The sequence below is a fragment of the Kineococcus rhizosphaerae genome (genome assembly GCF_003002055.1).
GTDB lineage: Bacteria > Actinomycetota > Actinomycetes > Actinomycetales > Kineococcaceae > Kineococcus > Kineococcus rhizosphaerae.
Window position 1 is genome coordinate 1 of the sequence record NZ_PVZF01000003.1, and the last position, 56185, is coordinate 56185.

At 73.6% G+C, this 56185-nt stretch carries 57 protein-coding genes and 2 riboswitches (1 of these 59 cut by a window edge); of the genes, 22 read left to right on the top strand and 35 right to left on the bottom strand.

Going from position 1 to position 56185, the window contains the following annotated elements:
- The 4 genes from CLV37_RS07080 to CLV37_RS07090 all read left to right on the top strand — a co-directional run.
- A partial coding sequence (locus CLV37_RS07080; RefSeq protein ID WP_211298464.1) for a site-specific integrase occupies nt 1-1290 on the top strand: 1290 nt, incomplete at its 5' end.
- A 199-nt stretch (nt 1291-1489) separates the two neighbouring features.
- Complete coding sequence (locus tag CLV37_RS27450; protein WP_170127105.1) at nt 1490-1639, top strand: hypothetical protein; 150 nt, start codon at nt 1490-1492, stop codon at nt 1637-1639.
- Nucleotides 1636-1827 (top strand): hypothetical protein, encoded by a 192-nt coding sequence (locus tag CLV37_RS07085; RefSeq protein ID WP_146149329.1) that lies wholly within the window; start codon nt 1636-1638, stop codon nt 1825-1827. The genes CLV37_RS27450 and CLV37_RS07085 overlap by 4 nt, the downstream gene beginning before the upstream one ends.
- Nucleotides 1818-2150: a hypothetical protein gene (locus tag CLV37_RS07090; RefSeq protein WP_146149330.1), complete on the top strand. Its 333-nt coding sequence runs from the start codon at nt 1818-1820 to the stop codon at nt 2148-2150. The genes CLV37_RS07085 and CLV37_RS07090 overlap by 10 nt, the downstream gene beginning before the upstream one ends.
- A 204-nt stretch (nt 2151-2354) precedes the next feature.
- On the opposite strand, the gene CLV37_RS07095 is transcribed toward CLV37_RS07090, so the two are convergent.
- The 4 genes from CLV37_RS07095 to CLV37_RS07110 form a co-directional block, all read right to left on the bottom strand.
- Nucleotides 2355-2660, bottom strand: coding sequence for a metal-sensitive transcriptional regulator (locus CLV37_RS07095; RefSeq protein WP_106208675.1), 306 nt, complete (start codon nt 2658-2660; stop codon nt 2355-2357).
- A gap of 114 nt (nt 2661-2774) precedes the next feature.
- The gene (locus CLV37_RS07100) at nt 2775-5162 is read right to left on the bottom strand and encodes a heavy metal translocating P-type ATPase (protein ID WP_106208677.1); all 2388 of its coding nucleotides are present in this window, start codon (nt 5160-5162) and stop codon (nt 2775-2777) included.
- A 192-nt stretch (nt 5163-5354) separates the two neighbouring features.
- On the bottom strand, nt 5355-6089 hold the full coding sequence (locus tag CLV37_RS07105; RefSeq protein ID WP_106208679.1) for a DUF305 domain-containing protein: 735 nt from the start codon (nt 6087-6089) through the stop codon (nt 5355-5357).
- Between the two features lie 89 nt (nt 6090-6178).
- Complete coding sequence (locus tag CLV37_RS07110) at nt 6179-6601, bottom strand: DUF6153 family protein (RefSeq protein ID WP_106208681.1); 423 nt, start codon at nt 6599-6601, stop codon at nt 6179-6181.
- 140 nt (nt 6602-6741) lie between these two features.
- Here CLV37_RS07110 and CLV37_RS07115 point away from each other — a divergent pair, with 140 nt between their 5' ends.
- Nucleotides 6742-7185: an ArsR/SmtB family transcription factor gene (locus CLV37_RS07115; RefSeq protein WP_106208683.1), complete on the top strand. Its 444-nt coding sequence runs from the start codon at nt 6742-6744 to the stop codon at nt 7183-7185.
- On the top strand, nt 7182-9134 hold the full coding sequence (locus CLV37_RS07120; protein WP_106209340.1) for a heavy metal translocating P-type ATPase: 1953 nt from the start codon (nt 7182-7184) through the stop codon (nt 9132-9134). Before CLV37_RS07115 ends, CLV37_RS07120 begins: the two co-directional genes overlap by 4 nt.
- 254 nt (nt 9135-9388) lie before the next feature.
- Here the strand turns inward: CLV37_RS07120 and CLV37_RS07125 are convergent, their stop codons facing one another.
- Complete coding sequence (locus CLV37_RS07125; RefSeq protein ID WP_146149331.1) at nt 9389-10306, bottom strand: polymorphic toxin type 4 domain-containing protein; 918 nt, start codon at nt 10304-10306, stop codon at nt 9389-9391.
- Nucleotides 10307-10425: 119 nt separating this feature from the next.
- Here CLV37_RS07125 and CLV37_RS07130 point away from each other — a divergent pair, with 119 nt between their 5' ends.
- Together CLV37_RS07130 and CLV37_RS07135 are read left to right on the top strand one after the other, a co-directional pair.
- Entirely contained in the window at nt 10426-10746 is a 321-nt protein-coding gene (locus tag CLV37_RS07130) for a hypothetical protein (protein WP_106208687.1), read from the top strand.
- A complete protein-coding gene (locus CLV37_RS07135) occupies nt 10743-11582 on the top strand; it encodes a GGDEF domain-containing protein (protein WP_106208689.1) in 840 nt (279 codons plus the stop codon). The genes CLV37_RS07130 and CLV37_RS07135 overlap by 4 nt, the downstream gene beginning before the upstream one ends.
- Here CLV37_RS07135 and xylB read toward each other — a convergent pair.
- Nucleotides 11563-13014 (bottom strand): xylulokinase, encoded by a 1452-nt coding sequence (gene xylB, locus CLV37_RS07140; RefSeq protein WP_106209342.1) that lies wholly within the window; start codon nt 13012-13014, stop codon nt 11563-11565. The two genes, CLV37_RS07135 and xylB, sit on opposite strands and share 20 nt — an antisense overlap.
- Before the next feature lie 183 nt (nt 13015-13197).
- Here xylB and CLV37_RS07145 point away from each other — a divergent pair, with 183 nt between their 5' ends.
- Nucleotides 13198-13452, top strand: coding sequence for a DUF3073 domain-containing protein (locus tag CLV37_RS07145; RefSeq protein WP_106208691.1), 255 nt, complete (start codon nt 13198-13200; stop codon nt 13450-13452).
- A gap of 69 nt (nt 13453-13521) precedes the next feature.
- Here the strand turns inward: CLV37_RS07145 and purM are convergent, their stop codons facing one another.
- From purM to CLV37_RS07170, 5 genes are read right to left on the bottom strand one after another with little or no spacing between them, the layout of a single operon-like run.
- Nucleotides 13522-14610: a phosphoribosylformylglycinamidine cyclo-ligase gene (gene purM / locus CLV37_RS07150; RefSeq protein ID WP_106208693.1), complete on the bottom strand. Its 1089-nt coding sequence runs from the start codon at nt 14608-14610 to the stop codon at nt 13522-13524.
- Complete coding sequence (gene purF, locus CLV37_RS07155; protein ID WP_106208695.1) at nt 14607-16157, bottom strand: amidophosphoribosyltransferase; 1551 nt, start codon at nt 16155-16157, stop codon at nt 14607-14609. The genes purM and purF overlap by 4 nt, the downstream gene beginning before the upstream one ends.
- A 12-nt stretch (nt 16158-16169) precedes the next feature.
- A complete protein-coding gene (locus tag CLV37_RS07160; protein WP_106208697.1) occupies nt 16170-16520 on the bottom strand; it encodes a hypothetical protein in 351 nt (116 codons plus the stop codon).
- Nucleotides 16521-16537: 17 nt separating this feature from the next.
- Entirely contained in the window at nt 16538-16924 is a 387-nt protein-coding gene (locus tag CLV37_RS07165) for a sterol carrier family protein (RefSeq protein WP_106208699.1), read from the bottom strand.
- 48 nt (nt 16925-16972) lie between these two features.
- Nucleotides 16973-18166: an MFS transporter gene (locus CLV37_RS07170; RefSeq protein WP_170127106.1), complete on the bottom strand. Its 1194-nt coding sequence runs from the start codon at nt 18164-18166 to the stop codon at nt 16973-16975.
- 86 nt (nt 18167-18252) lie between these two features.
- On the opposite strand from CLV37_RS07170, the gene CLV37_RS07175 reads away from it, so the two are divergent.
- The gene (locus tag CLV37_RS07175) at nt 18253-19161 is read left to right on the top strand and encodes a LysR family transcriptional regulator (protein WP_170127107.1); all 909 of its coding nucleotides are present in this window, start codon (nt 18253-18255) and stop codon (nt 19159-19161) included.
- Here the strand turns inward: CLV37_RS07175 and CLV37_RS07180 are convergent.
- The 4 genes from CLV37_RS07180 to CLV37_RS07195 all read right to left on the bottom strand — a co-directional run bounded on the left by CLV37_RS07180 (nt 19142) and on the right by CLV37_RS07195 (nt 23383).
- Nucleotides 19142-20548, bottom strand: coding sequence for an L-serine ammonia-lyase (locus tag CLV37_RS07180; RefSeq protein ID WP_106208706.1), 1407 nt, complete (start codon nt 20546-20548; stop codon nt 19142-19144). The genes CLV37_RS07175 and CLV37_RS07180 overlap by 20 nt on opposite strands.
- A 3-nt stretch (nt 20549-20551) precedes the next feature.
- Nucleotides 20552-21661, bottom strand: a complete 1110-nt coding sequence (gene gcvT / locus CLV37_RS07185) for a glycine cleavage system aminomethyltransferase GcvT (RefSeq protein ID WP_106208708.1) — start codon at nt 21659-21661, stop codon at nt 20552-20554.
- A gap of 40 nt (nt 21662-21701) precedes the next feature.
- Nucleotides 21702-21792, bottom strand: a riboswitch (glycine riboswitch).
- Between the two features lie 8 nt (nt 21793-21800).
- Nucleotides 21801-21878: riboswitch (glycine riboswitch) on the bottom strand.
- A gap of 67 nt (nt 21879-21945) precedes the next feature.
- The gene (locus CLV37_RS07190; RefSeq protein ID WP_106208710.1) at nt 21946-22335 is read right to left on the bottom strand and encodes a tautomerase family protein; all 390 of its coding nucleotides are present in this window, start codon (nt 22333-22335) and stop codon (nt 21946-21948) included.
- A gap of 28 nt (nt 22336-22363) precedes the next feature.
- A complete protein-coding gene (locus CLV37_RS07195; protein ID WP_245885302.1) occupies nt 22364-23383 on the bottom strand; it encodes a LacI family DNA-binding transcriptional regulator in 1020 nt (339 codons plus the stop codon).
- A gap of 154 nt (nt 23384-23537) precedes the next feature.
- On the opposite strand from CLV37_RS07195, the gene CLV37_RS07200 reads away from it, so the two are divergent.
- From CLV37_RS07200 to CLV37_RS07210, 3 genes are read left to right on the top strand one after another with little or no spacing between them, the layout of a single operon-like run.
- A complete protein-coding gene (locus tag CLV37_RS07200; protein WP_106208712.1) occupies nt 23538-24755 on the top strand; it encodes a Gfo/Idh/MocA family protein in 1218 nt (405 codons plus the stop codon).
- A gap of 26 nt (nt 24756-24781) precedes the next feature.
- Nucleotides 24782-25780, top strand: coding sequence for a sugar phosphate isomerase/epimerase family protein (locus tag CLV37_RS07205; protein ID WP_106208714.1), 999 nt, complete (start codon nt 24782-24784; stop codon nt 25778-25780).
- Between the two features lie 17 nt (nt 25781-25797).
- Nucleotides 25798-26616, top strand: a complete 819-nt coding sequence (locus CLV37_RS07210; RefSeq protein WP_211298465.1) for a sugar phosphate isomerase/epimerase family protein — start codon at nt 25798-25800, stop codon at nt 26614-26616.
- Here the strand turns inward: CLV37_RS07210 and CLV37_RS07215 are convergent.
- Nucleotides 26535-27251 carry an SDR family oxidoreductase gene (locus CLV37_RS07215; RefSeq protein WP_106208716.1) on the bottom strand — a complete coding sequence of 239 codons (717 nt, stop codon included), beginning with the start codon at nt 27249-27251 and terminating at the stop codon, nt 26535-26537. The genes CLV37_RS07210 and CLV37_RS07215 overlap by 82 nt on opposite strands.
- Nucleotides 27248-28180: an RNA polymerase sigma factor SigJ gene (sigJ, locus tag CLV37_RS07220; protein WP_245885303.1), complete on the bottom strand. Its 933-nt coding sequence runs from the start codon at nt 28178-28180 to the stop codon at nt 27248-27250. Before sigJ ends, CLV37_RS07215 begins: the two co-directional genes overlap by 4 nt.
- 111 nt (nt 28181-28291) lie before the next feature.
- Here sigJ and CLV37_RS07225 point away from each other — a divergent pair, with 111 nt between their 5' ends.
- Nucleotides 28292-29020 (top strand): SDR family oxidoreductase, encoded by a 729-nt coding sequence (locus CLV37_RS07225; protein ID WP_106208718.1) that lies wholly within the window; start codon nt 28292-28294, stop codon nt 29018-29020.
- A gap of 57 nt (nt 29021-29077) precedes the next feature.
- Here CLV37_RS07225 and CLV37_RS07230 read toward each other — a convergent pair whose 3' ends face one another.
- The 9 genes from CLV37_RS07230 to iolC form a co-directional block, all read right to left on the bottom strand.
- Nucleotides 29078-30079 (bottom strand): substrate-binding domain-containing protein, encoded by a 1002-nt coding sequence (locus tag CLV37_RS07230; protein ID WP_106209348.1) that lies wholly within the window; start codon nt 30077-30079, stop codon nt 29078-29080.
- A 159-nt stretch (nt 30080-30238) separates the two neighbouring features.
- Complete coding sequence (locus tag CLV37_RS07235) at nt 30239-31300, bottom strand: Gfo/Idh/MocA family protein (RefSeq protein ID WP_106208720.1); 1062 nt, start codon at nt 31298-31300, stop codon at nt 30239-30241.
- Between the two features lie 20 nt (nt 31301-31320).
- On the bottom strand, nt 31321-32133 hold the full coding sequence (locus CLV37_RS07240; RefSeq protein ID WP_106208722.1) for an ATP-binding cassette domain-containing protein: 813 nt from the start codon (nt 32131-32133) through the stop codon (nt 31321-31323).
- The gene (locus CLV37_RS07245; protein ID WP_106208724.1) at nt 32130-33209 is read right to left on the bottom strand and encodes an ABC transporter permease; all 1080 of its coding nucleotides are present in this window, start codon (nt 33207-33209) and stop codon (nt 32130-32132) included. The genes CLV37_RS07240 and CLV37_RS07245 overlap by 4 nt, the downstream gene beginning before the upstream one ends.
- A gap of 39 nt (nt 33210-33248) precedes the next feature.
- Nucleotides 33249-34139, bottom strand: a complete 891-nt coding sequence (locus tag CLV37_RS07250) for a TIM barrel protein (protein ID WP_106208726.1) — start codon at nt 34137-34139, stop codon at nt 33249-33251.
- A gap of 217 nt (nt 34140-34356) precedes the next feature.
- On the bottom strand, nt 34357-36288 hold the full coding sequence (iolD, locus tag CLV37_RS07255) for a 3D-(3,5/4)-trihydroxycyclohexane-1,2-dione acylhydrolase (decyclizing) (protein ID WP_106208728.1): 1932 nt from the start codon (nt 36286-36288) through the stop codon (nt 34357-34359).
- A 9-nt stretch (nt 36289-36297) separates the two neighbouring features.
- Nucleotides 36298-37203, bottom strand: coding sequence for a 5-deoxy-glucuronate isomerase (gene iolB / locus CLV37_RS07260; RefSeq protein WP_106208730.1), 906 nt, complete (start codon nt 37201-37203; stop codon nt 36298-36300).
- A gap of 10 nt (nt 37204-37213) precedes the next feature.
- Nucleotides 37214-38116 carry a Cgl0159 family (beta/alpha)8-fold protein gene (locus CLV37_RS07265; protein ID WP_106208732.1) on the bottom strand — a complete coding sequence of 301 codons (903 nt, stop codon included), beginning with the start codon at nt 38114-38116 and terminating at the stop codon, nt 37214-37216.
- Nucleotides 38109-39053 carry a 5-dehydro-2-deoxygluconokinase gene (gene iolC, locus CLV37_RS07270; protein ID WP_106209350.1) on the bottom strand — a complete coding sequence of 315 codons (945 nt, stop codon included), beginning with the start codon at nt 39051-39053 and terminating at the stop codon, nt 38109-38111. Before iolC ends, CLV37_RS07265 begins: the two co-directional genes overlap by 8 nt.
- A 249-nt stretch (nt 39054-39302) precedes the next feature.
- Here iolC and CLV37_RS07275 point away from each other — a divergent pair, with 249 nt between their 5' ends.
- Nucleotides 39303-40043: a GntR family transcriptional regulator gene (locus CLV37_RS07275; protein WP_106208734.1), complete on the top strand. Its 741-nt coding sequence runs from the start codon at nt 39303-39305 to the stop codon at nt 40041-40043.
- A gap of 54 nt (nt 40044-40097) precedes the next feature.
- Here the strand turns inward: CLV37_RS07275 and CLV37_RS07280 are convergent, their stop codons facing one another.
- The gene (locus CLV37_RS07280; RefSeq protein ID WP_106208736.1) at nt 40098-41567 is read right to left on the bottom strand and encodes a sugar porter family MFS transporter; all 1470 of its coding nucleotides are present in this window, start codon (nt 41565-41567) and stop codon (nt 40098-40100) included.
- A 196-nt stretch (nt 41568-41763) separates the two neighbouring features.
- Here CLV37_RS07280 and CLV37_RS07285 point away from each other — a divergent pair, with 196 nt between their 5' ends.
- The 3 genes from CLV37_RS07285 to CLV37_RS07295 all read left to right on the top strand — a co-directional run bounded on the left by CLV37_RS07285 (nt 41764) and on the right by CLV37_RS07295 (nt 43712).
- Nucleotides 41764-42237, top strand: coding sequence for a heme-degrading domain-containing protein (locus CLV37_RS07285; protein ID WP_106208738.1), 474 nt, complete (start codon nt 41764-41766; stop codon nt 42235-42237).
- Nucleotides 42238-42303: 66 nt separating this feature from the next.
- Nucleotides 42304-43071, top strand: a complete 768-nt coding sequence (locus CLV37_RS07290) for a hypothetical protein (RefSeq protein WP_106208740.1) — start codon at nt 42304-42306, stop codon at nt 43069-43071.
- Nucleotides 43072-43073: 2 nt separating this feature from the next.
- Nucleotides 43074-43712 (top strand): hypothetical protein, encoded by a 639-nt coding sequence (locus CLV37_RS07295; RefSeq protein WP_106208742.1) that lies wholly within the window; start codon nt 43074-43076, stop codon nt 43710-43712.
- Here CLV37_RS07295 and CLV37_RS07300 read toward each other — a convergent pair.
- Together CLV37_RS07300 and CLV37_RS07305 are read right to left on the bottom strand one after the other, a co-directional pair.
- Nucleotides 43662-44555 (bottom strand): aminoglycoside phosphotransferase family protein, encoded by an 894-nt coding sequence (locus CLV37_RS07300; protein ID WP_211298467.1) that lies wholly within the window; start codon nt 44553-44555, stop codon nt 43662-43664. The genes CLV37_RS07295 and CLV37_RS07300 overlap by 51 nt on opposite strands.
- Nucleotides 44552-45241: a copper homeostasis protein CutC gene (locus tag CLV37_RS07305; RefSeq protein WP_106208744.1), complete on the bottom strand. Its 690-nt coding sequence runs from the start codon at nt 45239-45241 to the stop codon at nt 44552-44554. The genes CLV37_RS07300 and CLV37_RS07305 overlap by 4 nt, the downstream gene beginning before the upstream one ends.
- Nucleotides 45242-45314: 73 nt before the next feature.
- On the opposite strand from CLV37_RS07305, the gene CLV37_RS07310 reads away from it, so the two are divergent.
- Complete coding sequence (locus CLV37_RS07310) at nt 45315-45953, top strand: class I SAM-dependent methyltransferase (RefSeq protein WP_106208746.1); 639 nt, start codon at nt 45315-45317, stop codon at nt 45951-45953.
- On the opposite strand, the gene CLV37_RS07315 is transcribed toward CLV37_RS07310, so the two are convergent.
- Nucleotides 45929-46828, bottom strand: a complete 900-nt coding sequence (locus CLV37_RS07315) for an SDR family oxidoreductase (protein WP_106208748.1) — start codon at nt 46826-46828, stop codon at nt 45929-45931. The two genes, CLV37_RS07310 and CLV37_RS07315, sit on opposite strands and share 25 nt — an antisense overlap.
- An 85-nt stretch (nt 46829-46913) precedes the next feature.
- Here CLV37_RS07315 and CLV37_RS07320 point away from each other — a divergent pair, with 85 nt between their 5' ends.
- A complete protein-coding gene (locus CLV37_RS07320; protein ID WP_106208749.1) occupies nt 46914-47492 on the top strand; it encodes a TetR/AcrR family transcriptional regulator in 579 nt (192 codons plus the stop codon).
- On the opposite strand, the gene CLV37_RS07325 is transcribed toward CLV37_RS07320, so the two are convergent.
- From CLV37_RS07325 to purS, 4 genes are all read right to left on the bottom strand, one after another.
- Nucleotides 47476-49680: a hypothetical protein gene (locus CLV37_RS07325; RefSeq protein WP_106208751.1), complete on the bottom strand. Its 2205-nt coding sequence runs from the start codon at nt 49678-49680 to the stop codon at nt 47476-47478. The genes CLV37_RS07320 and CLV37_RS07325 overlap by 17 nt on opposite strands.
- A gap of 117 nt (nt 49681-49797) precedes the next feature.
- Nucleotides 49798-52095 (bottom strand): phosphoribosylformylglycinamidine synthase subunit PurL, encoded by a 2298-nt coding sequence (purL, locus tag CLV37_RS07330; RefSeq protein WP_211298468.1) that lies wholly within the window; start codon nt 52093-52095, stop codon nt 49798-49800.
- Complete coding sequence (gene purQ, locus CLV37_RS07335) at nt 52092-52769, bottom strand: phosphoribosylformylglycinamidine synthase subunit PurQ (RefSeq protein ID WP_106208753.1); 678 nt, start codon at nt 52767-52769, stop codon at nt 52092-52094. Before purQ ends, purL begins: the two co-directional genes overlap by 4 nt.
- On the bottom strand, nt 52766-53035 hold the full coding sequence (gene purS / locus CLV37_RS07340) for a phosphoribosylformylglycinamidine synthase subunit PurS (RefSeq protein WP_106208755.1): 270 nt from the start codon (nt 53033-53035) through the stop codon (nt 52766-52768). Before purS ends, purQ begins: the two co-directional genes overlap by 4 nt.
- 85 nt (nt 53036-53120) lie before the next feature.
- Here purS and CLV37_RS07345 point away from each other — a divergent pair, with 85 nt between their 5' ends.
- Complete coding sequence (locus CLV37_RS07345) at nt 53121-54638, top strand: GGDEF domain-containing protein (RefSeq protein WP_170127109.1); 1518 nt, start codon at nt 53121-53123, stop codon at nt 54636-54638.
- 28 nt (nt 54639-54666) lie between these two features.
- Here the strand turns inward: CLV37_RS07345 and CLV37_RS07350 are convergent, their stop codons facing one another.
- Complete coding sequence (locus tag CLV37_RS07350; protein ID WP_106208759.1) at nt 54667-55680, bottom strand: LacI family DNA-binding transcriptional regulator; 1014 nt, start codon at nt 55678-55680, stop codon at nt 54667-54669.
- Between the two features lie 112 nt (nt 55681-55792).
- On the opposite strand from CLV37_RS07350, the gene CLV37_RS28810 reads away from it, so the two are divergent.
- Nucleotides 55793-56185 carry the 5' portion of a Gfo/Idh/MocA family oxidoreductase gene (locus tag CLV37_RS28810; protein ID WP_106208761.1) on the top strand. It continues 663 nt past the right edge of the window, so only the first 393 of its 1056 coding nucleotides appear in the window; it begins with the start codon at nt 55793-55795; the stop codon falls past the right edge of the window.

Below are 56185 nucleotides of genomic sequence, written 5' to 3' on the forward strand. Positions count from 1 at the left end.
GTCGCCTTCAGCAGCTCCACACTGCCCTCGGAGGTCCTCTCTTGCCTCAACGACCTGCGGTTACCGGCGTGTCACCAACGTCCATGGTCAGTACAGCTAGTCATGGCACACGCACGACGCCCCGGAGGCGGCCGCAAGGGCTGGCTCGGGGCCTACAGGAAGGCCGACGGGCGGGAGGCCACCAAGCTCTGGCCCACCAAGAAGGAGGCCACCACCTGGGCCAATGAGCAGGAACGACTGCTCCTGCGCGGCGAGTGGCTGGACCCGAAGAGCGGAAAGGTCACCGTTGGCGAGTACGCCGATGAATGGCTCGACTCCAAGCTGCACATCAAGCAGACGACCCGGGAGAACTACCGCAACGCCCTCGACAAGCGGATCATCCCGACCTGGGGCGCTGTCCCCTTGTCCGGCGTGACCCACGAGGGGGTCTCGTCCTGGGTCAGTCGGATGCACAAGGGGGGCTCGGCGGCATCGACGATCCGTGAGTCCTTCGTCGTGCTGAGTGGCGTCCTGGACCTCGCGGTCCGGCGTCAGCGGATCCCGAACAACCCGGCCAAGGGAGTGTCCCTGCCGTCCCTCCCACCGTTGGTGAACAGCGACCGCCGCTTTCTGACGGCCGAACAGGTGTGGAGGATCGCCGACCACATCTCCGCCGAACGTGACCGCCTTCCGTTTCTGGTCCTGACCTTCACGGGGCTGCGGGTGGGCGAGCTCGCAGGCCTTCGCGTCCGTGACTTCGATCAGCTCAAGCGTGAGGTGCGCGTCAGCCGCCAGATCATCAACCGAGGTGGTCAGCAGCGAGTGGAGACTCCCAAGACCGCCAGCTCGAACCGCACAGTTCCGGTGCCGCCGTTCCTCGTGGCCCTACTCACGGCCGACCTGGCCGGCAAGGGGCCGGACGACCCGTTGGTTCCTGCACCGCGTGGCGGGATCCTCCGGACGGAGAACTGGCGCAAGCGGGTCTTCGACCCCGCGGTCCGAGCGGCCGAGGTCGCGGTGCAAGTCCCAGGCGACACCGTTCGTCTCCACGACTTGCGGCACACCTTTGCCTCGCTGCACATCCAGGCGGGCACACCGCCGAAGCAGCTATCCGAGATGATGGGTCACAGCAGCATCGGCGTGACCCTCAACCGGTACAGCCACCTGTACCCGGGCGACCTCCACCGATTCGCCGACGCTCTTGAGACAGCGGCAGCAGCGGCTCGGAGGCCGCGCGCAGAACAGTCGCAGAACGAGCCCGCGACGGCGGGTGATCGCCTGACGGTCGTAAAGGACCCGAAGGCCGTCTGACCTGCACAGATGCAGGTCAAGGCAGGTAAACGATCTAAGCAGTGACTGTCTCACTGAAAATCGGAAGGTCAGCGGTTCGACCCCGCTCCTGGCCACCTGGGATCGAGCTCACGAAGGCCCCGGCGCACTGCGCCGGGGCCTTCGTCGTGACCATCCGCTCACCGCCGGTCATTGGCAGCTCTCCGGCGGCACGTCGAAGATGCAGGGGCGACGACGCACTGTCCTCGGCGAGCGCACCGACCCGGCCGCCCTCGACGTCGCCCCGGGGACGGCCCTGGCACCCGGCCCGCACCGCGTCGAGGTCGTCGTGGACGGGGTGCGCTCGGGCCTGTGGACGGTCGCGGGATGACGGGGTTCGCGGACCACTGGGAGCACCTGCGCGCGGAGTTCGCGCTCCTGGAGCACACGTTCGAACCCGCCGCGCCGGAGCACGCCGACGACCTGGCCGAGCTGCGGGCCGCGATCGAGGACCGCGTCGCCGCCACCGACCCGGGGGGCGGCTGCCGCTGGCGCGGATCGTGCGCGCCGTGCCGCTGACCCCCTGGGAGACGACCCTCGTCGTGCTGTGCCTCGGCGTCGAGCTCGACGCGCGCTGGGCCGCGCGGCAGGGGGACGCGGTGCTGCGCCGGCCCGGGACGGGACTGGCCCTGGAGCTGCTCACCGACCTCGCCCCGGCGGCGCTCGTGCGCCTCGGCGTCCGCGGGGAGTCGTCCCTCGCGCAGCTGCATGTGGACCACGTGGCGGTCGACTTCGCGCTCGAGGGCGACGAGGAGATCGCGCGCCGGCTCGCGCGGGCGTGGCTGGACGCGCTCGTCGGCGCGTCGGTGCGGCCCTCACCGGGTCCCTCACCGGATCCGTGACGCGTCAGGACACCGGTGACGGTCGCCGGGCTGAGCCTCCGCCGGCCCGCGGGTCGGCCGTCGCCGGGGGTGGCCGTGGTCGGGTCGTCCGCGGCGGCCGGGCCGTCGGTCAGGTGGGTGGTGTCCTGGCCGGCCACCCGTGAGCGGGCACCCTGCAGCTCGGGTCCGACCGTGCGCCTCCTGCGGGCCGCCGCTCGGGCGTCGTCAGGAGCGCACGAGCCGGGCGATGGCGGCCGAGGCTTCCTTGATCTTCGCCTCAGCCTCCTCGCCGCCGTGGGCGATGGCGTCGCGGACGCAGTGGGCCAGGTGTTCTTCCAGCAGGCTCAGCGCGACGGCCTCCAGCGCCTTGGTGGCCGCCGAGACCTGGGTGAGGACGTCGATGCAGTAGGAGTCCTCCTCGACCATGCGCTGCAGGCCGCGGACCTGGCCTTCGATGCGGCGCAGCCGCTTCAACTGCGCGGTCTTGGTGTCGGCGTAACCGGGCGGCGTCGTGGGCGTGAGGGCCGTCATCGCTGTCTCCTCCTGCAGCTGGGGGTCTCCATCATCCGACCGATCACCCGTCCGACCGATCACCACTGACCCGATCGTGGGGCTCGGGCCGCGCAGCGAGCGTGGGAGCGGGCGTCACAGGCGCTGGGTGCGCAGCCGCAGCGCGTTGGTGATCACGCTGACCGAGGACAGCGCCATCGCGGCGGCGGCGATGACCGGGGAGAGCAGCAACCCGGACACCGGGTACAGGACACCGGCGGCGAGGGGGATGCCGGCGGCGTTGTAGACGAAGGCGAACAGCAGGTTCTGGCGGATGTTGCGCATCGTCAGCTGCGAGGTCCGCCGGGCCCGCACGATCGCGGTCAGGTCCCCCTGCAGCAGGGTCACCCCGGCGCTCTCCATCGCCACGTCGGTGCCCGAGCCCATCGCGATCCCGACGTCGGCTGCGGCCAGGGCGGGGGCGTCGTTGACGCCGTCGCCGGCCATGGCCACGACCCGGCCCTCGGCGCGCAGCCGCTGCACGACGTCGCTCTTGCGGTCGGGCAGCACCTCGGCCTCGACACGGTCGATGCCGAGGCCGGCCGCGACCGCCTGGGCGGTGACGCGGTTGTCGCCGGTGAGCATGACGATGTCCAGCCCGGCCTCGCGCAACTGCTGCAGTGCGGTGGCGGTGGAGTCCTTGACCTGGTCGGCGATGGCGATGACCGCACGGACCTCGTCCTCGACGGCGACGAGCACGGCGATGGCCCCGGTCGAACGAACCTCGTCGGCCACGGCCTGGGCGGGCCCGGCGTCCAGACCCATCGAGGACAGCAGCCCGGCGCTGCCGATGGCCACGCGCTGGCCGTCGACCACGCCGCTGACCCCGCGACCGGCGGGGGCTTCGAAGTCCTGCACGACCGGCACCGCCAGCCCCCGCTGCTGGGCGGCGCGGACGACGGCCTCGCCCAGCGGGTGCTCCGAACCCTTCTCGACGGCGGCGGCCAGGCGCAGCACCTCGGCCTCGACGGCTTCGTCATCGGTCGTGACGGCGGGGACCAGGATGACGCGGTCCACTGAGGGGCGGCCTTCGGTGAGGGTGCCGGTCTTGTCCACGACCAGGGTGTCGACCTTCTCCAGCCGTTCCAGTGCCTCGGCGTTCTTGATCAGCACTCCGGAGCGGGCACCGCGGCCGACCCCGACCATGATCGACATGGGTGTGGCCAGGCCCAGTGCGCACGGGCAGGCGATGATCAGGACCGCGACGGCCACGATCAGGGCGTGCGCCAGGCGCGGGTCGGGGCCGGCGACGGCCCAGACGACGAAGGCGATGACGGCCACGGCGATCACGACGGGCACGAAGACGGCTGAGACCTTGTCGGCCAGGCGCTGGATCGGGGCCCGGGAGCGTTGGGCCTCGGCGACCATGGCCACGATCCGGGACAGCATCGTGTCGCGCCCGACGGCGTCGGCGCGCACGATCAGCGACCCGGCGGAGTTGATGGTGCCGCCCAGCACCCGGTCCCCGTCGGTCTTGGTGACCGGCATCGACTCACCGGTCACCAGGGACTCGTCGACCGAGGAGCGGCCTTCGAGGACGGTGCCGTCGACGGGGACCTTCTCCCCGGGGCGGACCCGCAGCCGGTCTCCGAGACCGACGTCGTCGAGGTTGACTTCCGTCTCCTCGCCTGTGTCGTCGAGGCGGCGGGCGGTCTTGGGGGTCAGGTCCAGCAGGGCGCGGATGGCGCCGGAGGTCTGCTCCCGGGCCCGCAGTTCCAGCACCTGGCCCAGCAGGACCAGGACGGTGATGACGGCGGCGGCCTCGAAGTAGACGTCGACGGCGCCCATCTCGTCGTGGAAGGCAGCCGGGAAGATCCCGGGGGCGACGGTGGCCACGGTGCTGAACACCCAGGCCACGCCGGTGCCCATCGCGATGAGGGTGAACATGTTCAGGTGACGGGTGCGCACCGACGCCGCACCGCGGACGAAGAAGGGCCATCCGGCCCACAGCACCACCGGGGTGGCCAGGGCGAACTGGATCCAGGTGGAGACGTCGCTGGGAATCGCGTCGTGCACGGCGGGGATGAAGTGCCGGCCCATCTCCAGGGCGAAGACCGGCAGGGCCAGCGCGAGCCCGATCCAGAACCGGCGTCGCATGTCGATGAGTTCGTGGCTGGGGCCGGTCTGGGCGGTGATGACGACCGGTTCCAGGCCCATACCGCAGATGGGGCAGCTGCCGGGTCCGTCCTGGCGAACCTCCGGGTGCATCGGGCAGGTGTGCTCCACCGCCTCACCCGGACCGGCCTGCACGGCGACCTTGGTGCTGGTCCCGGCGTGGTCGTGACCGGCGTGGTCGTGATGCGTTGCGACGTAGCGGTCGGGGTCCTCACTGAACGCCGCTCGGCATCCCGGTGAGCAGAAGGAGTAGGTGGTCCCATCGTGCTCGGCTGACGTCGTCGTCGCCGGGTCGACGCTCATGCCGCACACGGGATCCACCGCTGACGGTCGGGTCTCCAGCCGCGGGTCGTCGTTGCGAGTAGCCATGTCCTGAGCATACCCCCCAGGGGTAACCGCGCAAGGGGTGCGCGCCTCCGGCGGAGGACAGCTCAGGGACGGCGCGGGGTACGACGGGAAGGGAACTGGAAGCCTCCCGATGCCTCACCCGGCCTCGACCGAGCAACGGCTGGTGGGTGGGCCAGGCCCACCCACCAGCCACCTGATCTCTGCTCAGCTTCGTCAGCCGAGGGCGGTGAGCATCTGCTTCATCTGCTCGATCTCGCCGCTCTGGCTCGTCACGATCGAGTCGGCCAGCTCCTGGGCCTGCGGGTTGGAACCTCGCTGCTGCTCGGTCTGGGCCATCTGCACCGCGCCGGTGTGGTGCTCGATCATCAGCTGCAGGAACACCCGGTCGAAGTCGGTGCCGGTGGCGTTCTGCAGCTGAGTCATCTGCTCCTCACTCGTCATCCCGGGCATCCCCGACGTCGAAGAGCGGTCCATGCCCTCCACACCACCGGCCGTGCCGCCGGTCATGGGGGTCATCGAGGGAGCGGCCGTGGCCGGTGCGCCCCAGGCGTTCAGCCAGGAGGTCATCTCCTCGATCTCCGGCCGCTGAGCGGCCTCGATCTCGGCCGCGAGGTCCTCGACCTGCTGGCTGGAGGCCTGGGTGGTGGCCATCTGCGCCATCTCGACAGCGCCCTGGTGGTGGACGATCATCATCTGGGCGAACATCACGTCCTGGTCGTCGTGCTCGGCGTCGACGCTGCTGGTGGCGCCGGCCGAGGGGCTCGCCGAGGTCGTCGAGGACTCCGAGGCCATCGAGGAGTGGTCCATCGAGCCGGCGTCGTCGCCGCCGCAGGCGGCCAGGACCAGCGACAGCGTCGCGGCGGCGCCGAGGGCGACCACCCGCGCGAGCGGACGGGCGGCGGGTCGGGTCGTGCGGGCGGCGCGGGTCGTGGGAGTAGTGGTGCGCATCAGAGGTACAGCTCCTCGGGTGAGTCACGGGTGGAAGGCACGACGGAGCAGCGCGTGGACGAGGTCGTCCACGACGCGCAGGGGTCGGCCTAGACCCGGATCACGCAGAGGCTGACGCGTGGCCAGTGCCACGGCGGCGGCCCGCGCCAGGGCGTGGCGGCGATGACCTGGTCCAGCCAGGGGTCGGTGAGCCGGTACGAGGGGCGCAGGGCCTGGGCCGTGGCCCAGGCGAGCAGGACCACCAGCAGCGCGACGCCGGCGGACAGGAACAGCACGCAGTCACCCGTCGAGCGGTGGTGCTCGTGGTCGGTGCCCTGCAGCGAGGTGACCGACTCGGCGTGGTCCACGGCCGGCGCAGGGCTGGTCGACACGGAGGCGCCGGGGACGGCGGTGTGGTGGCGGCTGACGGCGGCGGCCAGGACGTGCATCGCACACAGCCCCAGGACCACGGCGAGCACGAGCAGGACGCGCGGGACCGTGGAGGTCCAGACGGGTCTGCGGGTGCCGCTCACGACCCCAACGCTAACCCCTGGGGGGTATGCGTGCAGGAGGGCACCTCGGCCATGCACCCCGGGTGCTGCGTCGACGGTGGTGGCGGTGGCGTCGATGCCCGGGACTTGACGCCCACCGGCCTCTGACTCAGCATCTGCGCATGAGTGAAGATGCGAAGCGCTGCACGTTGGGCGTGGACAGTCAGTACGTCGAGGTGGCCGCGGAGGTCTTCTCCCTGTTGTCCGACCCCACCCGCATCCGCATCGTCCTGGCGCTGCGCGGACAGGAGCTGTCGGTGAACCACCTGGCCGACGTCGTCGGCAAGAGCCCCACGGCGGTGTCCCAGCACCTGTCCAAGCTGCGGTGGGGGCGGATGGTGGCCACCCGCCAGGACGGCAACCGCGTCTTCTACCGGCTGGTCGACGAGCACGCCCGCAACCTGGTCGCCGAGGCCGTCTACCAGGCCGAACACGCGCTGGAGCCGCAGACGGCTCACCAGCGCGCCGGAGTCGACGGTGCCCCCGTGCACACGCACCGGTCGGTGGGTGTCGACGCCCCGGCCACCTCCAGCCCGACGTCGACCGGGGAGTGCCCCGTCCGATGACCAGCGTCCTCGCCCCGCGTCCTGACCTGGAGCGGGCCGGCCGCGTGCTGCCGCGCCCGCCGTCGATCCTCCGCACCGGCCTCCAGCTCCCCGAGGTCCGCTGGGCCGGGCTGGCGCTGGTCCTGTTCCTCGTCGGCGGTGCGCTGCAGCTGACCGGAGCCCCGACCTGGGCGTACTGGGCCGCCTACCTCACCTGCTACGCCGCCGGTGGCTGGGAACCGGGCTGGGCCGGGCTGCAGGCCCTGCGCGAGAAGACCTTCGACGTCGACCTGCTCATGGTGCTGGCCGCCGTCGCCGCCGCCGGCATCGGCCAGGTGCTCGACGGGGCGCTGCTCATCGTCATCTTCGCCACCTCCGGGGCCGTCGAGGCGATCATCACCCAGCGCACCGCCGACTCCGTCAGCTCCCTGCTGACCCTGACCCCCGAGCAGGCCACCCGCCTGGACCCGGCCACCGGCACCGAGCAGGACGTCGACGTCGCCGACCTGGCCGTCGACGACCTCGTCCTGATCCGCCCCGGCGAACGCATCGGCGCCGACGGCACCGTCGTCGAGGGCCTGTCCGAGGTCGACCAGCAGGCCATCACCGGCGAGTCCGTCCCCGTCCCGCGCGGGCCCGGTGACGAGGTCCTGTCCGGGACCGTCAACGGCACCGGCGCCCTGCGGGTCCGGGTGCAGCGCGAGGCCGGCGAATCGGTCATCGCCCGCGTCGTGGCGATGGTCGAGCAGGCCTCGGCGACCAAGGCCACGACCCAGCTGTTCATCGAGAAGGTCGAGCAGCGGTACTCCCTGGGCGTGGTCGTCGCGACCCTCGTCGTGCTGGCCCTCCCGGTGGTCTTCCTCGACAGCTCGTTCGAGGACGCGCTGCTGCGGGCCATCACCTTCATGATCGTCGCCTCACCCTGTGCGGTGGTGCTCGCGACCATGCCGCCGCTGCTGTCGGCCATGGCCAACGCCGGCCGTCACGGGGTGCTGGTGAAGTCGGCGACGGTCATGGAGGCCGTCGGGCGCACCACGGTGTTCGCCTTCGACAAGACCGGCACCCTCACCGAGGGCACCCCCGAGGTCACCCGGGTCATCACCGCCGGACGCCTGAGCCGGGACCAGGTGCTGCGCACCGCCGCGGCCGCCGAGCAGTTCAGCGAACACCCCCTGGGCCGGGCCGTCCTCCGCGCAGCCCACGAACGCCGGCTGCAGATCCCGGCCGCGAGCGAGTTCCAGTCCCTGCCCGGACGCGGCGTCGTGGCCTCGGTCGACGGTCACGCGATCCGGGTCGAGCGGGCCGAGCACCCTCGAGGTGACGTCGGGATCGGCACCGTCGTGGGGGTGCACCTCGACGAGGCGCTGGTCGGGACGATCACCCTGGTCGACCGGCTGCGCCCGGACTCGGCGGCCGCGGTCGCCGCTGCGGCGGCACTGACCGGCAAGCCGGTGCACCTGCTCACCGGGGACGACGAACCGGCGGCCGCGGACGTCGCGGCCCGCACCGGGATCGGCGCCGTGCACGCCCGGCTGCTGCCGCAGGACAAGTCCCGCGTCGTCACGCAGTTGCAGGACGCCGGGGAGCGGGTCCTGCTCGTCGGGGACGGGGTGAACGACGCGCCGGCGTTGGCGACCGCGGCGGCGGGGGTGGCGATGGGCCGGCGCGGCTCGGACCTGGCGCTGGACACCTCTGACGCGGTCGTCGTGCGCGACGAGGTCGACGCCGTTCCCCGGCTGGTCGCCCTCTCGCGCCGGGCTCACCGGATCGTCGTGGCCAACCTCGTCGTCGCGGCCACCTTCATCGTGGTGCTGGTCACCTGGGACCTCGTCGGGCACCTGCCGCTGCCGTTGGCGGTGGCGGGGCACGAAGGGTCCACGGTGGTCGTGGCCCTGAACGGGCTGCGGCTGCTGCGGGCAGGTGCGTGGGAGCAGCGGTGTCTCGACGCAGGACCGTCACCGACGTCCTGACGCACGACGATCCCCCGCCGGGTCCCGCACCGGGTCCCCGACGTCGCGACGTCCGACCCGGGGGTCCCGGGAGCAGGGTGTGCGCCACGGTCCAGCTGCCGTCGGGGGCGACGCGCACGTCGAACGTGATGGCCTCGCCCTTGGCGACGTGGACGTCGTGGTGCAGCGAGGTCAGCACGTCGACGTGGTCGTACCCACCACCCTCCAGCGGGATCGCCAGCCGCCGTCCCCGAGCCGGACCTGCACGTCCGGCGTCAGGCCCTGGTCGCGCAGGGACCGCAGGAACAGCTCGATCCCCCGCCGCTGCGCCTGCTGCTCACGCCCTCGGGCGCGAGCAGGAGGCCGAGGAACTCCTCGGGACCGAACCCGGGGCCCACCAGGTGCGCGCGCTGCCAGCCGGCGACGAGGTCGGCGAGCCGGGCCGCCAGCCCGTGCGGGTCGGTGCCCAGCCCGCGGATGCCGCTCCCGCCCAGCGTGCAGCCCTCCAGGCCGACGCCCGGGACCTCCCCGCGGCTGAGGGACTCGCGCAGGGCCCCCTCGGCGAGGAACTCCGGCTGGGACACCTCCAGGGCGGTGAACACATCGACTGCGGACGCGGCGGGCAGGGGTCCGAGCGCCTGCGCGCGGGCGCGGGCGGCGTCGGACAGGGCCCGCGCCGACCCGGGTTCGGCGACGCTGCCCGCGGGGGCGGGCCGGCCGGGCGGCAGCACCTCGGGCTGGTCCCCGACAGGGGTGACCTCGAACCCGGACGCGCGCAGCACCTCGTCGGCCTTCACGGCCTCGACGCGCAACCGTTCCAGCGCCTCGCGCACCGCCGCGTCCCCGCGGCCCCGGCTGCGCTCGTACGCCTCCCGGGCCCGCTGGAGCCGCTGCATCTGCAGGCGCCTCCCGCCACGCGACGGGCAGGGGGTCGGCGCCCCCGGCCTCCAGGGTGTGGCCCGACGCCCACGCGCGCAGGATCTCCACCGACCACTGCTCGAGCTGCGGGCCGACGCCCCCGCCTCCCGCCGCCGGTCGCGGTAGAAGTCGTCGAGGTCGCGCAGCACCCACTCGAACACCGGGCTGGAGGGGGCGAGGTGGGTGGTCTGGTCGCCGTGCTCGCGCGCGTACGCCTCCGGGTCGGCGACCTCGATCCGCCGGCCGGGTTCACCGGCCATGGGGGGCAGTTCCACGACGATGCAGCTCCGCTGCCGCACCGATCACTCTGCGTGCACCGCTCGTCCTGCGCCGAGAAGCTGCTCGCCCGTGAGCGGGGGGTCAACGGTCCAGGGACCGCGGGTAGCCTCCTGCCGTGCCGAAGATCCCCAGCCCCGCCCTCGTCGCCCCCGCCGTCCTCGGGGGGTACGCCGTCGGCCGGGCCACCGGGAACCGGCGGCTGGCCGGGGTCGCGCTGGCCGCCGGGGTCGGCGCGGCCCTGCCTCGCTGGGCGCAGGGCTCCCCCGTCCTCGCCGCGGCCCTGACCGCGGGCACCGTGGGCCTCGTGGGCGTCTCCCACCCCCTGTCGAAGCGGCTGGGACCGTGGCCGGCGGTGCTGACGACGACGGCCGCCGCGGCGGTGCTGGCCGGGATCGGCGACGCGTTGGCCGCACGCTCCGGCGCCGCCGGATCGTGACGCCCGCGGGGGCCGACTGGCGCACCCTCGCTTCCCGGACCCCGGCCACCCTCCTGCTGACCGGGACGACCGTCCTGTGGGCCTCGGCGGACCTGCAGCGCCTCGTGGGGGCCGACCCCCAGCTCCTCGTGGGTCGCGACGTCCTGGACCTCGTGGTCGAGCACGACCGAGCGCGGGCCCGGTCGGCGCTGGCCGAGGCGGTGCGCCGTCCCGGTGAGCGTCTGGGACCGCTGCGGGTGCGGCCCCGGCAGCGGCCGGACCTGCGGGTCGAGGTGGTGGCCCGCGCCCGGGGCGCGGGCCACGTCGTCCTGGCGGTCTGGGACGTCTCCGAACGCGTCGCCGCCGAACGGTCCCTGGAGCACCGCGCGTCCCACGACGTCCTGACGGGGCTGCCCAACCGGGCCCTGCTGGCCGAGCGGTGGGAGCGCTCGCGGGCGCGGGCCGGCCCCGCGGCGCGGACGTTCGTGCTGCTGTGCGACGTCGACGGCCTCAAGGAGGTCAACGACCGGTGCGGTCACCGCGCCGGCGACGCGCTGCTCGTGGAGGTGGCCCGGCGGCTGGCCGCCGAGGTCAGGCCGGGTGACACCGTCGCGCGCCTGGGCGGGGACGAGTTCGTCGTGCTCGTCGACGCGGTCCCGCCCGAGCACGTCGAGGCGCTGGTCCGGCGGCTGCGCCGGACCGTCCTGCGGGCTCAGGAGGGCGCGGACGTCCGGTTGTCGGTGGGGTGGGCGGCCGACGACGCCGACCGTTCCTTCGAGGCGGTGCTGGCCGAGGCCGACGGGCGCATGTACGAGGACAAGCGCGCGAACCGCGGGGTCACGGGCGGGTCGCCGTGAGGTCGCGCACCTCGGCGTAGCGCTCGCGGACGCCCGGGGTGGGGTCGGCCTCGAACGTCTGCGAGCGCCCGAGCGACCACGCGGGCGGCGCGTCCCCGCCGGCGAGGACCCAGGCGGCCTGCCGGGCGGCGCCGTCGGCCACGTACTCCCCCGGCTCGGGGACGACGACGGGCCGCCCGAGCACGGCCGGGGCCAGGACGCGGACGGCCTCGGAGCGGGCCCCGCCGCCGACGAGGACGACGCGCCCGATCCGGCACCCCTGCTCGACGAGCGCGTCGAGGCCGTCGGCGAGCCCGCACAGCAGGCCCTCGACCGTGGCGCGGGCCACGTGGGCCGGCGTGGAGGTCGCCAGCGTGAGCCCGTGCAGGGCGCCCGTGGCGTCCGGGCGCACGGGGGTGCGCTCGCCCTCCAGGTAGGGCACGAGGACCAGCCCGCCGCTGCCGGCGGGCGCCGACAGGGCCAGCCGGGACAGCTCGGCGTGGTCGACGCCGAGCATGCGCGCCGCGGAGTCCAGGACGCGCGCCGCGTTGAGGGTGCAGATTAGCGGCAGGTACCGCCCGGTGGCGTCGGCGAACCCGGCGACCAGGCCGCTGGGGTCGTGGGTGGGGACCTCGCTGACCACGCTCACCACGCCGGAGGTGCCGATCGAGACGACGACGTCACCGACCTGCGCGCCCACGCCGAGCGCGGCCGCCATGTTGTCGCCGGTCCCGGCGCCGAGCAGGGCCCCGCGCGAGAGCGGGCTCGCGCTCGGCCCCGCCGACGCGGCCGGGGCGAGGACCTCGGGCAGGTTCGGCGTGGCCCCGAAGGCCTTGTGCAGCAGGTCTTCGCGGTACGCGCCCTCGCGGGGCGACCAGTAGCCCGTCCCGCTCGCGTCGCCCCGGTCGGTGACCAGGCGCGCCCCTCCCGAGAGCTTGAGGGTGAGCCAGTCGTGGGGCAGGCAGACCGACGCGGTGCGGGCCACCGACTCCGGTTCGTGCTCGGCGATCCAGCGCAGCTTGGTGATGGTGAGGGAGGCGACGAGGACGCTGCCGACCTGCTCGGCCCAGGCCCCCGGCCCCCCGAGCTCCGCGGTCAGCGCGTCGGCCGCCTCGGCCGACCGGCCGTCGTTCCACAGCAGCGCGGGGCGGACCACCTCGCCGGCCTCGTCGAGCAGGACCGACCCGTGCTGCTGGGCCCCGACGGCGATCGCGTCGACGTCGTCGAGCCCGCCGGCGTCGGCGACGGCCTCCTCGAGGGCCCGCCACCAGTGCGCGGGATCGACCTCGGTGCCGTCGGGGTGCTTGGCCCGTCCGACCCGCAGCAGCTCGCCGGTGCCGGCGTCGCGGACGACGACCTTGCAGGACTGGGTCGACGAGTCGATCCCGGCCACGGTCGGGCGGTCCTTCGAGCGGTCCTTCGCGGCGGTGGTACCGGCTCCTGCGCTGGTCATGGGCACAGCTAACACGATCCCCGGGCCCCCGGGTGAGCGGCCGGCGGCCCGTCCGGGGGCCTGTCGTCGCGACCGGGATGCCGGAACGTCTCCCGGGCATGTACCGTTGGGGGCACGGAGAGATGACAGCTGCTCCGGGGTCAGCACAGTCTGCCCCGGCCGACGCGCGAGGGGGTCGACGCCATGGGGCGCGGCCGTCAGAAGGCCAAGCAGACGAAGGTCGCTCGGGAGCTGAAGTACTTCAGCCCCGACACCGACTACAACGCTCTGCAACGTGAACTGCACGGGCCCGACCCGTACCGCCAGACGGGGCGCCAGCCGGCCCCGGAGGCGACGGAGTCTGACGTGGAAGACGACTCGGACGACGACTCCGAGGACTGGTCGAAGTACACCGCGACCGACGACTACGACGACTGGTCGTCCAAGCGCCGGGCTTGACCCGGCGCAGCGCGAAGTCCTGCAGCACCACTGAGTAGTACCGCTCGAGGCGTGGCGCCCCTCCGGTCCTCACCAGCCCTGGTGAGATCCCCGGAGGAGCGTCACGCCTCCTGCGATCCCCTTGCCGTTGCTGGCCCCGTCGGCCTCGGTCCGGTCCCGGACCTCACCGCACACCCATGCCGGGATGCCGGCCTGCTCGACCGTGTCCACGACCGCCTGCGCGCTGTCCGCCGCCACGACCGCCAGCATGCCGACGCCCAGGTTGAGGGTGCGCTCGAGGTCGTCCACCGGGACCTTCCCCAGGTCGCGCACGAGGCCGAACACCGCACCGGGCGTCCACGTGGACCGGTCGACCTCGGCCGTGACGTGCCCGGGCAGGCAGCGGGCCAGGTTCGCGGCCAGGCCACCGCCGGTGACGTGGCTCATGGCGTGCACGCCACCGGTGGCCAGCGTCGCCAGGGCGGGCTTGGCGTAGATGCGGGTCGGGGTCAGCAGCTCCTCACCGAGCGTGCGGCCGAGTTCGTCCACGTGCCGCTCGTAGGCCCACCCGGCGTCGGCGAACACGCGGCGGACCAGGGAGTAGCCGTTGGAGTGCAGCCCCGAGGACGCCATCGCCACGAGGACGTCACCGGACCGGACGCGGTCGGCGCCGAGCAGCTCGTCGTGCTCGACGGCCCCGGTGACGGCGCCGGCGACGTCGTACTCGTCGGGACCCAGCAGGCCCGGGTGCTCAGCCGTCTCGCCGCCCACGAGGGCGACCCCGGCCTCCTCGCACGCGCGGGCGACGCCGGCGACGATCGCGGCCGTCCGCTCGGGGTCGACCTTGCCGCAGGCGATGTAGTCGGTCATGAACAGCGGGGTGGCCCCGACCACGACGATGTCGTCGACGACCATGCCGACGAGGTCGGAGCCGATGGTGTCGTGCTTGTCGAGGGCCTGGGCGACCGCGACCTTCGTGCCCACGCCGTCGGTGCTGGTGGCCAGCAGCGGGCGGCGGAAGTCCTTCAGCACCGAGACGTCGAACAGGCCGGCGAACCCGCCGAAACCACCGACCACCTCCGGGCCCTGCGTGCGGGCGACGGACGCCTTCATGAGCTCGACGGCGCGGTCCCCCGCGACGACGTCGACGCCCGCGGAGGCGTAGGTGGTTCCACTCACTGCTGAGCTCCCTCGGGGGTGTCGTGCTGGTGCCGGGTGACGGGGGTGATCGGGAGGCGCGGCTTGTCCATCGAGCGCTCCCCGAGCCGGTCGAGGTCGTTGAGCGGCACGGGGTACTCCCCCGTGAAGCACGCCGAGCACAGGCGCTCCTTCGGCTGCTCGGTCGCGGCGATCATGCCGTCGGCCGAGATGTAGCCGAGGGAGTCGGCACCGATGCTCTGCGCGATGTCCTCGGTGCTCAGGCCGTTGGCGATGAGCTCGGCGCGGGTGGCGAAGTCGATGCCGTAGAAGCACGGCCACTTCACCGGCGGGGAGGAGATCCGGACGTGGATCTCGGCGGCGCCCGCCTCCCGCAGCATCCGGATGAGGGCCCGCTGGGTGTTGCCGCGCACGATCGAGTCGTCCACGACGACCAGCCGCTTGCCGGCCACGACGTGCTTGAGCGGGTTGAGCTTCAGTCGGATGCCGAGCTGGCGGATCGTCTGGCTGGGCTGGATGAAGGTGCGGCCCACGTAGGAGTTCTTGACCATGCCCTGGCCGTACGGGATGCCGGACTCCTCGGCGTAGCCGATGGCCGCGGGCGTGCCCGACTCCGGGGTCGGGATGACGAGGTCGGCCTCGACGGGGTGCTCGCGGGCCAGGACGCGGCCCATCTCGACGCGGGCCTCCTGGACGACCTTGCCGTTGATGGAGGTGTCCGGGCGGGCGAGGTAGACGTACTCGAACACGCAGCCCTTGGGCTTGGCCTCGGCGAACCGCGTGCTGCGCAGGCCGTCGGCGTCGACGGCGATGAGCTCGCCCGGCTCGATCTCGCGCACGAAGCTGGCGCCGCAGATGTCGAGCGCGGGGGTCTCGGACGCGACGACCCAGCCGCGCTCCAGGCGCCCCAGCACGAGCGGGCGGATGCCCTGCGGGTCGCGGGCGGCGTAGAGGGTGTGCTCGTCCATGAAGACCAGGGAGAACGCGCCCTGCACGTGCGGGAGCACCTCGGCCGCGGTGGCCTCGAGCGTGTGGTCGGGGTCCCCGGCGAACAGCGCGGTGAGGATCGCGGTGTCCGTGGTGTTGCCGCGCGCGATCTCCGACGGCGACGGGCGGCCCTTCAGCACGGGCGCCGGCGTCGACGGGTACCGCTCGGCGAGCATGTCGCGCAGCGCGAACTGGTTCGTGAGGTTCCCGTTGTGCGCGAGGGCCACGGTCCCGCCGGCGGTGTCGCCGAGGGTGGGCTGGGCGTTCTGCCAGCCGCCGCCACCGGTCGTGGAGTAGCGGGCGTGCCCGACCGCGATGTGCCCCTGCAGGGACTCCAGCGCCGACTCGTCGAAGACCTGGGACACCAGGCCGGTGTCCTTGAAGACGAGGATCTGCTCGCCGTTGCTCACGGCGATGCCTGCCGCCTCCTGGCCCCGGTGCTGCAGGGCGTAGAGGCCGTAGAAGGTGAGCTTGGAGACTTCCTCACCCGGCGCCCAGACCCCGAAGACGCCGCACGCGTCCTGGGGGCCCTTCTCGCCGGGGAGCAGGTCGTGGTTCAGACGTCCGTCACCGCGGGCCACACCCCGAGTGTGTCACACCCCGCGGCGCGCGCCGCGCGGCTTGCGCGGTTCCGGGCGGGTTCCCGTGCGCCGGTCGGCGAGCACGGCGACGAGCACGCCGAGCAGGACCAGCACGAGCCCCAGGGAGCAGAACAGGTACCCGAACAGGGCCTTCTGGCTGTACCCGTCCGAGGGCGGGGTGTTGAAGGCGATGACGGCCGAGACGACGAACGCGAGGACCAGGCCGGTGAACGCGAACGAGCGGAACCGGGGGGCCCGGCGCCGGGTGACCTGCACGAACGCCGTGCCCTCGCGCTCGGGGGCCTCCTGCTGACCGGCCGGCGCGGGGGCCTGGCCCGGGGTGTCCTGGGACTGCTCGCTCACGGGAGAACGGTACGTGCTCAGGCCTGCACCGGCGGCACGAGCGGCAGCAGGTCCCCCAGGTCGGCGCGCTGGCCGCTGGCCTGCACGCGCCCACCCGCCCGGGCCGCGTCGAAGGTCAGCGTCCCCGTGGCCAGCGCCAGCCAGGTGGCCGCGTCCATCTCGACGACGGCCGGCGGGGTGCCCCGGGTGTGCCGGGGGCCGTCGACGACCTGGACGGCCGCGAACGGCGGGACGCGGACCTCCACGCTGCCGCCCGGGTACCGCACGGCGAGCTCCTCCAGGGAGTAGCGGACCGCGCTGGCCAGGACGGGGCGGGCGGGCGTGCCGCCCTCCTCGATCGTCCGGACGGCGGAGCGCAAGGCCGCGAGGCCCTCGGCCGGGTCGGTGCGTCGGCGCGCAGGCATCCCCGCATCCTCGCACCGGGCCCCGCACCCGCCCGCCGGAGCGGGCCCTCAGGCCGTCGCGGGGGCCGGGTTCGCCCGCAGCGCCAGCGCGACGGAGGCCAGCACCAGCAGGACGACGGCCGCCAGGACGGGCACGGAGACGGTGAACGCGACCCCGGCCGAGGAGCTGAAGCCGACGGCGAGCGCCGGGACGGCCATCCCTAGGTACCCCGCGAGGAAGATCCCGGCGGTGGCCTCGCCGCGCGAGCCGGCCGGGGCCAGGGACGTGGCGGTGGTGAGCGTCCCCTTGAGCAGGACGCCCACGCCGGCGCCGGCGACGACCCCGCCGCCGACGAACAGGGCCACGGTCCCGGCGAGCACCCCGGCCCCGAGGACGACGACCCCGGCGGCGGTCAGGACCAGGCCGAGGCGCAGCTGGTGGTGCGCGGGCAGCGTCACGAGCAGCACCTGGCTCAGCGCGGCGGCGGCGAAGACGGAGGCCGCGGTGAGGCCGCCGGGGACGGCGCCGGTGTGCCCCAGCGAGGCGAGGACGGCCGGGGCCAGGGAGCTGAACAGCCCCAGGACGGCGAACAGGCCGAAGGAGGCCAGGGCCGCGGCGAGGTAGCGGCCGCGGGCGGCGGCGGGGACGGCGACGCGCTGGACGCGGTAGGGCCGGTGCTGCGCGGTGACGGTCTCGGGGACGGACCGGACGGCCGCGGCCGAGACGACGAGCAGGACCAGGAACACCAGGTGCGGGACGCGCAGCGGGTCCCCGAGGTGCCCGACGAGGAACCCGGCGACCAGGGAACCGAGGCCGAGACCGCCGAGGTTCGCGGCGGTCGCCACGACGGCGGCGGTGCCCGGCCGGCGCGCGGCGCTGCGCCCGTGCAGCTCGGCGAGCCAGGCGGTGGCGGTGGGCGTGACCGCGCCGACGGCCAGCCCGGTGACGACGCGGGCCACGACCAGGACGACGACGTTCGGCGTGAGCGTCAGGGCCAGCGCCGCGACGGCCTCCAGGGCCAGGGCGGGGACGAGGACGCGGCGGCGGCCGAGGTGGTCGGACAGGTGCCCGACGGTGAACAGCGCGATCGCGACCCCGGCCGCGTAGACGGCGAAGGCCACGGTGACCACGACGGTCGGCAGCCCGTCGCGGACGCGGTAGAGGGCCCACAGCGGGGTGGGGACGGTGGCGAAGGCCATGGCGACGGCGAACGCGGAGGCCACGACGAGGAATCCGAGGCGGTGCCGGCGGGTGCTGCTCATGACCGCCCCAACGCCGCGGCCCGCTGCGCCTTCCGCGCCAACGCTGGACGGTGGGAGCATCCATCGGGATCGGCGATGGGAGAAGCGTGGAACTGCGTCAGCTCGAGGTGTTCCTCGCCGTCGTCGAGACGGGCACGATCAGCGCGGCCGCGCGCCGGCTGGGCTCGGCGCAGTCGGCGGTGAGCACCGTGGTGCGCGCCTTGGAGGAGGACCTCGGCGCGCCGCTGTTCACCCGCACGTCCCGGCGGGCGGTGCCCACCGACGCCGGGCTGGCGCTGCTGCCGCAGGCGCGGCGGCTGCTCGCGGGGGCCGCCGACGCCAGGGCCGTGGTCCGCGACGCCGGCGACGGCCCCTCCGGTCCGCTGGCCGTGGGCGTGGTCACGACCATGCACCCCGTCGACCTGCCCCGGCTGCTGCACCGGTACACCACGGCCCACCCGCGGGTCTCGGTCTCGATGCGCGTCGTCGCCGACGGCTCGCGCGGTCTGCTGCGGGCTCTGGTGGAGGGCGAGCTCGACGTGGCGTTCCTGTCCTGGCCCTTCCGCCCGCCCGCCGCCCTCGACGTCCGTCCGCTCGTGCGGACGAGCTTCCGGCTGCTGCTGCCGCCGGAGCACCCGCTGGCCGGGGACCGTCCCGTCGAGCTCACCGACCTCGCGGGCGAACGCTGGATCGACGGCCCGCCGGGGTTCGGCAACCGGCTGCAGGTCGACGCCCTCTTCGAGCGCGCCGGGGCCCGCCGCAGCGTCCGCCTCGAGGTCCCCGACGTCTCGACGTTCCCCCGGTACGTCGCCGCGGGGCTGGGTGTCGCGTTCGTCCCCGGCACGGTCCCCGTCCCGCGGGGCGTTCGGGAGCAGGCCGTCGCCGGGGACACCCTCGTGTGGGAGCTGTCCCTGGCCTCGGCCCGGCCCACCGCGGAACGTCCCGCCCGCAGGGCGGTCACCGCGTTCTGCCGCGAGGTCGAACGGGACGCGCGGGTCAGCACTCGGGGACGTTGACCCCCACCGCCGGGCGGCCCACCACCGTCAGCGCCAGCCCGCCCAGCGACGTCTCCTTGTACTCCGAGCGCATGTGCGCCCCCGTCTGGCGCATCGTCGCGATCGCCGTGTCCAGGCTCACGACGTGGCTGCCGTCGCCGCGCAGCGCCGTGCGCGCCGCGTGGATCGCCGTCGTGGCCCCCACCGCGTTCCGCTCGATGCAGGGGATCTGCACGAGCCCGCCGACCGGGTCGCACGTCAGGCCCAGGTGGTGCTCCACGGCGATCTCGGCCGCGTTCTCCACCTGCTCGGGGGTCCCCCCGAGGACCTCGGCCAGCCCGGCGGCCGCCATCGCGCTCGCCGAGCCCACCTCGCCCTGGCACCCGACCTCGGCCCCGGAGATCGAGCCGGTCTCCTTCAGGACGATCCCGATCCCCCCGGCCGCCAGCAGGAAGCGCACGGTCGCCGCGTCGTCGGCGCCGGGCACGAAGCGCCGGTGGAAGTGCAGGACGGCCGGCACGATGCCCGCCGCGCCGTTGGTGGGTGCGGTCACGACCCGGCCGCCGGCGGCGTTCTCCTCGTTGACGGCGAGCGCGAACAGGCTCACCCAGTCCATGGCGTGCAGGACGTCGGACTCCGACGACCCCTCCTCGGCCAGCAGTTGCGCGTGCAGCCGCGGCGCGCGCCGGCGCACGCCCAGCCCGCCGGGCAGGGTGCCGTCGGTGACGAGGCCGTGGTCGACGCAGGCGCGCATGGCCGCGAAGATCCGCAGCAGGCCGGCGTCGACCTCCTCGGCCGGGCGCAGGCTCTCCTCGTTGCGCCGCACCAGGTCCGCGACGCCCAGACCGGTTTCCCGGCAGTGCTCGAGCAGCTCGGCGGCCGTCCGGAAACCCCACGGCAACCCCGCCCCGGACCCCACGACGGGGGCGGCGGCGTCGAGGGGGTCGTCCTTCACGAAACCCCCGCCGACGGAGTACGAGGTCCGCTGGGCGAGGACGTTCCCGTCGCCGTCGCGGGCGGTGAACACCATGCCGTTGGGGTGGGCGGGCAGCGAGGCCGTGACGAGCCGGACGTCGGCGTCGGGGTCGAACCCCACGGCGTGCCGCCGCAGGACCCGCAGTTCCCGCGACGCCCTGATCTCGTCGAGGTACCCCTCGACGGCGTCGGGGTCGACGAGTTCGGGACGTTCGCCGAGCAGGCCCAGGACGACGGCCCGGTCGCTGCCGTGCCCGCGGCCGGTGGCCCCCAGGGAGCCGTGCAGGTCGACCGTGACCGAGCGCACCCGCGGCAGGAGGCCGTCGCGCTCGAGCCCCTCGGCGAAGGCGAGCGCGGCGCGCATGGGACCGACGGTGTGCGAGCTCGACGGCCCGATGCCGATCGAGAACATGTCGAAGACGGACAGGGCCACGGCTCAGCGCTCCCGGCGGTAGAACGGCAGGGCGACGACCTCGACGGGCAGCGCAGTGCCGCGCACGTCGACGTGCAGCGCCGTCCCGGGGGCGGAGAGCTCGCGCTGGACGTAGGCCATGGCGACGGGGAAGCCCAGCGTCGGGGACAGGGCCCCGCTGGTCACCTCCCCGACGGCGGACCCGTCGTGCACGACGGCGTACCCCGCGCGCGGCGCCCGGCGCCCGGCGCCCCGCAACCCCACGAGGACCCGCGCGGGCTCGGTGCCGGCGAGCCGCCGGAGCGCGTCGTACCCCACGCCGCCGGGTTCCTTGTCGAGCTTCACCACGCGGCCCAGACCGGCGGCGAAGGGCGTGACGTCCCGGCTCAGCTCGTGCCCGTACAGCGGCATCCCGGCCTCCAGGCGCAGGGTGTCGCGGCAGGCCAGGCCCGCGGGGACGCCCCCGTGCTCGCGGGTCGCGGCCAGCAGGGCGTCCCAGACGGCGAGGGCGTGGGCGACGGGGACGAAGACCTCGAACCCGTCCTCGCCGGTGTACCCGGTGCGGGCCAGGAGCACCTCCACGTCGCCCGAGGCCCCGGCCAGGACGGCCGGCAGGCAGCGGTAGTAGCCCAGGGCGCCCAGGTCGGCGTCGACGAGCGGGCCGACGACGGCCAGGGAGGCCGGGCCCTGGACGGCGACGAGGGCCCAGCCGGCCGTCTCGTCGGCGACGACGGCGTCGAAGCCGGCGCAGCGCTCGGTCAGCGCGGCCACGACGACGGCCGCGTTGGCGGCGTTGGCGACGACGAGGAACTCCTGCTCCCCGAGCCGGTAGGTCACGAGGTCGTCGAGGATGCCGCCGTCGGCGTCGACGACCATGCCGTAGGCCGCGCGCCCCAGCGGCATCGTGGACGGCGTGCCGACGAGGGCGTGGTCGAGGGCGCGGGCGGCCTCGGGGCCGCTGACGCGGACCTCGCCCATGTGCGAGAGGTCGAAGATCCCGGCGGTGGTGCGCACGGCCTGGTGCTCGGCGAGGTCGGAGGCGTAGCGCAGCGGCATCGACCAGCCGGCGAAGTCGGTCATCGAGGCGCCGAGGGCGGCGTGGGCGGCCGCGAGCGGGCTGGGGGTGCTCGACATCGGGTGGGCTCCTCTCGTCACGGCCGCACCTGCGGCCGAGCTGACCCCCTCTGTCGCGGGACCTGAGAGCTTCACCCCTCGCGGAGCTTTCCCCGTCGGTGAGGACCGTGGGGTCCTGCTTTCCAGAGCGGCCTGCCTGCGGCGGTGCGGGGACCTGAGAGGTTCCGGGGTGGTTGCTCCTACGGTGCCCACCGCGCGCGGTGGGGCTCTCCCGCCGGGGCGGAGCGGCCGTGTGTGCAGTTGTGGCCCTCAGCGTGACACACGGCCGTCCCCGCGGGCCACGCTCAGAGCTCGCCGGTGAGGAACTGCGCCCGGCCGTGCCCGAAGGACCAGTCGGCGTCGGAGTTCTCGACGACGGAGACGACGACGTCGCTCGGCGCGGTGCCGGCCGCCTCCTCCAGGTTGCGCACCAGCAGGCGGTAGAAGGCCTCCTTCTGCTCGCGGCTGCGCGGGCGGCTGGTCACCTGCAGGAGCACGACGGCGTCGGTGCGCTCGATGCCCAGACCGGTGTCGTGGACGACGAGCTCGCCCCGCGGGTGCTGGTGGACGACCTGGTAGCGGTCGCCGGCGGGCACCTCGAAGGCCTCGACGACGGCGGCGTGGGCGGCGTCGAGCAGGGCGGTCAGCTCGGCGGGGGTGCGGCCGGCGACGAGGTCGAAGCGGAGCAGGGGCACGGATCCTCCTGAGGACTAGTTTGTCCTGTCATTCTGACATGAAGACCAATCCAGTGGTACCCCGCACGACCAGCCGCGGTTCGAGCACGACGTCCGAGGCGTTCGCGCCCGGCTCACCCCCCGGCTCCCCCTCCAGCCGCTCGACCGCCAGCCGCACGGCCGAGCGCGCCTGCTCGGCCGGGTCCTGACTGACGGAGGTGAGCTGCACGTGCCCGAGCCGGGCCAGCGGGCTGTCGTCGTACCCGGTGACCGAGACCCGCCCCGGCACGGCGATCCCCTCGCGGTTCAGGACGTCGAGGAACCCGAGGGCGACGCGGTCGCTGACGGCCGCGACCGCCGTCCCGGACCACCCCCCGTCGAGCACCCGGCGCGCCGCCTCGACCCCCGAGGCCTCGTCGAAACCGGCGTCGACCGTGCGGACGGCGAGCCCGGCCCCGGCCGCCGCCCGCTCCAGACCCGCGCGCCGGTCGGCCGCGATGTCGCCGGCCCCGCCGCTGACGTGCAGCACCTCGCGGTGCCCGAGCCCGGCCAGGTGCTCGACGACCAGCCGCATCCCGACCTCGTCGGAGGCGCGCACGACGTCGGGGCCGCGCCCGGGCCCGGGCCGCGAACGGCGCCCGAGCACGACGACGGGGACCCGCGCGTCGAGGGCCGCCAGCTCCGGCCCGCTCGCCTCCGGGCCGAGCACCAGCAACGCCTCGCACCGCGAGTCCAGGAGGGTCTCGACGGCCGCCCGCTCGCCGCGCGTGCGCGTCACGGCGGCGAGCACGACCTCGTAGCCGGCCTCCTCGGCCGCCGACTGCAGCTCCTCGACGAGCTCGGCGTGGAAGGCGTTGCGGACGTCGAGCACCACCCCCAGCAGGCGCGAGCGGCGCAGCGCCAGCGAGCTGGCGGCCCGGTCGGCGCGGTAGCCCAGTTCCTCGGCGGCCCGCAGGACCCGGGCCGCCGTCTGCGCGCTCGGGCCGGGCGCCCCCCGCAGGGCGAGCGAGACCATCCCCTTCGACACCCCGGCGCGCGCGGCGACGTCCTTGATCGTGGGGCGGGCCACCGGACCTCCAGGGTGCACTTGACAGCGACGACCTTTCGAACCGATTCTACCGACGACCGTTCAAACCGGTTTGAAAGCGATTCGGAGCACCACCGCCGGTGCCCACCCCGCCCTGGTACCCGCCCTGATCCCCGCCCCTGAGAGGCCCACGACGATGTCCGCCACCCGCACGCGACCCCTCGGCGTCGCCGTCATCGGCGCCGGCATGGCCGGCCGCGCCCACCTCGCCGGCTACCGCGCCGCCACCACCCTGACCGGCGGCGCGTACGGCGAGGGCCTGCCCCCCGTCCGCCTCGTCGCGGTCGCCGACGCCCACGCCCCCTTCGCCGAGGCCGCCGCCGCCCGCTACGGCTACGAGCGCGCCGAGACGAGCTGGCAGGCCGTCGCCGAGGCCGACGACGTCGACGCCGTCAGCGTCGTCGTCGCCAACCACCTGCACCGCGAGATCGTCGAGGGGCTGCTGGCCGCCGGCAAGCACGTCCTGTGCGAGAAGCCGCTGGCCCCCTCGGTGGCCGACGCCGAGGCGATGGTCGCCGCGGCCGCGGCCCACCCCGAGCAGGTCGCCGCCGTCGGGTTCACGTTCCGCCGCTCCCCCGCGATCAACGGCTTGCGCGAGCAGGTGCTCAACGGCCACCTCGGCGAGGTCCGCCACTTCAACGGCCACTACTGGTGCGACTACGCGGCCAACCCGGACGCCCCGATCAGCTGGCGCTACGAGGGAGGTCTCGGCTCGGGCGCGCTGGCCGACATCGGCAGCCACCTCGTCGACCTGGGCGAGTTCTTCTGCGGCCCGCTGGAGTCGGTGCGGGGCACCGTGTTCTCCCAGGTGACCACGCGCCGCCCCAAGCCCGTCGGCGCGGTCGTCGGGCACGCGCTGGCCGAGGTCGGGACGGAGTTCGAGGACGTGGAGAACGAGGACCTCGCCACGTTCACCGCGACGTTCGCGAACGGCGCCACCGGGACCTTCTCCGTCTCGCGCATCGCGCACGGCCTGCCCAACGGGCTGGGTTTCGAGATCTTCACCGAGAACGGCGCGGGGGCGTTCGACCTGAACCGCACGGGCGAGTTCACCATCGCCGACAGCACCGCACCGGGAGCCATCAACGGGTACCGCCAGGTCCTCGTCGGCCCCGAGCACCCCTACCTGGCCGGTGGGGTCCCGATGGACTTCCCGAGCGTCGGGCACGGCCAGAGCGACTTCTTCACCTTCCAGTGCCGGGCGTTCCTCAACGAGGTCGCCGGCGGCGTCGGCACCCCGATCGGCGCACTGCCCGTCGTCCCGCCGATGTCCCACGGCCTGCACAACCTGCGCGTGCTGGACGCCGTCACCCGGGCCGCCACCGGCACGGGCGAGACCGTCCCCGTCGACTGACCACCCCGAAGGACCGGAGGAACCCCGTGAAGCTCGGCGTCTACGACGCGATCCTGCACGACCGTCCCCTGCCCGAGGCCCTGGAGGTCGTCGCCGGCCTCGGCCTGACCGGCATCGAACTGAACACCGGCGGTTTCCTGCCTGCCGTGCACGTCCCCACGTTCGACGACATCCTCGTCAGCGACACCGCCCGCGACGACTTCCTCGGGATCTTCGAGGGCACCGGCGTCTCCATCGCCGGTCTGAACTGCAACGGCAACCCGTTGCACCCGAACCCGGTCATCGGGGACCAGCACGCCGAGGACGTCCGTCGGTCGCTGCGGCTGGCGAACCGGCTGGGCGAGCACCGCGTCGTGACGATGTCCGGCCTGCCCGGCGCCGAGGCGGGCGCCACGGTCCCGACGTGGGTCGTCAACGCGTGGAACTCCCGCGACCTCGACGTCATCGAGTACCAGTGGTCCGTCGCGGTGCCGTTCTGGACGGAGATCGACGCCCTGGCCCGCGAGCTCGACGTCAAGGTCGCGCTCGAGCTGCACCCGCAAAACCTGGTCTTCAACCCGGCCGGCGTGCGGGAACTGGTGGAACGCGCGGGGGCCACGAACGTCGGGGTGGAGCTCGACGCCTCCCACCTGTTCTGGCAGCAGATGGACCCCGTCGCCGTCGTCCGCGACCTGGGCCCCCTGGTGTTCCACGCCGCCGCCAAGGACGTCCGCATCAACCCGGCCGCCGCGCTCTACGGCGTCCTCGACAACCGGTTCCGCCGGCTCGAGGAGTCCGAGGACCGCACGAACCTCGGCGGCGACGAGTGGGTCAACGAGTGGCCGAAGGAGTCCGCGTGGGACTTCGTCGCCCTCGGCAAGGGACACGACACCGCGTTCTGGGCCGAGTTCCTGCGCGCCCTGCACGAGGTCGACCCCGAGATGGTCTGCAACATCGAGCACGAGGACGTCGAACTCGGGCGCGTCGAGGGTCTGGAGGTCGCAGCGGAGGTGCTGCTGGAGGCGGCGCGGATCGCCGGGGTCTGATCGGCGAGGATGGGGGCATGACCGATGCCGTTCACGCCTGGTCCCTCGACCGCACGCTCGGACGGTTCCGCGCCGGCACCACCGCGGAACCGTCCGGGCTGTCCCTGCTCGACCTGCCCGCCGCACTGCGCGCCCGCGGCTACGACACCGTCCAGCTGTGCCACTTCCACCTGCCGCACCGCGACGACGGCTACCTCGGCGAACTGCGGGCCGCGCTCGCCGAGGCGCACGTCCACCTCGACGCGCTGCTCGTCGACGACGGTGACCTCACCCACCCCACCGAGGCCGCCGAGCAGGAGGCGTGGGTCTCGGGGTGGCTGCCCGTCGCCGACACCCTGGGCGCGCGGCGCGTCCGCGTCGTCGCCGGCAAGACCCGCACCGACACCGCCCAGCGGGACGCCTCCGCCGCCCTGGGCCGCCTCGCGGCCCGGACCGGCGTGCGCGTCGTCACCGAGAACTGGTTCGACGTCACGCGCGACGCCGCCGACGTCGAGGCGGTCCTCGCCCCCCTCGACGGTGCCGTCGGGCTGCTCGTCGACCTCGGCAACTGGACCGGCCCGGGCAAGCACGCCGAGCTGGCGAAGGTCACCCGCTTCGCCGAGACGTGCCACGCCAAGGCGCACTGGGACGGCGACGTGGTCGACGCGGACGACTACCGCCGCAGCCTGCGGGCCGTCCTCGACCACGGGTTCACGGGCCCGCTGTGCCTGGTCTACGACGCCGCGGGCGACGACGAGTGGGCGGGGCTGGAGGTTCAGCGCACGATCGTGCGCGAGGAGGTGCGGAACTCCCCCAGCGGGACGAGCGCGTCGGCCGACTCCGCCCCGAGGGCCTGACCCTCGACCGTGCGGATCTCGCGCGGGTCGTCCGGCAGGGCCCGGCGCAGCAGGTCGTCGAGCGCGAACACCTGCGGTCCGGCCACGTCGGTCGTCCCGCCCGTGGGGGCACCCGTCGCCGTGGTCACCAGAAGGTCGACGACGTCGTCCACGGCGACGGGCCGCAGCAGCGTCCGGGGCGCGAGGACGACCCCGTCGACCGTGAGCCAGTCCGCGATCGTCGGCACGAACTCGCCGAACTGCGTGGCCCGGACGACGGAGAACGGCACGTCCCCGTCGCGCACGGCGTCCTCGGCCGCCACCTTGCCGACCAGGTGCCCGTTGCCGGGGGCCCGGTCCGCGCCGACCACGGACAGCAGCACGTGGTGGCCGACCCCGGTGCTCTCCTCCGCGGCCAGCAACCGCTGCGTGGTGGTCCGGAAGAACGCGGTCGCGGCCTCGGGGTCCAGGTCGGGGGTGTTCAGCACGTCCACCACGACGTCGACGCCGACGAGGGCGTCCCCCAGCCCGTGCCCCGTGAGCACGTCCACCCCCGCCGCGCGCGAGCCCACGACGACGTCGTGGCCCTCCGTGCGCAGCCTGGCCACCAGCCGCGACCCGACCAGCCCGCGGCCCCCGGCGACGAAGACCCTCACGCCCGTCCCTCCTCGTGCGTCCACACCCGGAGCTTGGCCGGGTTCAGCTGGATCCAGACGTCGCGGACGAGACCGTCCACGACCTTGAAGTTCACGACCCCGCGCACCTCGCCGCCGCGCACCATCCGGAAGGCGAGGCCGTCGCCGGTCCGCACCGCCTCCAGCCGCAGCACGGGGTCCTTCTGCGCGATGCCCAGCACGAAGCGGGCGACGTTGGAGACACCCAGCACCGGCCGCCGGGCCGCGCTGACGACGCCCCCGCCGTCGCTGCGCAACGTCACCGACGGGTCCAGCAGCGCCGACAGGGCCGCCAGGTCCCCCGTGCCCGCCGCGTGCGCGAAGGCGCGCACGACCTCGTCGTGGGCGCCGCGGTCCAGGCCCCGGTCGACGTCGAGGGCCCCGTGCTCGCGCACCCGCCGGCGCGCCGAGCTCGCGAGCTGGCGCACGGCCGCCGGCGACCGGCCCACGACCGCGGCGACCTCGTCGAACGGGTACGCGAAGACGTCGTGCAGGACGAACGCCACGCGTTCGGCCGGGGTCATCGCCTCCATGACGACCAGGACGGCCGTGCTGACCGACTCGTCCAGGCTCACCCGCTCGAAGGGGTCCACCGGCGCCGTCCCGGTGAAGTGCTGCGCGGGAACGGGTTCGGGCAACCACTCCCCCACGTAGCGTTCCCGGCGGTGCCGGGCCGACCCCAGCACGTCGAGGCAGATGCGCGACGCGGCGCGGGTGAGCCAGCCCTGCGGGTTGCCCACGGCCGCCCGTTCGGCCTCGGTCATCCGGTACCAGCGGACGTACGTCTCCTGCACGGCGTCCTCGGCCTCGGCCGTCGTCCCCAGCATCCGGTACGCCAGCGACAGCAGGCGTCGCCGCTCGGCGTGCACCAGCGCCGGCACGTCCGTCAGCTCGTCCGTCTCTTCACCCACGAGAACCTCCACACCCACCCTGACGAGACAGTGTGCCGGGGTGTGAGGCTCACGTCCGGGGCCGCTGCTCCGTCAGGAGGTCATGACACCGAGCACGCAGGAGGTCCAGCCGTGAAGATCGCCGTCGCCGGGGGAACCGGGGCCGTGGGCCGCCACGTCGTGGAGCACGCCGAGGCGCGGGGGCACGCCGTGGTCGTGCTGTCCCGCGCGCGGGGCGTGGACGTGCGGACCGGGGCGGGGCTCGACGTCGCGCTGGCCGGGGTGGACGTCGTCGTCGACGTCACGTCGGTCCCGACGCGCTCGGCGCGGGAGTCCCGCGACTTCTTCGGCGCCACGACGACGAACCTGCTGCGCTCGGGGGTGCCGCACGTCGTCGCGCTCTCCATCGTCGGGATCGACCGCGCCCCCTACGACTACTACGCCGGCAAGGTCGTCCAGGAGGAGCTGCTGGCCGCCGGGGACGTGCCGTGGACGGTGCTGCGCGCCACGCAGTTCCACGAGTTCGCGCGGCAGGTGTTCGAGAACCTGGGGTTCGGGCCGCTGCACCTCGCGCCCGTCATGCGGTCCCAGCCGGTCGCCGCGCACGAGGTCGGCGCCCGCCTCGTCGACCTCGCCGAAGCCGGACCCGCCGGCCGCGTGCGCGACCTCGCCGGCCCCGAGGTGCTGCGGATGCAGGACATGGTCGCCGCCTACGCCCGCGCGAGGAGTCACCGCGGCCCCGTGCTGCCGGTACCGCTGCCCGGGGGTTTCGGGAAGGCGATGCGCGACGGGTCGCTGCTGGCCGGTTCCGGCGCCGACCTCGGGACGCAGACCTTCGCCTCCTGGCTGGCCGACCGCTGAACGGCAGGACCCCGGTGGGCGGTGCCCACCGGGGTCCTCCTCGTGCGGTCGGTCAGATCAGCGGGTGCCGGCCTTCGCGTACTGCGAGACGGCGTCGATGTTCGAGGAGTCGATGAACGCCGGCCCGGTCAGCACCGCCTCGCCCCCGCCGATGGTGTTGGCGTTGGTCAGGTACAGCCACAGGGAGTCGATCGCCTCGTAGCCCTGCAGGTAGGGCTGCTGGTCGATGGCCCACTCGACGCTGCCGTCCTTGATGGCGGCCACGAGTTCACCGTTGGTGTCGAACGTGGCGATCTTGGCGGAGCTGCCCGCCTCCTTGACGGAGTCCACCGCGATGAGGGCGATGGGCGCGCCGAGGGTGACGACGTGGTCGATCGTCTTGTCCTGCTGCAGCTTGGCGGTGATGGTCGACTGCGTCGCCGCCGCGTCGGTGCCGTTGACGTAGATGTTCTCCACGGACCCGGCGGAGCCGAGACCCGTCGTGATGGCCTTGCAGCGGTCCTCGAGCTGCGACTGCCCCTGGGTCTGGATGACGCACAGGACCTTCTTGGCGCCCTCGTCGGCCAGCCGCTTGCCGCCGGCCTGACCGGCGATCGTCTCGTCCTGGCCGAAGTAGCCGATGAGCTTCTGGGCCTTCCAGTCGTTGTACCCCGCGTTGAGGCCGATGACCGGGATCTTCGCCGCCTCGGCGTTCGCGATGGCCGTGGTCAGCGGGCCGACGTTGGGCATGGTGACCGCGATGCCGTCGACCTTGGCGTCGACGGCGTTCTGGATGAGGGTCGCCTGCTGCGAGGCGTTGTCGTTGTTGACGTACTGCAGCTCGACGTTGTCCTTCTTGGCCGCCGCTTCGGCGCCCTTGCGGACGATGTCCCAGAACGTGTCACCGGCCGAGGCGTGCGTGACGAGCGTGATCTTGTACTTGGGGGTCCCGGCGGCCGCACCCCCGCCGCCGCTGGTGTCGTCGTCCGACTTCTGGGCTCCCCCGGAGCTGCTGCAGGCCGCGAGGCCGAGCGCGGCCACCGCCAGGACCGCCGTGGTGCGCAAACCGGCACGAGTCATCTTCACGAGTGCTCCCATCCTCATCGACAGGTGCCGTCCGCCCGGTGCGGATCGGCTTCCAGTCCGGCCTTGGTGGTGCTCACCTGCTCCGACGGCCGGGCCGGGCGGTGCGTGCGTGGTCCCCGCGGCGGCCGGGGACGGCCACCGCGGGGAAGTGGTTCAGGGGCGGGGGCCCAGGTCGATCTCGACCCGCTCACCCGTGTGCAGGGACCGGACCCCGGCCTCGCAGACCGCGGCCGCGGCGTAGCCGTCCCAGACGCCCGGGCCGTCGACGTTGGAGCCGTCGCGGACCGCGTCGATCCAGCGCTGGAACTCGATGTCGTAGGCCGCGCCGAAGCGCTCCTTGAAGTCCTTGGCGATGGAACCGCCCCAGCCGGCGGCCGACTGGGTCACGATGCCCTCGTGCTGGCCGATGCGGGCCTGGCCCTTCTCGGCGACCAGCTCGGTGCGGACCTCGTACCCGAAGGTGGTGTTCACGAAGATCTCGACGTCGACCAGGACGCCGGACTCGGTCTCCATGATGACGAACTGCGGGTCGCGCAGCCCCTCGGGCGCCTGCGTGCTCGACCGGGGGGCGATGACGCGGATCGCGACGATCTCCTCCCCCGTCAGGAAGCGGGTGGCGTCGACCTCGTGCACCACCGAGTCGAGCATCAGCTGCTCGGAGTTGAAGTTCGGCGGCGTGGTGGCGTTGCGGTGCGCGCAGTGCAGGAACAGCGGGGCGCCGTACTCCCCGGAGGCGATGAGCGCGCGCAGCTGCTGGTAGCCGGCGTCGAAGCGGCGCATGAAGCCGACCTGCACGAGCCGGCGCCCGAGTTCGGCCTCCTTCTCGACGATCCTGCGCGAGGTCTGCGCCGAGGTCGTCAGCGGCTTCTCGCACAGGACCGGCTTGCCCGCGTCCAGGGCCAGCAGGACGAGCTCCTCGTGGGTGAAGCCGGGGGTCGCGATGACGAGGGCGTCCACCTCGGGGTCGGTGATGGCGGCCTTCGGGTCGTGGATCGCACGAACCCCGAACTCCTTCGCCACCGCGTCGGTGCGGGCCACGTCGACGTCGCTGACGGCGACGAGTTCCGCGCCCGCCGTCAGCGTCGCCAGCCGGCGGGCGTGGTCCTGGCCCATCATGCCGACCCCGAGGACGGCGACGCGCACCGTCTCGGCCCGGTCGTAGCCCTGACGGGCGCTGTCCGGGTCCAGGACGAGGGTGCTCGAGGTGCTGGTCATGACGGGTTCGTCGCTCCTTCTCAGTTCGCGTCGGTCGCTGCCGTGACGGCGGACAGCTCGTGGCTCAGCGCCTCGAGCTCCGCGCCGCCGGCCATCTCGTTGGTGAGACGGTCGAGGGTGATGTCCGCCCGGGCCGAGTCCAGGGACACGCTGCCGCGGTTGAGGATCACGAAGTGGTTGCCCACGAGGTAGGCGTGGTGGGGGTTGTGGGTGATGAAGATGACCCCCAGACCCGCGTCGCGGGCCTTGGCGACGTACTTCAGGACGACACCGGACTGCTTGACGCCCAGGGCAGCCGTCGGCTCGTCCAGGATCAGGACCTTGGCCCCGAAGTAGATCGCCCGGGCGATCGCGATGCACTGGCGCTGACCGCCGGACAGGGCGCCCACGGAACGGTCCAGGTCGGGCACCGAGATGCCCATCTTCGTCAGTTCCTCACCCGTGATCCGCATCATCGCCTTCACGTCGAGGCGGGAGAACGGGCCCCACCCCGTGCGCATCTCCTGCCCGAGGAAGAAGTTGCGCCAGATCGACATGAGCGGCACCAGGGCCAGGTCCTGGTAGACGGTGGCGATCCCCCGGTCCAGCGACTCGCGCGGGGAGGAGAACGACACCTCCTCACCGTTGACGGTGAACGTCCCGTCGGTGTGGGAGTGCAGCCCGGCGATGATCTTGATGAGGGTCGACTTGCCGGCCCCGTTGTCGCCGAGCACGCAGGTGATCTCCCCCTGCCTGACCGACAGCGACACCCCCCGCAGCGCGTGGACGTTGCCGTACCGCTTGCCGACGTCCTTCAGGGACAGGATCTCGGTGTTCGGAGTGAGAGCGTTCACCGCTTGGCCGCCTGGTTCTTCACGACGAGGTTGACGATGGTCGCGAGCACCAGCATCGCGCCCAGGAAGAGCTTGTTCCAGTCCGCCTGCCAGCCCGCGTACACGATGCCGTTGGTGACGACCCCGTAGATCAGCGCCCCGATGGCCGCGCCGATCGCCGAGCCGTACCCACCGGTCATCAGGCACCCGCCGACGACCGCGGCGATGATGTAGAACAGCTCGTTGCCGACCCCGTTGCCGGACTGCGCGTTGGAGTAGGCGAACAGGTTGTGCATCCCCAGCAGCCAGGCCGTGAACCCGACCGCCATGAACAGGCCGATCTTCGTGGCCTTCACGGGGACACCCACGGCGCGGGCCGCGGCCGGGTCCCCGCCGGCGGCGAAGATCCAGTTCCCGATCCGCGTCCGCAGCAGGATCCAGGTGGCGACGACCACCAGCACGATCCAGAAGATGACCGGCACGCGCACCCCGTTGCCCAGGGGCAGCGTGTAGTCGAAGAACGCCTTGGCCGAGGAGAACCCGTCCATGTCGCTGATCGTCGGCGACGACACCCCACCGGTGATCACCTTCGTCACGCCCAGGTTCAGGCCCGTGAGCATGAAGAACGAGCCGAGGGTGATGATGAAGGACGGCAACCCCGTGCGCACCAGCAGCCAGCCGTTGAACAGCCCCACGGCCAGGGCCAGGACCAGCGCCGCCAGCACACCCACCCACACGTTGAGGTGGAGCTGGTAGGCGACCATCGACGCCGTCAGCGACGCCGTCGTGACCGCGACACCCGCCGACAGGTCGAACTCCCCGCCGATCATCAGCAGCGCGACCGAGACGGCCATGATGCCGATCGTCGACGACGAGTACAGCACCGTCAGCAGCGCCGCCCCCGAGCGCAGGGTCGGAGCCACCACCAGGAACAGCACGAACAGCGCGATCGCCCCGATCAGCGACCCGATCTCGGGCCGCGACAGGAGGACCGACAGCAGCGGCCGGGTCTGCACGCGGTCGTCGGCCGAGGTGGCCCTCCCGCCCGCGTGCGTGGTCGGGGCCGCAGCCCCACCCGCTTCAGTGCGAATCTCCATCGATCCGATCCTCTCTGAGTGCCGAGCCGAACCGGCGTCTTAGCGGCAGGAGTTGAGGTAGGTGCGCGTGCGGGTGGCGATGGGCAGCGGCACGTCGAAGGAGGCCACCGGGTAGATGTCCTGCTCGACGATCGCGAAGATGTCGCGCCCCAGACCCTCGAGAGCCTCCAGGATCGGCGGCATGGCCGGGATCCCCTGGGGCGGTTCCACCATCGCGCCGAGCTTGACGGCCTCGCCGAACGGGAGGTCCTCCTCCTTGACGCGGGCCACGACGGCCGGGTCGACCTGCTTGAGGTGGACGTAGGCGATGCGGTCGGGGTGGTCGGCGATGATCTTGAGGTTGTCGCCGCCGGAGTAGGCCACGTGGCCCGTGTCCAGGCAGAGCTTCACGACGTCGGGGTCGGTCAGCTCCAGGAACCGGTCGACCTCCTCGTGGGTGTCGATGTGGGTGTCCGCGTGCGAGTGGACCGCCACCTGCAGGCCGTAGCCGTCGCGGACGTCGCGGCCGAGGCGGTCCATGCCCGCCGCCAGCCGGGCCCAGCCGTCGGCGTCCAGTTCGCGCGGTTCGATCTGCTCACCGGTCTTGTCGCTGCGCCACTGGCCGGGGATCACGACGAGGTGGGTGCCGCCCATCGCCTGGGTCAGCTTGGCGACCTGCTCGACCTGCGCCCACGCCTCGGCGTAGTGGTCGGGGCGGTGCAGGGCGGCGAAGATCGTGCCGGCCGAGACCTTGAGCCTGCGCTTCTCGAGCTCGTCGGACAGCTCGGAGGCGTCCGTCGGCAGGTAGCCGTAGGGGCCGAGCTCGATCCACTCGTAGCCGGCGTCGACGACCTCGTCGAGGAAGCGGGATGCGGGGGTCTGGAGCTCGTCGTCGGCGAACCAGACGCCCCAGGAGTCGGGGGCGGTGCCGATGGTGATGGACCGAGCCATGGGGAACTTCCTCCACGTCTTCGTGTTCTGCGCGTGCGCCGCGGGTTCCCCGGCGGGGGGTTCGGCTGCAGGAACTGTCGCGCGAACAGGCGCAAACTGTCAAGCGATTGTCGTTACATATTTACCTCCCAACCGCATCACGCGGCGGGAGGTGGGCGGGGACGCACCACGACCTCCCCGGCAAGCGTTTACCGGGGAGGTCGTGGGCGGTTCGGGCTCAGATCAGCGGGCGCTGAGCGGCCTTCTTGCCCTCGTACCAGGTGCGCGCGGTGCGGGTGGACTCCAGGTGCGAGACCTCCGAGACCGGCACGTCCCACCAGCCGCCGCCGTCGGGGGCCTGGGAGTACAGGTCGGTCTCGACGTGCACGACGGTCGACTCCGAGGACGCCTTGGCGTCCTGCAGGGCCGCGACGAGTTCCTTGCGGTTCGCCGGGCGCAGCGTGCGGATGCCCATGCTCTCGGCGTTCGCGGCGAGGTCCACGGGCAGCTTGTCCCCGTCGAGCCGGCCGGAGGCCGAGCGGCGCCGGTACTTCGTGCCGTACCGCTGCGAACCGTGCTGCTCCGAGAGCGCCCCGATGGAGGCGAACCCGTGGTTCTGCAGGATCACCACGATGACCTTGACGTTCTCCTGCACCGCCGTCACGAGCTCGGTCGGCGACATGAGGTAGGAGCCGTCCCCCACCGTGATGAACACGTCGCGGTCGGGCGCGGCCAGCGCCACCCCGATGCCGCCGGGGATCTCGTAGCCCATGCAGGAGTAGCCGTACTCGACGTGGTACTGCTTCGGGTCGCGGCTGCGCCACATGCAGTGCAGGTCGCCCGGCAGCGATCCCGCCGCGCACACGACGACGTCGCGCTCGCCCACCACCTCGTCCACGGCGCCGATGACCTCGGCCTGCGCGAGCAGCCCGGTCTCCTCCCCGGTGCCCGAGAGGTAGAACTCGTCGACGACGGCGTCCCACTCGCGGTTCAGCCGGGCCGCGCGCTCGCGGTAGGCGTCCGGCGTCGAGAAGCCCTGCAGAGCCGTGGTGAGCAGTTCCAGGGCGGTGCGCGCGTCGCCCTGGACGGGCAGGCCGGCGTGCTTCACGGCGTCGATCGAGGCGACGTTGACGTTCACGAACTTCACGTCCGGGTTCTGGAACGCCGTCCGCGAGCCCGTGGTGAAGTCCGAGTAGCGCGTCCCGATCCCGATGACGACGTCGGCCTCGGCGGCGATCTCGTTGGCCGCGGTCGTGCCCGTCGATCCGATGGCCCCCAGCGACAGCGGGTGGTCGTAGCGGATCGCGCCCTTGCCCGCCTGCGACTGCCCGACGGGGATGCCGGTCGCCTCGACGAACGTCCTCAGCGCCTCGGTCGCCTGCGAGTACACGACCCCGCCGCCGGCCACGACGAGGGGGGCCTTCGCGGTGCGGATGAGCGCGGCGGCCTCCTCGACGGCGATCTGCTCGGGCACCGGGCGCGCGATGCGCCAGGTCCGCTCCCTGAACAGGTCGACCGGGAAGTCCCACGCCTCGGCCTGCAGGTCCTCGGGCAGGCAGACGGTGGCCGCACCGGTCTCGGCCGGGTCGGTCAGCACCCGCATCGCGCCCAGCAGCGCCGAGGCGAGCTGCTCCGGGCGCCACACGCGGTCGAAGAACTTCGACAGCGGGCGGAACGCGTCGTTGACCGACACGTCGTAGCCGTACGGCTGCTCCAGCTCCTGCAGCACCGGGGACGCCACGCGCGTGGCGAACACGTCGCTGGGCAGCAGCAGGACGGGGATGCGGTTGATCGTCGCCAGGGCCGCGCCGGTCAGCATGTTCGAGGACCCCGGGCCGACCGAGGCCGTGACGGCCAGGGCCTGCAGCCGGTCCTGCTGACGGGCGTACCCGACGGCCGCGTGGACCATCGACTGCTCGTTGCGGCCGGTGATGTACCGCACCTGGGCGGGGGGGACCCAGCCGTCGCCGAGAGCACCCTCCTCGGCTTCGAGCAGGGCCTGCCCGACCCCGGCCACGTTGCCGTGGCCGAAGATGCCGAACACCCCGCCGAAGAACTGCTGCCGCACGCCGTCGCGTTCGGTGAACTGCGCCTGCAGGAAACGCACGACGGCCTGCGAGACCGTCAGCCGCACCGTCGGCACGGCCGGGTTCGGGGGTACTGCGCTCATCGGTCTCTCTCAGTTCTCGGCGTCGACGGGGGCGGAGTAGAAGGGCAGGCGCGCGTCGACGCTCTGCCCCTCCCAGGTCGATCGCACCCAGCCGTGGGCGGGATCGTCGCAGATCTTCCAGGCCCGTTCGTCCTCGGGCCCGGCCATCACGTTCAGGTAGTACATGTCGTAGGCCGGCGAGGCCACGGACGGGCCGTGCCAGCCGTGCGGGAGCAGCACGACGTCGCCGTCGTGCACCTCCTCGAGGATGTCCAGCGGTCGCTCGTCGTCGCCGTACGCCTGCTGCAGCCCCAGCCCGCCGGGGACGGTGGGCACCCCGGCGGGGGCCAGCGAGCGGAAGGAGTAGTAGTAGATCTCCTCCAGCTCGCTCTCGGTCTCGCTGGAGCGGTCGTGGCGGTGCGGCGGGTACGAGGACCAGTTCCCACCGGGGGTGAGGACCTCGCAGGCGATGAGCTTGTCGGTCTCGAACGCCGCCGGGGTGGCGAAGTTGTTGACCTGCCGGCTCATCTGGCCGGCCCCGCGCAGTTCGACGGAGACCCCCGAGGCGGGGCCGTAGCGGGGGGGCAGGCGGCGTGACGCCCGTGCGCCCGGGAACGAGAACACGCCGCCTGCGGCACTGTGGACCGTCAGCTCGCTGTCGCGGCCGACGTACGCGAAGTCGCTCACGCCGTCGAACACGCTGGTGCGGCCGACGAGGTCGAACGTCTCGCCCTCGACCGTCACCGACCCGGACCCGGACAGCGGCAGGACGATGAGCTCGTCCTGCACCGTCGCGAACGTGCGCGAGGCACCGGGTTCGAGGGTCAGCACACGCAGGCTGGAGTATCCCCAGCCCGCGGACTCGGGCGTCACGACGAGGTCGAAACCATCCGTCGCCCCGGTTCCGGCGGGCACGTACAACGTCGGGTCGGACACGTCGGGACTCCTAGCGGACGAGCGAGACGGCGGTCTTGACGGCGGACTCGACGTCGCCGTCCGGCGGGTAGAGCAGCGTGCGCCCCACCGTCAGGCCCCGGACCGAGGGCAGCGCGAGCGCCTTGCGCCACGTCGCGAACGTCTCCTCCGGGGAGGTCGTGGGGTCCCCGCCGAGCAGCAGCGTCGGGAACGTCGTCGACTCCATGACGCGTTCCATGTCGTCGACCACGGGGATCTTCAGCCACGTGTACGCCGTGGTGCGGCCCAGGGCCTGCGCGACGTTGATGGACTTGACGACGCCCTCGGCGGACAGGTCGTGGACGACCTTGCCGTCCTTCACCGACGACCAGAACGGCTCGATCATCGCGACGAGCCTGCGCGCGGCGAGCTCGCTGATCGCGTCGGCCGAGGCCGTCAGCGTCGGCAGGGTCCCCGCGTCGTCGAGGGCGATGCGGGTGAGGAACTTGCCGCCGTCGAGGTTCATGTCCTCGATGGCCTGCGCGTCGTACCCCGTGAACCGGTCGTCGAGCTCGAACGTGGCGCCCTGCAGGCCGCCGCGGTTCATGGAGCCGAAGACGACCTTGCCCTCCAGCGCCCCGAGGAGGGTGAGGTCCTCGATGATGTCGGCCGAGCCGAGCAGCCCGTCGACGCCGGGGACCGCCAGGGCCACCCGGAGGCGGTCCAGCAGCTCGGTCCGGTCGGCCATCGCCATGGGGTTCTTCCCGACGCCGTTGGCCCCGCGGGCGGGGTGGTCGGCGGCGACGACCATGAGCCGGCCGTCGTCCTCCAGCAGCGGGCGACGGCGGCGGGCCCGGGAGAGCTCGGCGATGCGCTCGGGGTGGCGGGCGCGGATCTCGGCGACCTCGGCGTAGTCCCGGGCGAACTGCGGGGCGGAACCGTTCTGGTCAGGCACGGGCTGCGACCTCCTCGAGCAGGGCGTCCACCTCGGCGGTGTACGGCATGGCGGTGGAGCACTCGCGGCGGGTGGCCACGATGGCCCCGGCGGCGTTGGCGAAGCGCAGCACGCGCTCGAGGTCCCACCCCGACAGCAGCCCGTGGACCAGGGCGCCGCCGAAGCCGTCACCGGCGCCCAGGCCGTTGATGACCGCGACGGGCGTCGGGGGGACCTCGACGAACTCGGTGCCGCCGTCGGCGGTGCGGGTCGCGCCCAGCACACCGCGCGGGCCCTGCTTCACGATCGCGATCTCGACCCCGGCGTCCAGGAGCGCCTGCGCGGCCCGGCGGGGTTCGGTCTCGCCGACGGCGACCTCGCACTCCTCCTTGTTGCCCACCGCGACGGTGACGTGGGGCAGGGCCCTGCGCACCTGCTCGGTCGCCAGCTCGGGCGAGGCCCAGAACATCGGGCGGTAGTCGAGGTCGAGGACCGTGAAGGGCTTGCGGGCCCGGGCCTGCCAGGCGGCGAAGTGCGCCCCGCGGCTCGGTTCCTCCGACAGGCCCGTGACCGTCGCCCAGAAGACCCCCGCGCCGCGGATGGCGTCCAGGTCGAGCTCCTCGGCCCTGATCTGCAGGTCCGGGGCGGTGGGCTGGCGGTAGAACAGCAGCGGGAAGTTGTCCGGCGGGTAGATCTCGCAGAACGCCAGCGGCGTGTTGAGGTCCTCGACCGCGGTGACGAACCGGTCGGAGACGCCGAAGCCGGCGAGCGCCTTGTGGATGAAGGTGCCGAAGGCGTCGTGTCCCGTGCGGGTGATGACGGCCGCCGACCGCCCGTGCCGGGCCGCGGCGACGGCGACGTTGGTCGCGCTGCCGCCGAGGTACTTGCCGAAGGTCTCGACGTCCTCGAGCCCCACGTTGTCCTGCAGCGGGTAGATGTCGACACCGACCCTGCCCATGGTCACGACGTCCAGCGCGCTCGAGCTGCTCACGCCACCACTCACGAAGGGTCCTCCAGTCCGGTGTGTTCTTCCTGCCGTCCCGGGCCGCAGCGGCGCGGTGGCAAGGTCGAGCGTGCTCCGTCGAGGGGTCCCCTGTCAAGCTTTGTCAGGACAAATGAACCTCCTGTTGTACGGACCTCGGGACCGTTACCATGTCGGCACGGTGCGGCGACGTGGCCAGGCCGCCCCTCGACCCGGGAGTTGCACGTGGCAAGCGACCTGTTCGTCGACCTCGACCGATCGAGCCCTGTCCCGCTCTACTTCCAGGTGGCGCGGCAGATCGAGCAGGCCATCGAGCACGGCAAGCTCCCCCCCGGTTCGCGCCTGGACAACGAGATCCACCTGGCCGACCAGCTGGGCCTGTCCCGGCCCACCATGCGCCGCGCGATCCAGCAGCTCGTGGACAAGGGCCTGCTGGTGCGCAAGCGCGGGGTGGGCACGCAGGTCGTGCACGGCCAGGTGACGCGCCCGGTCGAGCTGACGAGCCTGCACGACGACCTCGCCCAGTCCGGGCAGCACCCGACGACGCAGGTGCTGCTGCACGAGATGGACGGCGCGGACGACGAGGTCGCCGGTTCGCTGGCGATCAGCCCGGGCACCCCCGTGCTGCACCTGCGCCGGCTGCGGATGTCGGGGGGCGAACCGCTGGCCGTCCTGGAGAACTGGCTGCCCGCGCCCTACACCGACCTCACCGTCGAGGCGCTGACCGAACGCGGCATGTACCAGTTGCTGCGCAGCCGCGGCGTCGGCATGCGCGTCGCCCGCCAGCGCATCGGCGCCCGCCGGGGCAGCGGGGAGGAGTGCTCGCTGCTCGACGAACGCCGGGGGTCGCCGCTGCTGACGATGGAGCGCACGACGCACGACGACTCCGGCCGGGTCGTCGAGTTCGGGCGGCACGTCTACCGCGCCAGCCGCTACGCCTTCGAGGTCACCCTCGTCGACCGCTGACCCGCCCACCCGGTCCTCTGGGCCGGGTGGGTCGGGTCGGTCGCGGCCGGCGGGTCAGGCGAACTCGCGGACCTCCTTGTCGAAGATCGTGCCGTCCGTGACGGCCGCCTCGAGCTCCTCCAGGGTGCGCCCGCGCGTCTCCGGGACCTGCGTCTTGACGAAGACGAGGGCCAGCAGGTTGATGACGGCGAACCCGAAGAAGCAGCCCGTGATCCCGACCGCGTCGACGAGCGTGGGGAAGTACAGGCCGAGGAAGGCGTTGGCCAGCCACAGCACGAACACCGAGGTGCCCATGCCGAAGGCGCGCATCTTCAGCGGGAAGATCTCGGACAGCGTGACCCAGACGGCGACGTTGAGGAACGTCTGCATGGAGCCGACGAAGGCGACGACGAGGACGAGGATCACCCACGGGCGCAACGGGTTGCCGACCGGCAGGACCAGCGACCCGATGCCGATGAGCAGGTGGCAGACCGTCGTGAGGGTGAAGCCGATGATGAACGTCCGGCGCCGGCTGAAGCTGTCCATCATGCGCAGGGCGATGACCGCGCCGATGACCGCGATGAGGCCGGGGGCGATGTTGACGATCAGCGCCGTGCTGTCGTCGAAACCGGCTTCCTTCAGGATCGCCTGCCCGTAGTACATGATCGAGTTGATCCCGGTGAGCTGCTGGGCGACCCCCAGCCCGATGCCGACGAGCAGGATCCGGCGCAACCACCGGTTGGACAGGACGCTGCGCCAGTCGAGGTGCTCGCGCTTGGACTCCTCGTAGGTGAGGTCCGCGATCTGGCGGGCCTCGGCCTCGGCGCGCTCGCGCGGGCGGACCTGGGCCAGGACGTCGACGGCCTCGTCGAACTGGCCGTGGTCGATCAGCCAGCGCGGGGACTCGGGCACCCGGAGCATGCCGATGAACAGCGCGACGGCGGGCAGCGTGACGAAAGCGAGCATGATGCGCCAGACGCCGCCGTACTCGCCCCAGACGTTCCCGACGATCGCGTTGACGACGAACGCCGCCAGCTGACCGACGACGATCATCATCTCGTTGCGGCCCGACAGCGACCCGCGGATCTCGTACGGCGCCAGTTCGGCGAGGTAGACGGGCACCACGGTCGAGGCGGCCCCGACCGCGAGGCCGAGCAGCACGCGGCCGACGACCATGACCTCGAAGGTGGGCGAGAACACGCAGACGAGCGCGCCGGTGAAGAAGAACGCCGACATCAGCAGGATCGTCTTGCGGCGGCCCCAGGCGTCGGACAGCCGGCCGCCGGAGATGGCGCCGACGGCCGCGCCGAACAGGAGCGAACTGGTGACGACCCCCTCGGTGAACGACGTGAGGCCGAGTTCGGCCTTCATGGGGTCGAGGGCGCCGTTGATGACGCTCGTGTCGTAGCCGAAGAGCAGACCCCCGAACGTGGCGACGAGGGCGACGACCCCCAGGCGCTTGCGGTACGGACCCGCCGTCAGGGGCGGCAGCGAGGGACGCACGCCCTGTCCCGCGGGATCCGGCTGACCCTTGGTGCTCGGCAAGAGAACTCCTTCGTCCTGGCGGTGGCGGCCACCGCGCGCATCCACGGCGACGACTCCGGGACGGTAGGCGCGTAATCGTGAGGATGTCAAGACAAAGCCACCTCAGCGAACCCTCCGCCACCCCGTGCCGACCGGCCTGCGCCGTGACGAGGGGGAGGATCACCCCGATACCGCCGCCCCGACCCGAGGAGCCCCCGTGAGCACCGACGCCGACCTGCTGGACCGCCTGATCGCCGACGAGGACCGCCTGGTCCTGGACCGCTTCGACGACGACGACGCCTGGCGCCTGGGGTCGCTGCTCGTCGAGCGCGCTCGCAGCCGGGACCTGCCGGTGGCCATCGCCGTCCGCCGCAACGGGCAGCGGCTGTTCCACGCCGCCCTGCCGGGGTCGGCGCCCGACAACGACGACTGGGCGCAGCGCAAGATGAACGTCGTCGACCGGTTCAGCCGCTCGTCGTACCTCGTGGGGACGCGGTGGCGGCTGGGCGGGGAGGACTTCGACACCGGGGCGCGGCTGGACCCGCGCACGTTCGCCGCGCACGGCGGCGCGTTCCCGCTGCGGGTGCGCGGCGTCGGGGTGGTCGGGGCGGTCGCCGTGTCGGGACTGCCGCAGGAGGACGACCACGCCCTCGTCGTCGAGGTCCTCGCCGAGTTCCTCGCCGGTTCCTGAGCGCACCCCGGCCCGGTGCGGCGCGAACACGCCGCGCCGGGCACGGGCAACCCCTAGGTTCGGTCCATGGACGACGCTGAGGACCGGGACGTCCCCGACACCGACGACAGGCCACCCCGGCGGCTGCGGTGGGGCGTGTGGGTCCTCGCCGTCGCGGCGTTGCTGCAGCCGGTCGTGCTGGCCGTGGCGGTGCTGAACGTCCTGTCGGGTTCCCTCGACGCGCGCTACTTCTCCGTCTACTCGACGGGCGCCGACGGCACGCAGACCGTGACGCTGCAGCCCGGCATCACGTTCTGGCAGCGCTGGTCGGTCATCACCTTCACCGTGCCCGCGGACCGGGCGGTGCTGGGGCCGACGGCCGTCGTGGTGGCACTGGCGGTCGTGCACCTCGTGGGCCGCCGGCCGCTGCCGCGCGGTGTGCGGTGGACCGCGGTCGCCGCGGCGGGCCTCAGCTCGCTGCTGGCGCTGGCGTCGGTGGTCGTGCTGCTGCTCCTGCAGTCCCGGCCCGAGGACGAGACGGGCTACTACAGCAGCCGGTCCACCCTCGTCGACGTCGGGGCCCCCGCCGCGGCCGTGGGGCTCGCGGTCGTGTTCGCGGTCCTCGCCGCGGTCGTGCTGCTCGGTCCCGTCGCCCCCGCCCCACCGCCGGGACCCGAGCCCCGGTCCGAGCCCCGCCCCGAACCCCGCCCCGAACCCGACGTCGACCCCGTGGAGGAGCCCGGCCCCGACCCCGCACAGGTCGGGGTCGCACCGGAACCCCCCGGCCGCGAACCGGTCCCGGCCGGTCTGCCGACCCCGTCCCCGGAGGAGTACGCGTGGTACCGCCGACCCTGAGGGTGACCGGGGAACCCGACGGCGAACGGGGCGGGGAAGGGGCCGGGGAACGGTCCGAGGACGCCACCGGCCCGCGCTGGTCGTGGTCGTTCTGGTGCGCGTTCGCGGCGGCGGCAGCCCCGGCGGCCGTCTCGCTCCTGGTGACGCTGGGCACCTACCAGGACGACGACCTCGTGCACCAGTACACCTCGACCCCCGACCCGACGACGGCGCTGGAGTTCGGGGACCGGTGGGCCGTCGTGCTGCGCCTGGACCAGCCGGGCTGGTCCTCGATCCTGACGGCGCTGGCGACGCTGGTCCTGGCGGCCGTCGTCGTCACCGGCCGGCCGGCCTGGCTGCAGGTGCCGTCGGGCCGGGTGGCCGTCGTCGGCCTGGGCGTGGCCGGTGCGGCGTGGGCACTGGTCCCCGTCCTCGTGACCTGCGCCTACCTGCTCTCCGACCCGACGACGGCGGAGGAGGCCGCCCGGGCCCAGTGGGGTGACCAGCGGACGAGGTTCTCGGAGTGGGCGCCCGCCGGGGGGCAGTCGCTGCTGGCCGCAGCGGTCAGCACTGTGGCCGCGTGGTGGTGCGGGTGGCGGGGCGGGTGGCGCTCACACGAGGGGGTCGGCGAGGACCCGGTCGAGGGTGCGCCGGCCCAGTGAACTCATCCGGGGGTTCGTGACCTCGTAGTACCGGACGAGCCCCAGGGCCTGCTGGAACGCCCACGCCTGGCCGCGCACCCAGTCCAGACCCTCGGCCGCGCAGGCGGTCCGGAACTCCTCCCGGGCCGCGGCGTCGAACAGGTGCCAGGCCGCCAGCAGGTCGAGCGCGGGGTCGGCGGGGCCGAGCGAGCCCACGTCGAGGACGCCCGTCAGGCGTCCACCGGTCAGCAGCAGGTTTCCCGGGACGAGGTCGCCGTGGGTCACGACGTCGGCGGACACGTGCGGCAGGACCCGGAACCGGGACCACAGCGCCCGCAGCGCGGCGACGTCGAGGAGCCCGGCGCTGCGCTCCAGGCACTCGGCCACCCACGCGTCGTGCGCGTGCAGGTCACCGCCGCGGCCCGTCCCGGCGAACCGGCGCCCGTGCAGCGGCAGGTCCCGCACCCCGCGGACGAACTCGGCGAGGTCGCCGGCCAGCTCACGGCCCGCCGCGGTGTCGACCGTGTCCGCGGGAGTCCCGGGGATCCACCGCAGCACGGTCCAGGCGAACGGGTAGCCCTCGCCGGGGGCTCCGGTCGCCAGGACCTCCGGGGTCGCGAACCGCGTGCGGCCGTGCAGTTCGCGCGTCGCGGCGAGTTCGCGCGGCAGGTCCGTCGCGGTCCCCGCGCGCAACGGCAACCGGACGACGAGTTCGGGCCCGAGCCGGAACACCGCGTTGGCGGTGGCCGCCGACGGCAGGTCGACGACGGGCAGTCCGGCCCACTCGGGGAACTGCGTGGCGACGAGGCGGGCGACGACGTCGGCGCCGACGTCGACCTGGTCGTCGTGCAGGCGCACGCTCACGCCCCCACCGCCCGGGCCACGAGGTCGGGGTCGACGTCGTAGCGGGCGCCGAAACCGGTGTCCTCGTACGTCAGCCGGCGGGCGGACAGGTGGACGTCGGTGACCCCGGTCGCGGCGAGGAGTTCACCGACGCGCTCGGGCCGGACCCCTCCCCCGGCCGTGACGGCGATCCGGCCGTCGGCGGCGGCGACGGCACGGGCGATGCGGGCCGTCCCGTCGTGGGCCGAGTCCGCCCCGCCGGAGGTGAGGATGCGGTCGACCCCCACGGACAGCAGGTCGGCGACGTTCTCCTCCACGCCCGGGTGGACGTCGAACGCCCGGTGCACCGTGAGGTCGGCGTCCCCGGCCAGTTCCCGCAGCCGGTGCAGCGCGTCGACGTCGAACCGGCCGTCGAGCCGCAGCGGCCCGACGACGATCCCGGCGGCACCGGCGTCCAGCGCCACCGAGGCGTCGTGCACGACGACGGCGAACTCGTCGGCGTCGTGGACGAAGTCCCCCGGCCGCGGGCGCAGCAGGACGTGGACCCCGACCGGCCCGGCGGCCTCGACCGCGCGCTCGACGAGCCCGAGGGAGGGGGTGAGCCCGCCCACCTCCAGCGCGACGCACAGCTCGACGCGGTGCGCCCCCGCGGCGCGCGCGGCACGCACCCCGGCGACGTCGGTGACGGCGACCTCCACGGTGGGCACGCCTCCACCCTGCCCTGGATCGGGGGCGCGTTCCACCCTTGCGCCCGGGTGGAGCCGCGAGGACCCTGACCGCGTGGGCTTCTACGGCGACCGGCTGCGTCCGCGGCTGCTGGAGGTGGGGATGCGGCACCCCGCGCTGGCGCAGGTCCGCGAGCGGGTGTGCGCGGACCTGGCGGGCGACGTCCTGGAGATCGGCTACGGGACGGGCCTGAACCACCCCCACCTGCCGCCGGCGGTCGCCGGGGTGTGGGCCGTGGAACCGTCCGCGACCGCGTTGCGGCTGGCCGCGCCCCGCCGTGCCGCGGCCAGCACCCCGGTCGTCGACGCGGGCTCGGACGCCCAGCGGATGGACCTGCCGGACGACCGGTTCGACGCGGCCCTGTCGACGTTCACGCTGTGCGGGATCCCCGACGCCGCCGCGGCGCTCGCCGAGGTCGCGCGGGTGCTCAGGCCCGGGGCGGTCTTCTCCTTCGTCGAGCACGGCCGGGCGCCTGACGAGGACGTCCGCCGCTGGCAGCGGCGGCTGAACCCGGTGAACCGCGCCGTGAACGGCTGCCTGCTCGACCGGGACGTCCCCGCCCTGCTGACCGGCGCCGGGTTCCGGGTCAGGCAGCTGACCGCGTCCTACCACCCGGGCTTCCCCCGGTTCCTGGCCCACCTGTACGAGGGGCGGGCGCAGGCGCCGGGTCAGGCCGTGGGAGCCGACAGGTAGCTGGGGAGGTCGTCGGCCAGCGTCGGGCCGTTCGGGTGCCAGCCGAGCAGGGCGCGGGTCTTGTCGCTGGTGGCGGCGAGGTGCATCCCGAAGAAGAACCCGATCCAGCCGATCCGCGTGGTCGCCTCGGCTGGGTCGACGGGGACGACGGGCAGGCCCAGGCCCTCGCCGATGGCGGTGGCGATGTCGCGGGTCGCGATGCCCTCCTCGGCCACGACGTGCAGCCGGGTGCCGGCGGGGGCCCCTTCGACGGCGAGCCGGACGGCGCGGGCGGCGTCGGTGACGTGCACGGCGGACCACTCGTTCGACCCGTCGCCCACGTACCCGGACTGCCCGGCGGCACGGGCCCCGGCGACGAGGGCGGCGACGAAGCCGTGGTCGCCGGCGCCGTGGACGGTGGGGGCGAACCGGGCGGCGATGGCGCGGACCCCGCGGTCGGCGTAGTCGAGGGCGAGGCGCTCGGACCCGCCGCGCATCGCGTCGGGCCCGACGTGGGGGTTCACGTCGTCCTCGGTGACGGCCCGGCCCTCGACGATGCCGGCGTGACCGCTGGCCACCAGGAACGGCCGGCCACTGCCTTCGAGGGTGTCCGCGATCGTCTGCACCGCAGCGCGTTCGGCGGCGTTGGACACGGCGGGGTTCGCGAAGTCGTGCTTGTTGGCCAGGTGGACGGTGCCGTCGGTGGACGCGGCCCCCTCGCGCAGGGAGTCGAGGTCGTCGAGGTCGCCGCGCAGGACCTCGGCGCCCTTGGCCTCGAGCGTCGCGGCGGAGGCGTCGGAACGGGCCAGGCCGAGGACCTCGTGGCCGGCGGCGAGGAACTCGTCGACGGTGTGGGAACCGATCCAGCCGGACGCACCGGTGATGAAGACACGCACGGGGAACCTCCAGGGGTTGTGATGTCGTGGTGTGACATCACTGTAGACCCGGATGTCAGGATCTGTCATCACCTAGGATGGGTCCATGGCGAGATGGGCACCCGGAGCCGGCGACCGACTGCAGGCGGCCGCCCTCGACCTGTTCACCGACCAGGGCTACGACCAGACGACCGTCTCCCAGATCGCCGAACGCGCCGGCGTCACCGACCGGACCTTCTTCCGCTGGTTCCCCGACAAGCGCGAAGTCCTCTTCGCCGGCAGCGAGCGCCTGCTCGCCCTGTTCACCGACGCCGTCGCGGGCTCGCCCGCCACGGACCCCGTCGAGATCGCCGCCGACGCCCTCGCCGCCTCGACCGCGTTCTTCGCCGAGGAACGCCGGCCCTGGGCCCGCCGCCGCGCCGCCGTCGTCTACGGCCACCCGGCACTCGCCGAGCGCGAGCAGCTCAAGATGCTCACCCTCGCCGCCGCGCTCGCCGAGGCGCTGCGCGGGCGCGGGGTCCCCGAACCCGACGCCACCCTGCTCGGGCACACCACGGTCACCGTGTTCCAGGTGTCGTTCGAGGCGTGGATCCGTCCGGACGAGACGCGGGAGATGGCGCAGATCCAGCGCGAGACGTTCGCCGCGCTGCGCGAGACCCTGGGCCGCGTCAGCACTCCAGGGTGACCGGGCCGATCAAGCCCGACGGTCGCCGCAACCCCTCGTAGTGGTTCGCCGGGCTGTTGCTCACCTGCACCTCCAGCGCGTTGCGCCCAGGCTGCAGGACACCGTCCGGGACGTCGACGCGGTACGGGGCCCACATCCTGCGTCCCACCTCGATCCCGTTGCAGCGCAGGGTGACCGCCTCCCCCACGACCCCGAGGTCGAGCACCGCCGCGCCCACCCCGGCCGGGACGTCGACGGACGCGGAGTACACGCACGTGCCGGAGACCCGGCGCAGCTCCTCGTACTGCGCCCAGTCGCCGAGCCCCACGGTGCCGACCGCGGGCTCGTCGTCCAGGGTCGTCGTGAACCGCCCGCGCCACTGCGGCACGGGCACCCGCCGCCCCGGCCGGGGCGTCGCCCCACCCTCGTCCCCGTTCCCCGCCCCGAACCGCACGGCGACGCTCTGCCGGGGTTCCAGGCGCAGCGGCGCGCGCCCGTCGACCACCCGGACCCGGCGCGTGCGGCCCGTCAGCAGGTCCTCGACCAGCACCGACGCGTGCTCCGGCCCCACGAGCAGGCCGGTCTCGAGGAGTTCCTCCCCCTCGTGGAAGCACAACCAGAACTCCTCCTCGCCGCACCAGCGCGTCACCCGCAGGTCGGGAGCGGCGGGAAGGGCGAGCGGCGGGACGTCCAGGAGGTCAGCGCCGGAGTCGGCGTCGGCGCGCACCACGTGCCGGAACCGCCCCGCGGGCAGGTCGGCCTCGGTGACGTACGTGAAGTCGACCTGCCGCTGCAGCAACCGCGCCGCCACCGCGTCGTCGACCCGCTCGCCGTCGACCACCACCGCCACGTCGACCGAGCGCTGCGCCCCGTCGCAGAGGTCGGCGACCCGGTTCACGTACCGCACGAGGTCGGGCACGTACGGCCGGTACGACGTGAACCGGCCGAGGTCGGGTTCGCTCTCGTAGGCCCGCCCACCGCGCACGGAGGCGAAGAACGCGTGCAGGACGAGTTCGGTGACGCCCCGGGCGAGGTACCAGTCGAGCAGCCACTTCGCCTCCGACAGCGTCAGCGCCCACCCGTAGGCGCCGAGCACCTCCGCGAGAGCGGGACCGCGTCCGCGCAACCGCGCTGCCGAAGCGGCCACGGCGGGGGCGGTGCTCTCCGGCCCGCGCAGGCCGGTGCCGTCGGCGGGCAGCACCCAGCGCCACACGGTGTCCTGACCCGGCCAGTCCAGGACCCGCGCCGTCTCCAGGTCGTCCGGTTCGGCGGGGTGACCCGTGAGGGCGACGCCGTGGTCGGCGCACCAGCGGTGCAGCGTCCCGTAGTACACGTCCCGGACCCGGCGGCGCAGCGCCCGGTCGTAGGCGGCGCGGGCCGCCGAGCCGGGTTCCCACAGCAGCGGCAGGTCGCGCAGCACGTCGGCGACCGCACCGCCCGGCCCGGCGAGGTCGTGTTCGAAACCCGGTGTCCACGCGAAGCAGTCCGGCCGCGCGCCCCGGCCGGTGGGCATCGGTTCGTCGGTGAACACCGCGACGACGGTGGACCCCAGGTGGTCCCCCAGCGCCTCGGCGTAGCGGTCGTGGGTGAGTTCGACGAACGCGCGGACCGCGTCCGGGTCCAGCAGGGAGGCCGCCGCGGGTGCGGTCGCCGACTCGTCGTCCTGGTCGGCGTGGGCACCGCGGATCGTGCCGCCGCTGAGAACGTCGAAGACCGCCACCGTCCGCCACCGGCCCGCCGGCAGGTCCAGCCAGACGAGGCCGCGGTGCTCCACCGGCAGCAGCCGCCGCGACCCGGTGTCCTCCTCGACCAGCACCACGACCAGCAACCGGTCCTCCAGGGACCGGCCGAGCGTGGGGCGCCAGTACGTCGTGACCGGTCCGTCCCACCGTTCCTCCTGGCGCACCAGGCACCGGGCGGCGAACGCCGGGTCGCGGGCCACGACGGCACCGTTCGCCGACCCTGACGGGTAGGACGCCTCGTCGTACAGCACCACCGCCAGACCGAGCCGCGCGCACTCGTCGACGGCGTACCGCACGAGGCGGAAGAACTCCTCGGTCAGGTACCCGACGGCGCGGGACAACCCGATGCGCGCGCTGAGGGTCACGCCGCGCAAACCCGCCGCGGCGAGTTCCTCGAGCTGAGCGGTGACGGCCGCCTCGTCGAGGTGGTCGTTCCAGAACACGAAGGCCCAGCTGCCGATCGCCACAGGATCACCCTCCCCCAGCGGACCGGGGTGCGCCAGAGCGAGGCCTCGCCCCGGCGACCGCGGGTCGGGACGACGGAGGGGCCGGCCCGCGTCGCGGACCGGCCCCTCGTGACGACCTCAGCCGAAGTGCTGCGGCAGCGTCGCGGTGTGCGTCGCGCGCAGTTCCGCGAGCGGCACCGAGAACCGCCCCTGCACCTCCAGGGAGTCGCCGTCGCTCACGCCGATGCGCAGGTGCGCCAGACCGCGCGCGGTGCACATGTCGGTGAACCGGACCTCCTCCTCGCGCGGCACGGACACGATCGCCCGGCCCGCGGACTCGGAGAACAGCGCGGTGAACGCGTCGATCCCGTCGCGCTCGAGCAGTTCGTCCAGCCACACCCGCGCACCGACGCCGTAGCGCAGCACCGATTCGACGAGGGCCTGGGCCAGGCCGCCGTCGGACAGGTCGTGCGCGGCGTCGACGAGGCCGTCGCGCGAGCACTGCACCAGCACGTCGGCCAGCAGCTTCTCGTGCGCCAGGTCCAGGACGGGCGGCAGCCCACCGAGGTGACCGTGCTCGGCCCACGCCCACTCCGACCCGCCGAACTCCGCGCGGGTGGTGCCGAGCAGGTAGACGTTCTGGCCCGCGTCCTTCCACCCCGAGGGGGTGCGGCGGCGGACGTCGTCGAGCACGCCGAGGACCCCGATGACGGGCGTCGGCAGGATCGCCGAGTTCAGCCCGTCGTCGCCGGTCTGGTTGTAGAGCGAGACGTTGCCCCCCGTGACGGGGACGCCGAGCTCCTCGCACGCCAGGGCCAGGCCCTGGACGGCCTCGGCGAACTGCCACATGACGCCGGGGTCCTCGGGCGAGCCGAAGTTCAGGCAGTCGGTGACGGCCAGCGGTTTCGCGCCGCTCGCGGCGACGTTGCGGTACGCCTCGGCCAGCGCGAGCGCCGCGCCGGTGCGCGGGTCGAGGCGCGCGAAGCGCCCGTTGCCGTCGAGGGACAGCGCGACCCCGAGGTTGGTCTCCTCGTCGACGCGCACGACGCCCGCGTCGTCGGGGGTGGCCAGCGCCGTGCCGCCCATGACGTAGCGGTCGTACTGGTCGGTGACCCAGGCGCGCGAGGACAGGTTCGGCGAGCCGACCATCCGCAGCAGCGTGGCGCGCAGCTCCTCGTCGGAGCCGGGGCGCGGCAGCGCGTCGGGCGTGTCCGCCTGCAGCGCGTCCTGGGACTGCGGGCGCGCGTAGGGCCGCTGGTACACCGGGCCGTCGTGGGCGACGGTGCGCGGGGGGACGTCGACGACGGTCTCGCCGTGCCACTGCACGACGAGGTGGTCGCCGTCGGTGACCTCCCCGAGCACGGCGGCCTCGACGTCCCACTTGGCGGTGACCGCGAGGAACGCCTCGACGTTCGCCGGGGTGACGACGGCCATCATGCGTTCCTGCGACTCGCTCATGAGGATCTCCTCGGGCGAGAGCGAGGGGTCGCGCAGCGGGACGCGGTCGAGGTGGATGAGCATCCCGCCGTCACCGGCCGAGGCCAGCTCGCTGGTGGCGCAGGACAGCCCGGCGCCGCCGAGGTCCTGGATGCCCTCGACCAGACCGGCCTGGAACAGCTCCAGGCAGCACTCGATGAGCACCTTCTCCTGGAACGGGTCCCCCACCTGCACGGCCGGGCGCTTGGACGGCCCGGTCGCGTCGAACGTCTCGCTGGCCAGCACCGAGACGCCGCCGATGCCGTCGCCGCCGGTGCGGGCGCCGAAGAGCACGACGAGGTTGCCGACGCCGCGGGCGTTGGCCAGGTGCAGGTCCTCGTGCTTCATCGCGCCGACGCACAGGGCGTTGACGAGCGGGTTGCCCTGGTAGGTCGGGTCGAACACGACCTCGCCGCCGATGTTCGGCAGGCCGATGCAGTTGCCGTAGCCGCCGACGCCGGAGACGACGCCGGGCACGACGCGGGCGGTGTCGGGGTGGTCGATCGCCCCGAAGCGCAGCGAGTCCATGACGGCGATCGGGCGCGCACCCATGGCCATGATGTCGCGGATGATCCCGCCGACGCCGGTGGCCGCGCCCTGGTAGGGCTCGATGTAGCTGGGGTGGTTGTGGGACTCGACCTTGAAGGTCACGGCCCAGCCCTGGCCGATGTCGACGACGCCGGCGTTCTCCCCGATGCCCACCATGAGGTGTTCCTTCATGGCGTCGGTGACGTGGTCGCCGAAGGTGCGCAGGTGGACCTTGGAGCTCTTGTAGGAGCAGTGCTCGCTCCACATGACCGAGTACATGGCCAGCTCCGCACCCGTGGGGCGGCGCTGGAGGATCTCGCGGATCCGCTCGTACTCGTCGGCCTTGAGGCCGAGCTCGGACCACGGCTGCGGGTGCTCCGGGGTCCCCGCCGCCTTCTCGACCGTGTCCAGCGTGCTCACACCGGTGCTCACGCGATCGCCTCCAGTCCGGCCTTCAGCACGGAGGTGAACAGGCCGAGGCCGTCCAGCCCGGGCCCGAAGAGCTCCTCGACGGCGTGCTCGGGGTGCGGCATGAGGCCGACCACGTTGCCGCGCTCGTTGCTGATGCCCGCGATGTCGCGCAGCGAGCCGTTGGGGTTGACGTCGAGGTAGCGGAAGACGACGCGGCCCTCGCCCTCGAGCCGGTCCAGGGTCGCCTCGTCGGCGACGAAGCCGCCCTCGCCGTTCTTCAGCGGGACGGTGATCTCCTGGCCCTCGGTGAAGTCCGACGTCCAGACCGTGGCCGTCGTCTCCACGCGCAGCCGCTGGTCGCGGCAGATGAACTTCTGGTGGTCGTTGCGGACCAGCGCGCCGGGCAGCAGGTGCGACTCGCACAGCACCTGGAAGCCGTTGCAGATGCCCAGGACGGGCAGGCCGCCCTCGGCGCCGCGCACGACCTCGGTCATGACGGGCGCGAACCGGGCGATGGCGCCGCAGCGCAGGTAGTCGCCGTAGGAGAAGCCGCCGGGCAGCACGACCGCGTCGACGCCCTTGAGGTCGGCGTCGGCGTGCCACAGGGCGACGGCCTCGCCGCCGGCGAGGGTCACGGCGCGACGCGCGTCGGCGTCGTCGAGGGACCCGGGGAAGGTGACGACCCCGACCTTCACGCGGAGGCCTCGGGGGCCCCGGCGGCGTCGCGGACGCTGACGACGTCCTCGATCACCGGGTTCGACAGCAGCTTCTCGGCCGCCTGGCGCGCCTGCGCCAGGACCTCGGGGGTGACGTCCCCCTCGACCTCCAGCTCGAAGCGCCGGCCCTGGCGGACGGAGGTGAAGAGATCGAAGCCCAGGCGCGGGAGGGCGCCGACGACGGCCTTGCCCTGCGGGTCGAGGATCTCGGGTTTCGGCATGACGTCGATGACGACGCGGCCCATGCGCGGCGCTCCTTCGGGGAGGGGGATCGGCGACCCCCAGGCTACCGCCGCTCAAGGCGCCGCCCGTCCGTGCCGATCAGGGGACGTGGGGACCGACCGAGCACGCCGCCGCCCGAGCGCCTCGGCGCTGCTGGACAGCGCCGTGTTCGCGCTGGGGCTCGTCGTCCTGGTGGGTGCGGGGCTGTGGTGGCGCGAGGCGGGCTCGGACGGCCGGCTGCTGCACGCGCTGGCCCTGACCGCGCCGCTGGCGTGGGTGCTGACGCGCTTCCCGCTCATGGTGACCGGCATGGCCTCGGGCATCCAGGTCCCCTTCGCCCCCGTGCTGGTCTTCTTCCTGCTGACCGGCTACGACCCGCCGCTGGCCCTGCTGACGTGGTGCGTCGCGGCCCTGCCCGCCTACCTGCTGGACCGCCGCGCCTGGCAGAGCCGCGTCTTCAACGCCGGCTCGTCCACGCTGTCCGCCCTGCTGGCGACCCTGGTGGTGACCCGGATCGGCACCGATCGGGTCGTCAGCCCCGACCAGCTGCTGACCGTCCTGGCCGGTGCCGCGACGTACTACGTCAGCGACACCGTGCTGTCGGCCGTGTCCATCGCCGTCGAACGGCGCAAGCCGGTGTGGCGGGAGCTGACCGACCCCGGGGCCGCGGTCGGTGGGGCGCTGTTCCTGCTGGTGGCCACCCTCGGCTACCTCGCCGCGGCCGTGAACATCGCCATGCCCACGTGGGTCGCGACGCTGACGGCGGTGCCGGGGATGGCGGTCGTGGTGGCGGCCTGGGCCTGGCGCCGCGCCCACCAGAGCCGCCGTCAGCAGCGCGAGCTGTTCGAGGCCGCCGTGCACATCCACGCCGCCACGAGCGTCGAGGAGCTCGTGCGGGTCGTCGAGAGCCACGGCACCGCCCTGGTCTCGGGCAGCCGCCTGGAGGTCCGTCCCACGCCCCCGGGTCCGCGCGAGACCGGCTGCGAGGTCGACGACGACCACGGCTCCAAGCGCTGGCTGGTGGCCCCGGTGAACATCAACCAGCAGGCGCGGCAGGTCGACGAGGTCGCGATCGTCTCCCTCGCCTCTCTGGCCTCGGCCGCCTTCCTGCGCCTGCGCATCACCGCCGAGACGACCCGCATGGCCCTGGTCGACCCGCTGACGGGCCTGCCGAACCGGCGCGCCTTCACGGGCCGGCTGGAGGAGGCCGTCGCCGAGGGCGCCGCGATCGCGGTCCTGTTCGTCGACCTCGACGGCTTCAAGGCGGTCAACGACACCCTGGGGCACGCCGCCGGCGACGAGCTCCTCGTCGAGAGCGCCCGCCGCCTGCGGGTCACCTGCGGAGCGGGGGCCTTCCCGGCCCGGCTCGGGGGTGACGAGTTCGCGATCGTGCTGCCCGACCTGTTCCCCGGCACCGCCGACGACGTCGCCGTGGCCGTCGTGGAGAGCCTGCACGTGCCGTTCCTGCTCGCCGCCGGGCCGGCCACCATCAGCGCGAGCGTCGGCATCACCGCCTCCGAGCCGGACGACGACGCCGACACGCTGCTGTCGCGGGCCGACGCGGCGATGTACACCGCGAAGCGGGCCGGCGGCGACGCGCACGTGCTGGCCTCCTCGGAGAGCTGAGGCCGGGCCCTGCCCCGCGTCGGCGCGCTCAGCGCGGCGGCGCCGTCGTCCGCCGCACGACGAGCTCGGGGGCGATGACCACGTCCTGCGCACCGGCCTCCTGCTCCGCCCGCCGCGTCGCCTGCTCGAACGCCCGCGCCGCGAGGACGCCGGCGTTCTGGCAGACCGTCGTCAGGGCGACCGTGTCCAGCGAGGCGACGGCGCTGTCGTCGAACCCCACGACGGACAGGTCGCCGGGGACCGCGAGGTGGGCGGCGCGGACGGACTGCAGCAGGCCCGCGGCGCTCTCGTCGTTGAACGCGAGCACGGCCGTGGGACGGGCCGCCGCGTCGCGGCCCAGCAGTTCGCGAGCGGCGGCCTCCCCGGACGAGCCGGTGGTCCCGCCCCCCACCAGGTCCGGCTCCAGACCGGCCGCGCGCAGGACGTCGCGGTAGCCGCGCCGGCGTTCGACCGCACCGGGTGCCTTCCGGCCGTGGACGTGGGCCACGTGACGGTGACCGAGCCCGAGCAGGTGCCGGACCGCGAGCTCGGCACCGGCCTGGTCGTCGGTCCGGACCGTCCCGACGCCGGGCACCGCCGGTCCCCCCGCCAGGGACCGGGCCAGCAGGACGACGGGCACGCGCTCGCCGAGCTCGGTCAGCTCGCGGCGGTCCAGGCCGGAACCGAGGAGCAGGACCGTCTCGACCCGCTCGGCGAGCAGTTCCCGGACCGCGGCGGGCTCGGGCCGCCGGGCCAGCCGCGGCTGCAGCGACAAGCGCCACCCCGAGCCGGAGGCCGCCCCGTACAGCGCCTCGACGAGCTCGCCGTGGAACGGTTCCTGGAGCCCGAACACCACCCCCACCGTCCGGCTGCGTCCCGAGCCGAGCAGCCTGGCCCGCTGGTCGGGGTGGTACCCCAGCTCGGCCGCCACGCGCAGCACCCGTTCCCGGTTCTCCGGGCTCGCACCCGGGACACCGCGCAGGACGATGGACACGAGGGCTCGCGAGACCCCCGCGCGGCGGGCGACGTCGGCGATCGTCACCGAGGCACTGCGTCCGGGCACGGGAACTCCTCTCTCGGGCGACGACCCGCTTGACCGTACCGCGTGCCACCCGCATCCTAGACCGGTCTAGCCCTGTACCGCTCTAGTCACACCGCAGAGAGGCGGCACCACCGTGTCCCCAGTCGCCCCCACCGGCACCGCCCCCACCGGCATCGGCCTCGTCGGCGCCGGCCGCATCGGCAGCTCGCACGCCCGCCTGATCGCCACCCGGGTGCCGAACGCCCGCCTGGTCGCCGTCGCCGACGTCCGCCCCGGCGCGGCGTCGGCCCTGGCCGGACCGCTGGGCGCCATCGGGCACACCGACGTCGGGGAACTGCTGGCCGACCCCGAGGTCGAGGCCGTCGTCGTCACCGCCGTCACCGAAGCGCACGCCGGCCTGGTGGAGGCCGCCGCCCACGCCGGCAAGGGCGTCTTCTGCGAGAAGCCCGCCGGGCTGTCCCTGGCCGAGATCGACCGGGGCATCGCGGCCACCACCGAGGCCGGTGTCGCCTTCCAGGTCGGGTTC

Bases quoted from the DNA above. Each gene is read 5' to 3' on its own strand.
- CLV37_RS27450 (WP_170127105.1), top strand. From the start codon at position 1,490: ATGCAGGGGCGACGACGCACTGTCCTCGGCGAGCGCACCGACCCGGCC.
- CLV37_RS07085 (WP_146149329.1), top strand. From the start codon at position 1,636: ATGACGGGGTTCGCGGACCACTGGGAGCACCTGCGCGCGGAGTTCGCG.
- CLV37_RS07095 (WP_106208675.1), bottom strand. From the start codon at position 2,660: ATGACGGCCCTCACGCCCACGACGCCGCCCGGTTACGCCGACACCAAG.
- CLV37_RS07100 (WP_106208677.1), bottom strand. From the start codon at position 5,162: ATGGCTACTCGCAACGACGACCCGCGGCTGGAGACCCGACCGTCAGCG.
- CLV37_RS07105 (WP_106208679.1), bottom strand. From the start codon at position 6,089: ATGCGCACCACTACTCCCACGACCCGCGCCGCCCGCACGACCCGACCC.
- CLV37_RS07115 (WP_106208683.1), top strand. From the start codon at position 6,742: ATGAGTGAAGATGCGAAGCGCTGCACGTTGGGCGTGGACAGTCAGTAC.
- CLV37_RS07120 (WP_106209340.1), top strand. From the start codon at position 7,182: ATGACCAGCGTCCTCGCCCCGCGTCCTGACCTGGAGCGGGCCGGCCGC.
- xylB (WP_106209342.1), bottom strand. From the start codon at position 13,014: ATGACCAGCGCAGGAGCCGGTACCACCGCCGCGAAGGACCGCTCGAAG.
- CLV37_RS07145 (WP_106208691.1), top strand. From the start codon at position 13,198: ATGGGGCGCGGCCGTCAGAAGGCCAAGCAGACGAAGGTCGCTCGGGAG.
- CLV37_RS07165 (WP_106208699.1), bottom strand. From the start codon at position 16,924: ATGCCTGCGCGCCGACGCACCGACCCGGCCGAGGGCCTCGCGGCCTTG.
- CLV37_RS07170 (WP_170127106.1), bottom strand. From the start codon at position 18,166: ATGAGCAGCACCCGCCGGCACCGCCTCGGATTCCTCGTCGTGGCCTCC.
- gcvT (WP_106208708.1), bottom strand. From the start codon at position 21,661: ATGTCGAGCACCCCCAGCCCGCTCGCGGCCGCCCACGCCGCCCTCGGC.
- CLV37_RS07200 (WP_106208712.1), top strand. From the start codon at position 23,538: ATGTCCGCCACCCGCACGCGACCCCTCGGCGTCGCCGTCATCGGCGCC.
- CLV37_RS07210 (WP_211298465.1), top strand. From the start codon at position 25,798: ATGACCGATGCCGTTCACGCCTGGTCCCTCGACCGCACGCTCGGACGG.
- CLV37_RS07230 (WP_106209348.1), bottom strand. From the start codon at position 30,079: ATGACTCGTGCCGGTTTGCGCACCACGGCGGTCCTGGCGGTGGCCGCG.
- CLV37_RS07235 (WP_106208720.1), bottom strand. From the start codon at position 31,300: ATGACCAGCACCTCGAGCACCCTCGTCCTGGACCCGGACAGCGCCCGT.
- CLV37_RS07245 (WP_106208724.1), bottom strand. From the start codon at position 33,209: ATGGAGATTCGCACTGAAGCGGGTGGGGCTGCGGCCCCGACCACGCAC.
- CLV37_RS07250 (WP_106208726.1), bottom strand. From the start codon at position 34,139: ATGGCTCGGTCCATCACCATCGGCACCGCCCCCGACTCCTGGGGCGTC.
- iolD (WP_106208728.1), bottom strand. From the start codon at position 36,288: ATGAGCGCAGTACCCCCGAACCCGGCCGTGCCGACGGTGCGGCTGACG.
- iolC (WP_106209350.1), bottom strand. From the start codon at position 39,053: ATGGGCAGGGTCGGTGTCGACATCTACCCGCTGCAGGACAACGTGGGG.
- CLV37_RS07290 (WP_106208740.1), top strand. From the start codon at position 42,304: ATGGACGACGCTGAGGACCGGGACGTCCCCGACACCGACGACAGGCCA.
- CLV37_RS07320 (WP_106208749.1), top strand. From the start codon at position 46,914: ATGGCGAGATGGGCACCCGGAGCCGGCGACCGACTGCAGGCGGCCGCC.
- purS (WP_106208755.1), bottom strand. From the start codon at position 53,035: ATGGGCCGCGTCGTCATCGACGTCATGCCGAAACCCGAGATCCTCGAC.